Source organism: Nocardioides caeni, assembly GCF_004912195.1.
In the GTDB taxonomy this organism is placed as follows: Bacteria; Actinomycetota; Actinomycetes; order Propionibacteriales; family Nocardioidaceae; genus Nocardioides; species Nocardioides caeni.
The window spans coordinates 1-56,620 of the sequence record NZ_STGW01000016.1 but is presented as its reverse complement, the minus strand read 5'-3'; the positions used below and the strand labels follow the sequence as shown (position 1 = coordinate 56,620).

The window sequence follows — 56,620 nt, the reverse complement described above, 5'->3', positions numbered from 1 at the left end:
CAACTTCGCCTTCGCCAACAACGAGCTGGAGGCGCCGGCCGAGGAGTTCCGGGTCGAGCTCACCGCGCCTTCGGGAGCCCTGTGGACCTGGGGTCCCGACGACGCGGCGCAGAAGGTGACCGGCTCGGCCTACGAGTTCTGCCAGCTGGCCACCCAGCGCATCCACCGCGACGACACCGACCTCGTGGCCGTCGGCGACGACGCCGAGAAGTGGCTCACCATCGCGCAGGCGTTCGCCGGCCCCGCCGGCGGCGGGAGGGAGAAGAAGTGACCAATCCGGTCAGGATCGCCAACTGCAGCGGCTTCTACGGCGACCGGCTCTCCGCGCTGAAGGAGCAGCTGGAGGGCGGCAGCAACGGACGGGACGTCGACGTCATCACCGGCGACTACCTCGCCGAGCTGACCATGCTGATCCTCGGCATGGACACCCTGCGCGACGCCGACCTCGGCTACGCCCGCACCTTCCTCAAGCAGCTCGAGGGCACGTTGGGCCTCGCGCTCGACAAGGGCGTGAAGATCGTCAGCAACGCCGGCGGCCTCAACCCGTCGGGGCTCGCGACGCAGATCCAGAAGCTCGCTGCCGAGCTCGGCCTCGACGCCAAGGTCGCGTACGTCGAGGGCGACGACCTGCGTGAGGCCGGCCTCTTCGACGGAGCGCTGACCGCGAACGCCTACCTCGGCGCGTTCGGCATCGCCTCCGCCCTGACCCGTGGCGCCGACATCGTCGTCACCGGGCGCGTGACCGACGCCAGCGTCGTCGTCGGTCCCGCGATCGCCCACCACGGCTGGACGCCGACGTCCTACGACGAGCTGGCCGGCGCCGTCGTCGCAGGTCACGTCATCGAGTGCGGCACCCAGGCGACCGGTGGCAACTTCTCCGGTTTCACCGACCTCTTCAGGGCCGGTGCCCCGATGACGAAGCCGCTGGGCTTCCCGATCGCCGAGATCGCGGCCGACGGCAGCAGCATCATCACCAAGCACGACGGCACCGGCGGCGCCGTCACCGTCGACACGGTCACCGCGCAGCTGCTCTACGAGATCCAGACGACGCGCTACCTCAACCCCGACGTCACCACCCACCTCGACTCGATCCGGTTGCGTCAGGAGGGTCCGGACCGCGTCGAGATCAGCGGTGTGGCCGGTGCCCCTCCCGTCGAGAGGCTCAAGGTCGCGGTCAACACGCTCGGTGGCTACCGCAACCAGTTCGAGTTCGTGCTGACCGGCCTCGACATCGACGCCAAGGCCGAGTGGCTGCGCTCCCAGCTCGACGGGCAGTTCCGCGCCGCCGAGGTCGTGTGGACCCAGACCCCCGCGCGCGGCGGCGACGCGGACACGGAGGAGGGCGCGTCGGTGCTGCTGCGCTGCATCGCCAAGGACCCCGAGGCCGGCCCGCTGGGCAAGCCGTTCACGGGTCCCTGCGTCGAGCTGGCCCTGGCGTCGTACCCCGGCTTCACGATGACCTCGCCGCCGCAGAAGCCCAGTCCCTTCGGCATCTACCGCCCCGAGTACGTCGACAGGTCGGCCGTCGAGCACACGGTCGTCCACCACGACGGCGTCCGCGAGGTGATCGCCGACCCGACCGCGTTCCTGGACGCCGCGGAGCTCGACCCCGAGCTGGGCAAGCGGCCCTCGCCCTATCCGGCGCCGGCGGACACGATCACCCGCCGGATGCCGCTCGGCACGTTCGTGCACGCCCGTTCCGGTGACAAGGGCGGCAACGCCAACCTCGGGCTGTGGGTGAAGAACGACGGCTCCCCGAAGTACGAGGCCCGCGTCCAGTGGCTCGCCAAGATCGTCAAGGACCGCAAGGTCCGCGAGCTGGTGCCCGAGGCGAAGGACCTCGACGTCGACGTCTACGTGCTGCCCAACCTGGGGGCCGTCAACGTCGTCATCCACGGCCTCCTCGGCGACGGCGTCGCCGCCTCCACGCGTTTCGACCCGCAGGCCAAGGGCCTCGGCGAGTGGGTCCGCAGCCGCATCGTCCACATCCAGGAGGACCTCGTATGAGCCACCCCCGGCCCGCAGGCCACAGGAAGGCAGGAACGCCATGACAACGGTCGCTTTCGACCACGGCTGGACCCCTGAGCAGCTCGCTCTGAAGCAGTCCGCGCGCGCGTTCGCCGAGCGCGAGCTGATGCCGCACATGGAGGAGTGGGAGCGCGCGGGGGAGATCCCCCGCGAGGTGCAGAAGAAGCTCGCCCACGCCGGTCTGCTCGGGGTCGGCGTCAGCGAGGAGGTGGGCGGCGACGGTGGCGACCTGCTCGACGCCACCGCGATGCAAGAGGGTTTGATGGCCGCCGGCGTCTCGGGCGGTTTCATGGCCAGCGCCTTCACCCACGGCATCTCGATCCCGCACATCGTGGCCGCCGGCTCGAAGGAGCTGATCGACACCTGGGTGCGGCCGACCCTCGCCGGCGACCTCATCGGCAGCCTCGGCATCACCGAGCCGGGCACGGGCTCGGACGTCGCGGGCATCACCACCCGGGCGGTCCGCGACGGCGACCACTGGGTGATCAACGGCGCCAAGATGTTCATCACCTCCAGCGTCCGCGGCGACTTCGTGACCACGGCCTGCCGCACCGGTGAGGACGGCGCCCACGGCATCTCGCTGATCGTCGTACCGAAGGACACGCCGGGGTTCACCGTCTCCCGCAAGCTGCACAAGATGGGCTGGCTGGCCTCCGACACCGGCGAGCTGTCGTACGACGACGTGCGGGTGCCGGTCGCCAACCTGGTCGGGCAGGAGAACCACGGGTTCTACTACATCGCCGACCAGTTCGTGACCGAGCGGATCTGGCTGGCGCTGATGGGCTACGGCCACGCGATGCGCTGCCTGCAGCTGACCGTCGACTACTGCAACCAGCGCGACACCTTCGGCAAGCCGCTGGTGAAGAACCAGGTCGTGCGCGCCAAGCTCACCGAGATGCACCGCCAGATCGCGGTCGCCCGGAGCTACACGCACGAGGTCGCGCGCCGCTACGTCGCCGGCGAGAACGTCATCGCCGAGGCCTGCCTGGCGAAGCAGACCTCCGTCGACACCGCGGTGTGGGTCGCCGACCAGGCCGTGCAGCTGCACGGCGGGATGGGCTACATGCGCGAGTCCGAGGTCGAGCGGCACTACCGCGACGTGCGGCTGCTGCCCATCGGCGGTGGTTCGACCGAGGTGCTGACCGACCTCGCCGCCCGACTGCTCGGATACGGAGGCTGACATGGCACTGATCAAGCCGCTGGGCGGCGAGGTGAGCGTCCACATGAAGGCGCCGGTCGAGGAGGTCTGGGCGCTGGTGAGCGACGTGACCCGGATCGGTGAGTTCTCCCCGGAGACCTTCGAGGCGACGTGGACCCACGGTGCGACCGGGCCGGCCCAGGGAGCCCGCTTCAAGGGGCACGTCAAGCGCAACGGCGTCGGGCCGACGTACTGGACGCCGTGCACGGTCACGAAGTGCGTCGAGCCGGGCAACAACGAGGCGGTCTTCGAGTTCAGCGTCGGTCTCGACGCCAACCCCATCAACACGTGGGGCTACCGGATGCACGCCGAGAACGGCGGCACCCGGGTCACCGAGTACTTCCGGCTCACGCCGGCCTGGTACATCCGCGGCTACTGGCTCCTGATGGGCCGGCTGCGCAGCAAGACCAACGAGCGCGGCATGCGCGCGACCCTGGAGGCGATGAAGGCGGTGCTTGAAGGAGTGAGCGAGTCGTGACCACGACGGAGACCGAGGCACCCGAGCAGACGGTCGAGGAGGCTCGGCGGTCCTCGATGAAGGCCAAGATCGCCGACCTGCACGCCGAGCAGATGAAGGCGGTCGAGGCCGGCGGCAAGTACATCGCCCGCCACAAGGAGCGCGGCAAGCTCACCGCCCGCGAGCGGATCGAGCTGCTCGTCGACGAGGGCTCGGCCTTCCTCGAGCTGATGCCGCTCGCCGGCTGGGGCAGCGACTTCGCGGTCGGCGCCTCGCTCGTCACCGGGATCGGTGTCGTCGAGGGTGTCGAGTGCATGATCATCGCCAACGACCCGACGGTGAAGGGCGGCGCCCTCAACCCGTGGTCGCTGAAGAAGTCCTTCCGGGCGGCCGAGATCGCGGAGAAGAACCACCTGCCGTCGATCAACCTCACCGAGTCCGGCGGCGCGGATCTCCCCACCCAGAAGGAGATCTTCATCCCCGGCGGCCGCGGCTTCCGCGACCTGACCCGCTCATCGGCGCGCAAGCAGCCCACCATCTCGGTGGTCTTCGGCAACTCGACCGCGGGCGGCGCCTACGTCCCCGGCATGAGCGACTACGTGATCATGGTCAAGGAGCAGGCCAAGGTCTTCCTGGCCGGCCCGCCGCTGGTGAAGATGGCGACCGGCGAGGAGTCCGACGACGAGACCCTCGGCGGCGCCGAGATGCACTCGCGCACCTCCGGCCTCTCCGACTACCTCGCCGTCGACGAGCACGACGCGATCCGGTTGGCCCGGCGCACCGTCGCCCGACTCAACTGGCGCAAGAAGGGCGAGGCCCCCACGGTCTCGTACGTCGAGCCGGACCTCGACCCCGAGGACCTGCTCGAGCTGATCCCGACCGACCTCAAGGAGCCCTTCGACCCGCGCGAGGCGATCCTGCGGATCGTCGACGGGGTCTCGACAGGCTCGACCACCGGAGGGACCAACGAGGTCGCCTTCGACGAGTTCAAGCCCCTCTACGGCTCGGCGCTGTGCGTCGGCTGGGCGCAGATCCACGGCCACCCGGTCGGCATCCTCGCCAACGCGCGCGGCGTGCTGATGAGCGAGGAGGCGCAGAAGGCCGCGCAGTTCATCCAGCTGGCCAACCAGAAGGACACGCCGCTGCTGTTCCTGCACAACACGACCGGCTACATGGTCGGCGCGGAATACGAGCAGGGCGGCATCATCAAGCACGGCGCGATGATGATCAACGCCGTTTCGAACTCGAAGGTCCCGCACCTGACGGTGATCATGGGAGCGTCCTACGGCGCCGGCAACTACGGCATGAACGGCCGCGCCTACGACCCGCGCTTCCTCTTCACCTGGCCGTCCGCGAAGTCGTCGGTCATGGGCCCCGCCCAGCTCGCCGGCGTCCTGGAGATCGTCGCGCGGGAGTCCGCGGAGAAGAAGGGCCAGCCCTTCGACGCCGAGGGATTCGTGGCGATCAAGGAGATGGTCGAGCAGCAGATCGAGGAGCAGTCGCTGCCCTACGTCCTGTCCGGCATGGTCTATGACGACGGCGTCATCGACCCGCGCGACACCCGCACCGTCCTGGGTATCTGCCTGTCCGTCATCGACAACCAGCCCATCGAGGGCGCCATGAATTTCGGGGTGTTCCGTCTATGACCACGATCAACCGCATCCTCGTCGCCAACCGCGGCGAGATCGCCCGCCGCGTGTTCCGCACCGCCCGCCGTCTCGGCATCGACACGGTGGCCGTGCACTCGGACGCCGACGCCGGGCTGCCGTTCGTACGGGAGGCCGACGCCGCCTGCCGACTGCCGGGAAACACGCCTGCCGAGACCTACCTGCGCGGTGACCTGATCATCGCCGCGGCGAAGAGGTCCGGAGCCGACGCGATCCACCCGGGCTACGGCTTCCTCTCCGAGAACGCCGCCTTCGCCCGCCAGGTCGCCGACGCGGGCCTCGTCTGGATCGGTCCCGACCCGGACTCGATCGACCGGATGGGCTCCAAGATCGAGTCCGAGAAGCTGATGGAGGCCGCCGGCGTTCCCGTCCTGGGCAACCTCACCGTCGACACGGCGACCGACGACGACCTGCCGCTGCTGGTCAAGGCGTCCGCCGGCGGCGGGGGCCGCGGCATGCGCGTGGTGCGGTCCCTCGGTGAGCTCGCCGGCGAGGTCGAGAAGGCCTCCGCCGAGGCCGAGTCGGCCTTCGGCGACGGCACCGTCTTCGTCGAGCCGTACGTCGAGCGCGGCCGTCACGTCGAGGTGCAGGTCGTGGGCGACGGCAACGGCGGGGTGCTCGTCCTCGGAGAGCGTGACTGCTCGCTGCAGCGCCGCCACCAGAAGGTCGTCGAGGAGGCACCCGCACCCGGCCTGACCGAGGAGGTCGCGACCGCCCTGCACGACGCGGCCCGCAAGGCCGCCGAGGCGATCAGCTACCGCGGCGCGGGGACGGTCGAGTTCCTCTACGACGCCGACACGCAGCGCTTCTACTTCCTGGAGATGAACACCCGGCTCCAGGTGGAGCACCCCGTCACCGAGCAGGTCTATGGCGTCGACCTGGTCGAGCTGCAGGTCGCGGTCGCCGAGGGGCGGGACCTTCCCGCCATCGACCCGCAGCCCGAGGGCCACGCGATCGAGGTCCGTCTCTATGCCGAGGACCCGTCGGCGGACTACGCCCCGCAGACCGGCCGCCTGCTCGAGCTCGAGCTGGAGCACGACGACACGTTCGCGCTCGACGGCTTCGGCATCCGCCTCGACACCGGCTTCGAGTCGGGATCGGAGGTCGGCACCTTCTATGACGCGATGCTGTCGAAGGTGATCGCCTGGGGGCCGACTCGCGAGCAGGCCGCGCGATCGCTCGCGCGGGTGCTGGAGAAGGCCCGGATCCACGGGTTGACGACCAACCGTGACCAGCTCGTCGCGTCGTTGCGCCACCCGGCGTTCCTCGACCTGTCCGGGCTGGCGACGTCCTTCTACGGCGACCACCCCGAGACCCTCACCCCGGCGGCAGCCGACGACCTGCTGCCGTTCGTCGGCGCGGTCGCGCTCGCTGAGCACCGCCGCGTCGCCGCGAAGGTGCAGTCACGGATCCCGGCCGGCTTCCGCAATGTCGTCGCCGGTCCACGCTCGACCCGCTTCGGCGTGGGTGCTGACGAGGTCGAAGTGCTCTGGCACGGCGGCACTGCCGGCTACTCCTCCGCCGACCGTGAGGACGTCACGGTCGTGTCGGTTTCGACAGGCTCAACCAACGGAGGGGCCGAGGTGGTCGTCGACATCGACGGCGTCACCCGGCGCTACGATGTCCGCGTCCTCGAGGACGCGGTGCTGGTCGACGGCCCGCGCGGCGGCGCCACGCTCCGGATCGTGCCGCGCTTCGTCGACCCCTCGACCCAGGTCGCCGCGGCCTCGCTGCTCGCGCCGATGCCGGGCAGCGTGATCGCCGTCCGCGCCGCGGTAGGGGACGTCGTACAGGAAGGCCAGACCATCCTCGTGATGGAGGCCATGAAGATGCAGCACACCATCGCGGCGCCCTACGCGGGCACCGTCACCGAGCTGTCGGCGACCGCCGGCCAGCAGGTCGAGGCGGGCACCGTGCTCGCCGTCGTTGAGCCCGCCGAAGACGCCGGCTCGGAGGAGGACAACTGATGACCATCCCGTTCACCGAGTCCGAGGAGCGGGCCGCGCTGCGCGAGTCCGTCAAGTCGCTGGCCGCCAAGTACGGCCACGCCTACGTCGCCGAGCAGGCCCGCAAGGGTGAGAAGACGACCGCGCTGTGGGACGACTTCGGCAAGCACGGCTTCATCGGCGTCAACATCCCCGAGGAGTACGGCGGCGGTGGCGGCGGCATGGGCGACCTGGCGGCCGTCCTCGAGGAGGCGTCGGCGCAGGGCGCGCCGTTGTTGATGATGGTGGTCTCGCCGGCGATCGTCGGCTCGATCATCGCCCGCTGCGGCACCGAGGAGCAGAAGAAGCAGTGGCTGCCGGGGATCGCGAGCGGCGAGACCGTCGCGGCCTTCGCGATCACCGAGCCCGACGCCGGCTCCAACAGTCACCAGATCACCACCACAGCCACCCGCGACGGCGACTCGTGGGTGATCAAGGGTCAGAAGACGTTCATCTCCGGCGTCGACGAGGCCGACGTGATGCTGGTCGTCGCCCGCACCGCCGACGCCAAGACCGGCAAGCTCAAGCCCGCGCTCTTCCTGATGCCGACCGACGCGGCCGGCCTCGAGAAGCAGCACATCCCGATGGAGTTCGTCGCGCCGGAGAAGCAGTGGACGCTGTTCTTCGACGACGTCCGTCTGCCCGCCGACGCACTGGTCGGCGACGAGGACGGCGGCCTCTGGCAGCTCTTCGCCGGCCTCAACCCGGAGCGGATCATGGGCGCGGCGATGACCTGCGGCCAGGCCCGCTATGCGCTGGAGAAGGCGGTCGACTACGCCAAGACCCGCACCGTGTGGAAGGACCAGCCGATCGGCGCCCACCAGGGCATCGCGCACCCGCTGGCGAAGGTGAAGATCGAGCTCGAGCAGGCTCGCCTGCTGATGCAGAAGGCAGCCGCGCTCTACGACGCCGGCGACGACTTCACCGCCGGGGAGTACGCCAACATGGCCAAGTACGCCGGTGGTGAGATCGCCTGCAACGCCCTCGACGTCGCCGTCCAGACCCACGGCGGCAGCGGCCTGACCACCGAGCTCGGCCTCGGCAACCAGCTCGTCGCCGCCCGCCTCGGCCGGATCGCCCCCGTCAGCCGGGAGATGATCCTCAACTTCGTCGCCATGCACTCGCTGGGGCTGCCCAAGTCGTACTGAGCGGTGGGCGGTGGTGCGCAATTCACGGGTTAACCCGTGAATTAGGCCCACCACCCACCTCCCGCATCGGCGCCGGTCCCGGTAGGGCGACACGCCATGCCATAGGTTGCCGTTGTGGGTGTCGTCGGCAAGCTGGATCGCGGACAGCGGAAGAACTCCGCTGTCGGCTTCCCGCTCGCCGTCATCTACAAGTTCTTCGACGACCAGGGCAACTACCTGGCAGCGATCCTGACGTTCTATGCGTTCCTGTCGATCTTCCCGCTGCTGCTCCTCGGTACGTCGATCCTCGGCTTCATCCTCGAGGGGCGTCCGGCGCTGCAGGAGCAGGTGCTCGACTCGGCCCTCGCGCAGTTCCCGATCATCGGCGACCAGCTGGGGCGGCCGGAGGGCCTGCAGGGCTCGACCGGCGGCATCATCGTCGGCTCGCTGACGGCGCTCTACGGTGCCCTGGGTCTCGGGCTGGCGCTGCAGAACGTGCAGGCGGCGGTGTGGGCGGTGCCGCGCAACAGCCGTCCGCACCCGGTGATGACCCGGGTCAACAGCCTCTTCATCCTCGCCGTGGCGGGTACTGCGATCCTCACGATCTCCATCGGCTCTGCGGTGCTGACGGAGACCGAGCTGATCGGCGGCCTGTCCGACGAGGGCTGGTTCCACTGGGTGGTGCGCCTGGTGACGATCGTCGTCCTCGGCTTCGTGATGACGGTGCTGCTGAGGATGGCGACCGCGCGGGCGATCCGCAGCAACGTGATCCGGGTGGCGCCGGGCGGCTACACGATCGCGGTGATGTGGCAGTTCCTGCAATACATCGGGACGGTCTACGTCACCAACGTCATCGCCAGCGCCGACCGCAACGGCATGGAGACCTTCGGGGTCGTCCTCGGTCTGATGGGTCTGCTCTACATCGGCGCGATCATGGGCGTGCTCGGCCTCGAGGTCAACGTCGTCATCGCCCGCCGGCTGTGGCCCCGCGCGCTGCTCACGCCCTTCACCGACTCCGTCGACCTCACCGAGGCCGACCGCCGGGCCTACGCCATGTATGCGCAGATGCAGCGCCACAAGGGCTTCCAGACGGTCGCGGTCCGTTTCGACGGCCGCGACGGCGACACCCACGAGATCGTCCTCGACCCCCGGACCGAGGAGATCATCAAGCAGCACATCCCCGGCCGGCCCCCTCGGCCCGAGGCGGCCCAGGAGCCGACGCAGGCCATCCGGGTGGAGCCGACGGTCGACGACGACCAGCTCGGCTCCCCGCGTCAGCGTCGCTGACCGTCTGCGCGCTGCCGCCGGCCCTTCCTGGAGGCCTGCCCGACGCGCCGCTCGAGCAGGGTCACGGGACCGACCAGGCGCGGACCGGCGAGGCGGGTCTCGACCCGGCGCATCTCCCGTCCGAGCGGCTGGGCGAGGTACTCGCCGAGGATGACGCCGGCGGCGAGGGCCAGGGCGACCGACGCCGCGCCGATGAGGGCGACCAGGCCCAGCGAGGTGTCCCGTCGCGATCCCTCGCTGACCAGGGACAGGCCGCGATAGATGGCGATCCCCGGCAGCAGGGGGACCACGCTCGAGACCACGACGATGAGGGGCGGGACCCGCAGGCGGCGTGCGACGGCGTACCCGACGAGGCCGACGAAGAGCGCGGCGAACGCCACCGCCCACGCCCGCCCGATCCCGGGTGTCTGGATCGACTGGGTGATCGCCATGGCGAGCCCGGCAACGACGGCGATCGGGACCAGCACTCGCGCGGGGGAGTACGACGCGAAGGCGAACGCCGCCGCGGCGAGCGCGGCTCCGGCGACCGCGAGTCCGGCCGCCTGGATGTTGGTCGCACCCGGCTCGACCGTCGGCAGGTCGACGCCGAGCGCCGAGGCGAGGCTGAGCCCGCCGCTCACCCCGGCGATGATGCCGGCCGTCGCGAGCAGCGCCTCGGTGATGCGGGCGCCCGCGGTGATGTAGAAGCCGGTGAGCGCGTCCTGCAGCGCCCCCATGAAGCCGATGCCGGCGAGCAGCATGATGATGTTGGCGGTCACGACCAGCGAGACGTCGATGTCGAGCCCCACCTGCCCGTCGACGACCGCGGCCCCGACGGCCACGAGGGTCGCGACGGCCCCGCCGGCGACCTGGGAGTAGAAGGTGGGCAGACGGCGCCGGGAGATCCGGAGCTGCAGGCGGTCGATGAGGACGGCGGCGAGGGCGGCCAGCACCGCGACGATCACGTCGCCGCCGAGCTGCACGCCCACGCCCGCTGCCATCACGGCCCAGCCCGCGGTCACGGCCCAGCGGGGGCGGGCGTGGCCGGTCGACGTGATCCGACCGAGCTCGGCGCGCGCGTCCCGCAAGCCGACCCGCCCGGCGGCGACGTCGCGCACCAGGTGGTCGACGCGGGTCAGGTCCTGGTAGTCGATGGTGCGCTGCACGACCTGGCGGGTGGCGAGGAGCGGCGGCTGGTCGGGACTGCTCTGGTGGCTGGCCGACAGGGAGGTGAAGGTGATGTCGAACTGCGCCTCGCTGGCGCCGAGGGCGCGCGCGACCGACAGCATCGTGACGGTGACGTCGGCGGCCCCCGCGCCGGAGGACAGCAGCACCTCGCCCAGTCGGAGACAGAAATCGAGGGTGAGCGCGAGTCGGTTGGTCACCGGGATCTGCTGGGTGGGAGGAAGGTCGGGCTCGGCCATCCCTCGATGGTGCCGTATCGGTCCAGCGCCGTCCCGGTCCCGGGCCCGGCCGACCTGACCTCCTACCCGGGGATGTCGCGACAAACCCTTTGAGTGAGAGAAGATTTCCCTGATTTCTAGGGGTTTTGAGCGCAAAGCCGCAGGGCAGACGGCTGCTCACCGTCCCCGGAAATGCTGGGGCAGACCATCAGGAGTCACCTCCCATGAAGCGCATTCTCGGATCGATGGTCGCGACCTTCGCGATCCTCTTCAGCACCCTGTTGTCCGTCGGCGTGGTCGGCCCGACGCCGGTCGCGGAGGCCCGGTGCATCCCGGCCAACGACCTGTACCGGATCTACACGTTCAAGGACAAGACGACGTCCTACCACCCGACCAACATCCAGAGCGACTGGGCGACCTTCCGCAGCGGCGGCACGATCACCTACAACAAGACCAAGACCGCGACGGTCAGCGCCTCGGTCACCGCCACGGTCTCCGCCGAGGCGGGCGTCATCTTCGCCAAGGCATCCACGAGCCTCGGCGTCACCGTCGGTGGCAGCTGGTCGAAGTCCGACTCCTGGGCCTACAGCGCCGTCGTCCCCGCCGACAGCTCGCACCGCTACCGCCTGCACATGTATCACTTCTCGGTGAGCTTCAAGGTGATGAGGAAGAACTGGTCCTACGCCAAGTGCAACTACGTCAACGCGTGGGGCTCGTGGCAGACCGTGAAGCACGCGCCGACCAAGGCCAACCGCAACATCTGGCGGCTCGACAAGGTCAGCCTCTGACCTGTCGCCTCCTGGCGCTCGTTCCTTGGTCATCGAGGAGCGAGCGCCAGCGAGCGTCACGAGATGCCTGTGCGGACCCCGACGAGGTTCGCACAGGGGTCTCGTGACGCCTGCTCGTTCCTCGCAGACTCCTCGACCACCAGAGGCAGCGCGTTCCGCGCAGGCTCCTCGACCACCAGCGTGGGTCAGTCGCGCAGCAGTGCGCGGATCGCGCCGAGCACCTCGTCGTCGAGGCCCAGTCCCTCGCGCAGGTACGACGCCCGGTCGCCGAAGTGCTCGTCGACGGCCGCCGACGCGGCACCGAGGAAGGACAGGTCGGCGACGAGGGTCGGTTCGAAGACGGGCACCATGTGGTCACCGGCGTGCTCGGCGATCTGCGCCTCGACCCGCGCCCGACTCGCTGCGGAGCGATCGTTGGTGAGCAGGTAGTCGGCCCGGATCACCGCGTCGTCGACACCGGCGATGTGCAACACCAGCGCGGCCAGCCAGCCGGTGCGGTCCTTGCCGGCCGAGCAGTGGAAGAGCTGCGGACCGCCCTCGGCGAGCTGTTGCAGGGCCGCACCGAAGGCGACCCGGCACTTCTCCTCGGTCACGAAGCCGCGGTAGACCACGCGCATCAGCTCGTCGGCCGCCTCCCGGGTCTGCAGCATCGCGACGGTCTCCATCGGGATGCCGATGGCGTCGAAGTGCAGGGGCTGGGCGCCGGGGACGTGGGGGTCGGGGTGCAGGTCGATCTCCAGGCGCGAGCGCAGGTCGAGGATCGCGGTGAGCCCCAGCCCGCTCAACGCGCCGTGGTCGTCCTCGGTCAGCCGCAGGTCGTTGGACCGGTAGAACACCCCGGTCCGCAGGCGCCCGCCGTCGGTGGTCGGGTAGCCCGGGCCCGCGACGTCGCGGAAGTTGTCGACCGACGCCAGCCGGAGGTACTCCTGCTCCTCGTGCACGAGGTCGAGGTTAGGGCAGGTCGGCCGATTTGCAGTGGCGCCTGGACCAGAGGCCGCGTCCACCCAACTGTCGAGTTGCTCGCCAACCGGCGGGATTGCAGCAAAGGTCAGCGCAAGAGTGGGGACTTCTGCTCTCTGGAACCGACACAACCTTCCGATCGTCACATCGCCGCCAATCCAAGGAGGGCTCATGAGGCGTCTTCGCGAACGACGCGGTGTCCGCCGGGCGATCGCGGTCTTCGCCAGCGGAGTCCTCGCTGTCGTCCTGACTGCGATAAGCAACCCGGTGTCCGCCAGTCCCACTGACTATCCGTGGAGCGTCTACCCTGATCGTGGTGCACACACCTATTGCTTTGGCCCCGCTTTCGCGGCCTATTCGGCGCTGACCTCTCGCGCCCACTACGCGATGGACGACAACGACGGGGTCGAGGCTCAGACCGTTGTCGACACAGTGTTCTACTCGGCATGCTCGGCCGCTACGGACGTTCGCTTTGTGGAGACACCGATCGGAGGGGGAGCGGGCGGAGAAACCCAATGCGTGGCGCTCAACAGTGCTGGATACTGCGATCAGTGGCACGTACGCATCGATTGGGATGTCATTCGGGAGGTTGCTTCCAACGATGGTTATCAGGCTCGCAAGACGCTCTGCCACGAAATCGGTCACTCCTTGGGTGCTGACCATTACCTCCTATCGATCGAGTCTCCGGACTACCCGACTCAAACCTGCATGATCAGCGGGTTGTACGACTCGGGGGCGGCCTGGACACGAACCTACGGTGGCTTCCATCGAGCGCACATCAACACTTGGTTCTGAGATGAGCAATGAAATGGGAACGATGGTGCCTACGGCCACACGCATTTCGACGGCCTTTCTCCTGCTGCTGGTTCTCGTGGGTGGGGTCGCTTGCAGTGGTTCATCCGCGCCTTCGAAGGCTCGCGCGGATGTCCCTCGTCATGCAGACAGCGGGTTGCTTGCCCAGATGACGGGGCACAGCGATGTGCTCACCAGCGGCACGGTCGGCGAGTTGCTCAAGAGTTCTTCCGTGCGCGCTACGGCGACCGTCGTCTCCGTTGCGGATGGTCCCGTCGTGGAGCAGGACGACGGGGATCAGATCTACCACTACCGTTTCGCCGTCATCACCCTGGAAGTCACCGACGACCTCGGCGCGCAGACGACGCCGGAGGTGGGCTCGATGATCTCAGTGAGTGTCCGCAGAGGGACAGATGTCCTCGACATGCATGGTCAGCCGTACTTCGAACGGCCGGTGCCCCCCACCAGCATTGACGAACTGGCGAGAGCCATTCCGGTGGGCACACGCGCAGTCGTGCTCGGCAACCTCAACCGCGACCTCCGATCCGACCTGAGGATCGATCGCGGAGGCTCCAGGGCTACCTGGGGTGAGCTGGTGGATGGATCGCACCCGCAGCGGTTCAGCCTGGAGACCGGACCCGCCGAGATGTCCGGTTGGCCTGACCACGGCTACGACAGCCTCGTCGAGGAGATCGTCCGCTGAGCTCGTGGATCAGGCCATCGGGCTGCGCCGCGGTGCACGGGGGATGAACCGCGAGGTGCGGGCGGCATACTCCGGATAGCCGGGGCGCTGCATCATCGTCTTCTCCAGCAGCTTGGCACCGGTGGCCTCGGAGAGGAACCAGGTCATCGCGAGCGGCGCGAGGACCGTCGCGAGTCCGGCGACCCAGCCGCTGGCCAACCCGCCGACCAACCAGATCCCCCACCACACGCAGGCGTCGCCGAAGTAGTTGGGGTGTCGGGTGTAGCGCCACAGCCCTGTGTCGAGGACCTGCGGTCGCTCGTCCCGTGGTCGGGCGCGGTACGACGCCAGCTGCGCGTCGCCCACGGCCTCGAACACGAGGCCGACGACCCACACGAGGGCGCCGACCACGACGATCGGCCACCACACGTCGTCGGTGGCCGTGCCGACGACCACCGGCAGCGCGATGACGACGGCGGCGACGCCCTGGACGGCGAACACCTTGCGGATCGCGACGACGAGACCCACTTCGTCGAGCCGACCGCCGAGCATCTTCTCGTAGCGCGGGTCCTCGTGGTCGCCGCTGGCCCGACCGCGCAGGTGCCAGGCCAGACGCAGCCCCCACGCCGCCACCAGAGCGACGAGCAGCACGGTCCGCGTGGAGTCCCCGGCGTCGCGGGCGAGGCCGACGACGGCGCAGCCGATCGCGATCGCGACGAACACCAGTCCCCAGGCCACATCCACCACGACCACGACCCCGCGACGCCGGGCCTCGAGCGTGGTCGCGGTCATGACGAGCCCGGCCACGACGAGCGCGGTGAGGCCGGCAGCAAGGACGTCAGGCATTGCGGGACTCCCTCACCAGGAGCGGACGAGGGGGAGGGAGTGGGCGGCACCGGGGCGGGCGAGAAGGACCTGGTCGACACCCATCCGGCCGTCGCGGAACGCCATCGAGCCGCCGACGAGGTAGAGCTCCCAGACGCGGACCAGCTCCTCGCCGACCAGGGCGGTGATGGCCTCGCGGTTGGCCTCGAAGCGCTCGATCCAGCCGGCGACGGTGAGCACGTAGTGCTCGCGCAGCGCGTGGACGTCGCGGGCCTCCAGGCCGGAGGCCTCGAGCAGGTCGACGGTGGCGCCGACGGGCCGCATGTACATGTCGGGCGCGATGAACGACTCGATGAACGGTCCGCCGCCGGGCCACCGGTTGCCGGCGGGCCGGGACATCTGCTGGACCAGCACCCGGCCGCCGGGACGCACGGAGTCGTGCAGGACGCGGGCGTAGGTCGGGTAGTTGCGCTCCCCGACGTGCTCGCCCATCTCGAGGGAGACCACGGCGTCGTACTCCTGGCCGCGGGACGGCACCGCGTCGCGGTAGTCGCAGACGTCGAAGCGGACCTTGTCGGCCACGCCGCGGCGCTCCGCGGCCGCAGTCGCGAACGCCTGCTGCTCGGTCGAGATCGTCACGCCGCGCACCTCGACGCCGAAGTGCTCGGCCGCGTGCAGGGACAGCGAGCCCCACCCGCAGCCGACGTCGAGCAGGCGCATGCCCGGCTCGAGGCCGAGCTTGCGACAGACCAGGTCGAGCTTGGCGTGCTGCGCCTCGACGAGGGAGACGTCCGGGTTGGCGTGGTAGCCGCACGAGTAGGCCATCGCGACCGGGTCGAGGATCAGCGAGTAGAACTCGGCTGTCGTGTCGTAGTGGTGGCTGATGGACGCGCGGTCGCGGTCCTTCGAGTGCAGACGACCCCGGATCCGCGCCTGCGTCGCGGGCGGAGCCGGCGGACGGCCCAGGATGTCGAGGCCGATCGCCGTGCGCACCGCGCCGGCCACCGCCCGCAGCGATGGACGCCGGCCCGCCAGGTCCCGCTCCCTGGCCACCGCGAACGCATGGGTCAGGCCACGGTCGAGGGCGACCAGGTCGCCCTCGACCGCGAGCTCGCCGGCGACGTAGGCCTGGGCGGCGCCCAGCTCGCCCGGGTGCCACAGCAGGCGGCGCAACGCGTCGGGCGAGCGCAGAGCGACGGCCGGGGCATCGGCCGGTCCCGCGACCGACCCGTCCCACGCGGTCAGGCGCACCGGGAGGTCGCCGGCGAGGAAGGGCCGCAGCGCCGCCTCCAGGCGGGCGGCGACCCCGTCGCCTGCGGTGGGTGCGGGGGCGGGGGTGTCGAGCGTGGCGGTCATCGCGTCTCCCGGTCGGTGCGCTCGAACGTCAGCTGGCGCACGTTGATGTAGTCGGCGGCGAACCCGGCGCGGCAGTAGTCCAGGTAGAAGTGCCACATCCGCACGAAGGTCTCGTCGAAGCCCAGCGCGGCCACCCGGTCCCGGGCGGCGAGGAAGGCCTGGTCCCAGCGCCGCAGCGTCGCGGCGTAGTGGGCGCCGATGGCGAGGTCGTCGACCACCTGGAGCGAGGTGTGCTGCGCGATGGTCTCCTCGATCGCCCGGACCGACGGCAGGGCGCCGCCGGGGAAGATGTAGCGGGTGATGAAGGTGTGTGTCGACCGGGTGGCGAGCATCCGGTCGTGGGGCATCGTGATCGCCTGGATCGCCACCCGACCGCCGGGGGCGAGGACGTGGTCGAGGGTGCGGAAGTACGTCGGCCAGTACGCCGCGCCCACGGCCTCGATCATCTCCACGGAGACCACGGCGTCGTAGGCCTGCGCGGGCTCGTCCAGCAGCGCGCGGTAGTCGCACAGGTCGACCTGGACGCGGTCGGCGTACCCCGCCGCCGCGATCCGCTCGCGGGCCAGCTGCTGCTGCTCCACCGACAAGGTGATGGTGCGGACCGTCGCGCCGCGAGCCGCGGCCCGCACGGCGAGCTCGCCCCAGCCGGTGCCGATCTCCAGGACCCGGGTGCCCGACGTGACGCCCGCCTGATCGAGGAGACGGTCGATCTTGCGGTGCTGCGCCGCCGCGAAGTCCTCGGTCTGCGCGGTCGCGAGGTCCTCGAACAGGGCCGACGAGTAGGACAGCGTCGGGTCGAGGAACGCCTCGAACAGACCATTGGACAGGTCGTAGTGATGGGCGATGTTGTCCTGGGCGTGCGCCCGCGATCCCCGGTGCGTGCGGGGCATCTTCGTCACCACCATCGCGCGCAGCCGCTGCAGGGGCCGCGGCACGAGCGTCGAGATCTCGGCGGCGAGCACCGTCAGGAACGCCCCGAGGCCACCGTCCGACGGGTCGCCCTCCTCCGACCAGGCGCCTGTCAGGTAGGCCTCCCCGAAGCCGATCAGCTGGTCCTTCCCGAGGCGGGCGAAGAGCTCCGCGGGACGCTCGACCACGATCCCCGGACCCCCACGGCCCAGGGTCTCGGTGCGTCCGTCGGGGTGCTCCAGCCGGACGGTGACGTCGAGGCGGGCGATCGCGGAGCGGAAGAGCCGCTCGGCGATCCGGGCGGCGATCCCGGCCGTCGGAGCCTGGTCGAGGCCCGGCCAGAGGTTGGCACGGGGCTGGGGCTCGGCGGTGAGGGTCATCGGAGACTCCTTCCGGTGGTCGAGGAGCCCGCGCGGGGCGAGGTGGTTCCGGTGGTCGAGGAGCCCGCGAGGGACGAGCGGGCGTCACGAGACCCCTGTGCGGACCTCGTCGAGGGGGCTGCGGGCATCTCGTGACGCTCGCTGGCGCTCGCACCTCGATGACCGGGGGCTTCTGCGCTCGCTCCTCGATGACTGGCGTCGTGGGCAGGTCGGGGCTGCACGGGGAGCCGGCGCAGCCACAGCGCGATCCCGTGCATCCGGATCAGCGCCGCCCCGCGGAGACCGGCGAGCGGGGGGCCGGGCGAGGGGGACGTGGCCGGCTGGCCGACGAGGCTGGCGTCGAAGCGGGCGCCGTCGTCGGTGACCAGACGGATCGCGAGGCGAAGGGTCCCGTCACCGGCGCCCGGCGGCGGGACGGCGACCTCGTAGTGGCCGTCCGTGCCGTGGAACGGCGAGACGTACATCGCCTTGTCGATCACGGCACGTCCGGCCGCGTCGGCGTCCAGCAGATAGGCGTGTCGGTCGCCGTAGGTGTTGTGCACCTCGACGACCGTGGCGTCGGGCGGACCTGCGGGGCGCCCCCCGCTTCGCGCCGCGTCGGCCCAGCACCAGTGGACCGAGATCGGGTTGAAGCAGTGCCCCAAGGCGCGGGGGGGTGCAGCCATCAGGGCAGTCCCGCCCCGCAGGTCCAGTCCGTGTCGCGCGAGGAAGCGGTCGAGCCCCTCGCGCACCGAGGCGGTGTCGCCGTCGAAGTGGTCGCGGCCGAGGAAACGCCCCCGGCCGCCGTCGGCCCGGCCCTGTGCGTCCACCCGGTCGAGGTCGACCACCCAGAACCGTGAACGGTGGGTGAACCGGCGCTCGATCGGCTCGCGACGCCGATGGGTCAGGGTGGTCACGTAGGTGGTCGCGGCCGGAGCGGTGTGTCCTCGCACCTCGGCCACGGACCCCCCGGCGGCCGAGGTGCGAGGAGTCGGGGATGGGGCGTTCGCCCAGGTCAGGCCCAGCCTCTCCGCCGCGGCCAGGCCCGAGCGGGCGCCGTCCTCGTGGAAGCCCCAGCCGTGGTAGGCGCCGGCGAAGACGATCCGGTCGGAGTCGATCTCCGGCAGTCGGCGCTGGGCGGCCACGGATGACGGCGTGTAGAGCGGGTGGGCGTAGTCGCGACGCACCAGCACGGAGTCCGGGTCGACCAGGTCCTCGCCGCCGAGCGTCACGAGGTAGGCGGTATCCGTCGGCAACCGCTGCAGACGGGTGAGGTCGTAGGTCACCAGCACGCCGTCACGCGCGTCCAGCGGTCGGCGGAAGTTCCACGAGGCCCAGGCGTCGCGGTGCGTCGGCATCAGCGACGTGTCGGTGTGCAGCAGCGCGGTGTTGGGCGCATAGGGCAGGGCGCCGAGCACCTCGCGCTGCGCGGTCGTCGGCCGGGCCAGCATGGCCAGGGCCTGCTCGGGGTGTGCGGCGACGACCACGGCGTCGTACTCCTCCCGACCGGCGGTCGTCGTGACGACCACCGAGCCCCCGGAGCCATCGGAGCCGTCGGGGGTCTCCTCGATGGCGACCACGGGCTCGCCGCAGCGGATCGTCGCGCCGGCCTGGCGCAGGGACTCGGCGACCGCGTCGACGTAGGTGCGCGAGCCGCCGGAGACGGTGCGCCAGGTCGGGGAGCCGAAGACCCGCAGCATGCCGTGGTGCTGCAGGAAGGCGAAGAGGTAGGCCGCGGGGTAGTCGAGCGCGGTGTCGGGGTCGCACGACCACACCGCCGCGACCAGCGGCTCCATGAAGTGCCGCCGGAAGTACGGCGAGAAGCGGCCGGCATCGAGGAAGGCGCCCAGCGTCGTGGCGTCCGCGCCGGGGTCCGACGAGCGTGCCACGAGCCGCTGAGCGCGGCGGTGGAAGCGCGGGACCTCCGTCAGCATCCGCAGGTAGGCCGGATTGCGGTGGTTGCGGCTGCCGCGGGGGAAGACACCCGACCGGCCCAGGGCGCCGGCCCATTCCAGTCCGGTGCCCTGGTCGCTGATCGACATCGACATCTCCGACTCCTGGGTCGGGACGCCGAGCTCGTCGAAGAGCCGCAGCAGGGTCGGGTAAGTGCGCCGGTTGTGGACGATGAAGCCGCTGTCGATGAGTAGCTCGCGTCCGGTCGGGTCGGTGATCCGGTGGGTGTCGGCGTGCCCGCCCAACCGGAGGTCGGCCTCCAGCAGGGTGACGTGGGTCCGGTTTGCGGTGCGCGAGGCGACGTGGGCGGCGGTCAGACCGGCGACGCCGGACCCGACCACGGCCACCCTCCGCACGACCCCGGACGGGGCGGGGGTGCCGGCCATCACGCCTCCAGCGGGAAGACGGCGATCGGCTCGCTGGTCGGCTCCGGGGAGCCGCCGTCCGGCTCGATCGTGATCCCCACGGCGGTCGCACGCGAGGCGTCGCCGTCGAGCGGCACCGTCGCGTCGGGGTCGTCGGGCATGAGGCCTGCCGGGACCATCACACCGGCAGGGCTCTGCAGCCACAGGGCATAGACCCGGCCGTCAGGCGGCTGCGCCATGTCCTCCGTCAGGATGACGGCGCGGCCCACGCTGCGCGAGATCACCACCGTGGCGCGGGAGCCGTCGTCGAAGGCGGCCTCCACGCGCGCCGCGTCGTCGGCGGTCAGGACCCGCTCGGTGACGCTCAGGTGCACCTTCTCGTCGTCGGGGGCCGACCACGGCGACCACACGGCGAGGCCGGCAGTGGCGATGAGGATCACCGCCGCGGCGACGAGGAGGGGGACGCGGCGCAGCTGGCGGAGCCGACGGCGGGCCGACAGGTCGGCGGCCGGGGAGGGCGGGGTGTCGGGGACCGGGACCGGCTCGGCGGTCACCGGCGGCAACGGCCGGATGCCGGTGATCCCCGCGAGGACGGCGTCGCGCACGGAGGACGGCGGCTCGGTGGGCTGGCTGCTGCCGAGTGCGGCCGCGGCGTCCCGCAAGCCGTCCACCTCGTCGCGGCAGTGCTGGCAGTTCTCCAGGTGCGACTCGAAACGGGCCCGCTCCTCGGCGTCGAGGGCATCGACGGCGTAGGCGCCGGACAGTGCGTGGGCGTCGTCCCACTGGTGGTGGTTCATCGTTCTACTCCGATCGAGTCGCGCAGGCGGATCAGGCCGTCGCGAATCCGGGTCTTTGCCGTCCCGACCGGTAGGTCGAGGAGGGCGGCCACCTCGGTGTGGGTGTAACCGCCGAAGTACGCCAGCTCGATGGCCTCGCGCTGAACGTCGGTGAGGTTGCCGAGTGCCTGACGCACCCGGCGGGCCTCGAGGGAGGCGTGCGCGGCCTCGGCCGTCACGTCGTGCTCGATGCTCTGGTGGGACTGCTCGTAGGCCACGTCACGGCGGGTGGCCGCCTCGGCGCTGCGCACCCGGTCGACCGCCTTGCGGTGCCCGATCGTCATCATCCAGGACAGCGCGCTGCCCCGGGCGGGGTCGAAGCGGGCCGACTGGCGCCAGATCTCCAGGAAGACCTCCTGGGTGACCTCCTCGGACTGCGCCGGATCACGGACCACCCGGAGGACCAGGCCGTGCAGTCGGGAGGAGGTGGCGTCGTAGAGCTCGGCGAAGGCCGCCGTGTCGCCCCGGGCGGCACTGCGCAGCAGCGCGCCGAGGTCGGGACCCGCGCCGGCCAGCGCCCCCTGGTGGGAGGCGCCGGCCGGGTTGCCAGGGACCGGATCCATGGTGTGATCCTTCCGGGTGGACGGTGATCTTGGCGAGAGCTCGCCGCGATCAGGGGTGGTGCGGGTGCGTCACTTGACGCCGGTGAGCACCTGGTCGATCACGTAGACGGTCGCGTTGGCCGTCGGGATGTTGCCGCACAGGACGTTGGCGGTGACGGTGCCGTCGGACACGGTCATGCCCTCCTCGGGGCTGCCCTCGATCGTGAGGGAGTCACCGGCGAGCGTGTCCTGGCTGCCGACGACGGCGTCCTGGTCCTGGTTGGCGCCGACCACGTGGTGCGCGAGGATCTTGTAGAGCGTGCTCTTGTCGCCCTTCTCCTGACCCTCCATCACCAGGCCGTTGAGGTCGGCCTCGGGGATCGCGGCGAAGGCGTCATTGACGGGGGCGAAGACGGTCAGCTCGGGCGCACCGTTGAGGGTGTCGCCGAGACCGTCGATCGCACCCACGGCGGTGACCAGGGTCTCGAGCAGCGGGTTGTTGCTGGCGGCGGTCGCCACCGGGTCCATCACCATGCCGTCGAAGGAGCCGGCGCCGTCGGCGGGGATCGCCGAGCAGCCGTCGCCGAAGGTCTGCGCGCCTGCGCCCTCCTCGGTCGACGACGAGGTGTCGTCGCCACCGGAGGTGTCGCCGGCGGTGGTGCTGTCGTCGTCCTCGCCACAGGCCGCCAGGCCGAAGCAGAGGGTCAGGGCGGCGAGCGTGGTGCCCGTGGTGCGGGTGAACTTCTGGAGCTTCATGGTGGTGCCTTCCGAAGGTTGATCGATGGATCGTTCTGGGAGTGGTTCGGTGCCGCCCCGGGGGCGGATGGGTGGGGACCGGGATTTCTTTCGCCGGTGGTCGAGCCCCGGTGGTCGAGGAGCCCCGCGAGGGACGAGCGGGGCGTCACGAGCCCCCCTGCGGTCACCTCGACGAGGTCCGCACAGGCATCTCGTGACGCTCGCTGGCGCTCGCTCCTCGCTGACCGGGGGTTCTGCGCTCGCGGCACCTCAACCAACGGCGTCAGGAGACGTTGACGATCAGCTCGTGCAGCCCGCTCGAGCCGTCGGGGAAGGGTTCGGCGCGCACGGCCACCTGTGCCTCGCCGTTGCCGGCGACGGCGCGGGTGGCGATCCGGTGGGAGCCGGGGCTCGCGTCCCACTTGAAGAACCACTGCCGCCAGTAGTCCTCGCCCGCACTCGGGCCGAGCCGTGCGTCCTCCCAGGCCCCTCCGTCGATGCGGACCTGCACCTTCTCGATGCCGTCGCGGGCCTGCGCCCAGGCGACGCCGCCGATGACGACCTCGCCGGCAGCCTGCTCCGACAGGGCCTTCGGGGTGTCGATGCGCGAGGAGATCTTGATCGGCGCGTCCGTGGCCCAGTCGCGCTCGGTCCAGTAGGCCTTCTGGTCGTCGTACGTCGTCAGGGTGAGTCGGGTGACCCACTTGGTGGCGCTGATGAACCCGTAGAGGCCGGGGATCACCAGGCGCACGGGGAAGCCGTGCTCGCGCGGCAGCTGCTCGCCGTTCATCCCCACCACGACCATCGCGTCGCGGCCGTCGGTGGCGAGGTCGAGCGGGGTGCTGATGGTCATGCCGTCGACGTCGGTCGACAGGATCTGGTCGGCCTTCGTGTTGCCGTAGCCGGCGAGGTCGAGGACGTCGGTGAGGCGTACGCCGAGCCAGCGCGCCGCGCCGACGTAGGGGCCGCCCACGCTGTTGGAGACGCAGGTGAGGGTGATGTCGCGCTCGATCATCGGCATGTCGAGGAGCTCGTCGAAGTCGATGGTGACCTCGCGGTCCACGTCGCCGTCGATGGTCAGCGTCCAGTCGTCGGTGTTGACGATCGGGACGTCGAGGCGGGTGTCGACCCGGTAGAAGTCGTCGTTGGGGGTGCGGAACGACGTGATGCCGGGGACCTGGTCGTCCAGCCCACGGGGGAAGGCCGGCGCCGGATCGGCCGCGGCCGGCAGCTCGACGCTCTCGGGCCGCAGGCGCAGCGAGGACACGACGCGCCCCCCAACGCCGCCGACCGCGGCCCCCGAGGCGAGGACGCCCATGGTGAGGAGCAGGGTGCGCCGGGTGCCGTCCTCGGCGCTGCTCCGGGCCGCCTCGGCGTGGGTGCGGGCCAGCAGGACCAGCGCGGCCGGCCCAAGGACCGCCGCGACCAGCACGGGGAGCACGTCGAGGGGGCCGAAGCCCGGCCGGGTGACCACGGCGACGGCCGCGATCCCGACCAGTCCGAGCAGGAGGCCGGCGCCCACGGCGAGGCGGCGGCGGGCGAGGAGGCCCGCCACCCCGGCGAGGACGAGCACCCCGACCATCACCGAGCCGACCAGGATCACCTTGTCGGCGTCGCCGAAGGTGCGGATCGCCCACTCCTTCATCGGCGTCGGCGTCAGGTCGATGACCCCCGACCCCACCGCCAGCACCGGCGACGCCGCCGGAGTGGTGATCGCCGCGACGAGGTGCGCGAGACCGACCCCCACCAGCGTCGCGAGGATCCCGAACCAGGCCCAGAGCAGTCGTGTCCTCATGGAGGGTGTTCGTCGCCGACAGGCTGGGCGGATGGGTCGGCCTGTGCTCGCCCGCTACTCGACGGGCGAAGGGGCCACCGGGGTGGCGATGTGGACGAGCGCGTCGCCGGCGTTGACGAGCGGGGCGCGGGTCAGGCCGATGACGACACCGTCGCGGTCAGCGTGCACCAGCCGCACGCGGCGCCCGAAGGTGTCCGACAGGCCACCGAGCCTGTCGCCGACCGCCACGGTCTCACCGAGATGGACCTCCATGTGCAGGATGCCCGTGCCGCGGGCCCGCACCCAGCCGCTCGAGCGCGACTCCACGGGCGACGGCCGCTCCGGCGGGTCCTGCGGCAGCGGGTCGATCAGGTCGAGGGCGGCCAGCACCCGTCGTACGCCGGCCACACCGACCGCGATCGGCTCCTCCTCGAAGCGCAACGCCTCGCCGGCCTCATAGAGGAGCACGCTCGCGCCGGCGTCACGGGCGGCCTGCCGCAACGAGCCGTCGCGCAGCCGGGCGTGCAGCATCAGCGGGGCGCCGAAGGCCTCGGCCAGGTGGCGGGTGCGCGGGTCGTCGAGGTCGGCGCGGATCTGCGGCAGGTTCGTCCGACGATCGGCGGCCGTGTGCAGGTCGATCCCGACGTCACACTTGCTGACCACCTCGGTCATGAAGAGGTGCGCGATCCGGCTGGCCAGCGACCCCCGGGCCGAGCCGGGGAACGAGCGGTTGAGGTCGCGGCGGTCGGGGAGGTAGCGGTCGCCGGTCATGAAGCCGAGCACGTTGACGACGGGGACTGCGACCACGGTCCCGCGCAGGGTCTTGGGCGACAGGTCCGCCATGACCTGGCGGATCACCTCGACGCCCATCACCTCGTCGCCGTGGATCGCGGCGTTGACCCAGACCGTCGGGCCGTCCTCACGGCCATGGACCACCCGCACCGGCAGGCTGACGTCGCCGCCGGTGACGAGCCGCGTGATGGGCAGCTCGACCTCCTTGGCGGAGCCGGCCCGCACGCGGACGTTGCCGATCGCGAAGGACTCACGCGGCGTGGACCTCGCCGTGGACGCCATCAGCGCCCCCGGTTGCGACGACGGACCTTGCGGGGCGGACGGCCGCCCAGGTAGGAGCGGCCGGAGTCGACGAGGAAGCCCTGGCGGAGCGCCTCGCGGCCGATCAGCATCCGGAAGCCCATCTCGTCGCGCCGGGTGAGCGTCACCTCGGTCCGCACCGTCCGGCCGACCAGCTCGACCTCGGTCAGGATGACGATCCGCTCCTGGAGGTGGCCGGTGGAGCTGCGCACGCTGCGGCGGTCGTGGACGGGGCACTCGACGGGGACCTCGTCCTCGGCGGATCGCTGCCACGGATGCACCGAGAAACGGACCCAGTCGACGCCGTCGCGTTCGAACTCCTCGAGGTCGAACGCGTGCAGCGCCGAGGTCCGCGCACCGGTGTCGAGCTTGGCCTTCACGTGCTCCACACCGAGCTCCGGGAGGCGCACCCACTCGCGCCACCCGGCCACCGTGGCGGTGGTCGAGGGACTGCTTGAATGGGCGCCGGGTACGTCGGTCATGACGACAGCCATCCAAGCAGCCCAGCCAGCACTCAACCAACAGGTCGGTATGAAGCTCGCGATCCTCTCCCGCGCCCCTCGGTCCTACAGCACCCAGCGCCTCCGCACCGCCGCCGTCGACCGGGGGCACCAGGTCAAGGTCCTCAACACCCTGAGGTTCGGCATCGACCTGTCCGGCGACGAGCCCGACCTGCAGTTCCGCGGCAAGCAGCTCTCCGAGTACGACGCCGTCCTGCCGCGGATCGGCAACTCCATCACCTACTTCGGCACCGCCGTGGTGCGGCAGTTCGAGCAGATGGACGTCTACACCCCCAACACCGCCAACGGCATCAGCAACTCCCGCGACAAGCTGCGCGCCTCGCAGATCCTGTCCCGCCACAACATCGGCATGCCGGCCACGACCTTCGTCCGCGACCGCGCCGACGTGATCCCCGCGATCGAGCGCGTGGGCGGCGCCCCCGTCGTCATCAAGCTGCTCGAGGGCACCCAGGGCATCGGGGTCATCCTCGCGCCGAGCATCAAGGTCGCCGAGGCGATCATCGAGACGCTGCAGTCGACGAAGCAGCAGGTGCTCATCCAGCGCTTCGTCAAGGAGTCGAAGGGTCGCGACATCCGCGCCCTCGTCGTGGGCGACCGCGTCGTCGCCGCGATGCGCCGCGTCGCGCAGGGGGACGAGTTCCGGTCCAACGTGCACCGCGGCGGGACGGTGGAGCGGGTGGAGCTCGACCCGGAGTACGAGCGGGTCGCCGTACGCTCGGCGCACATCATGGGCCTCAAGGTCGCCGGCGTGGACATGCTCGAGGCCAACGACGGCCCGCAGGTGATGGAGGTCAACTCCTCGCCGGGCCTGGAGGGCATCGAGTCCGCCACCAAGCTCGACATCGCCGGCGCGATCATCGACTACATCGACAACCAGGTCGCCTTCCCGCAGATCGACGTCCGCGAGCGGCTGTCGGTGTCCACCGGCTACGGCGTCGCCGAGCTCGTCGTGCACGGCGACGCCGACCTCGTCGGCAAGTCGATCGGCGACTCCGGCCTGCGTGACCGCGACATCACCGTGCTGACCCTGCACCGCGGCACCACCGTCATCCCCAACCCGTTCGCCCACCACGTGCTGCAGGCCGAGGACCGGCTGCTGTGCTTCGGCAAGCTCGAGGAGATGCGCTCGATGATCCCGGCTCGCCCCAAGCGTCAGCGGCGGGTGAAGAAGCTCCCCAAGCAGCCGATCCCGCTCGGCTGAGGGGGTGCGGGGCGGTGCGCAATTCACGGGTCAACCCGTGAATTCCGCACGATCAACGGGAAATAACACGTCAGAAGTGCCTATTTCACGGGTTAACCCGTGAAATAGGCACGCCCCGGACGACCCCCGCCAGCCAAGCCGCCGTCCGGCATCATGAGCCCATGACGGAAACCGCTGCCGAGCTCGTCCACCTCGAGGTCGCGGACGGGGTCGCGACGATCACGCTCGACTCGCCGCACAACCGCAACGCGCTCTCCGTGCAGCTCGTCACGGAGCTGGCCGCGCACCTCACGACGGCCGGCGACGATCCCGAGGTGCGAGTGGTCAAGCTCGTCTCGTCGGGCCGGGTGTTCTGCTCGGGCGCCGACCTCTCCGCAGCGGCGACCGTGCCGATGCACGAGGGCGCGCGGGCGATCGTGGCGCTGCAGCGCCAGATCCTGTCGCTGTCGGTGCCGGTCGTGACGGTCGTGGTCGGGGCGGCGCGGGCCGGAGGCATCGGCATCGTCGCCTCCTCCGACGTCGTCGTGGCCGCCGAGGACGCGACCTTCGCGCTGACCGAGGTGAAGCTGGGCCTCGCCCCCGCCGTGATCTCTCCGGCAGTGTTCGGGCGGATGACCCCGCGCGGCGCGGCGCTGACCGCGCTCGACGGGGAGGTGTTCACGGGTGCCCAGGCGGCCGAGTTCGGCCTCGTGACGCTCGCCGTACCCGCCGACCAGCTCGACGTCAGGGTCGACGAGGTCGTCGGCCGGATCGCGACCGGTGCGCTCCAGGGCCTGCGGGAGACCAAGGGCCTGCTCAACGCCGGCCTGATCGCCGACCTCGACGCGCGCGGTGAGGACCTCGTCCAGCTCAGCGCCCGGCTCTTCGGCTCGGACGAGGCCCGCGAGGCGATGACGGCGTTCCTGTCGCGCAAGAAGTAGCCCGTCGTCCCGTGCGGATCTGTCGGGCTCTTCGGCAGAACGCGACAGATCTGCACGGGACGACGGTCAGAGGGTGGCGACCAGCCGGGCCGCGTCGGAGGTCGCGCCGCGGATGAGTCCGAGCCCGTGGGCGGCGTCCCCGACCACGTGTACGGCGACCCCGGGCAGCGCGTCCGTCAGTGCCTCGGCCAGGGAGGGGTCGGCGACCATCTCGCCGGTGAGGACGACCGTGTCGGCGGGCAGCTCGCGCGAGCGCCCGTTGGCGGGGACGTAGCGAACGCCGGCGGGCGTGATCTCCTCGACGACGCAGCTGACGTGGACGGTGACGCCGAGCCGGTCCAGGCGGTCCATGTGCTCGGTGCGGCGCTTGAGCCCGAACTCGGGCGCGATCTCCTCGCCGGTGCAGAGGAGGGCGACCAGCCTTCCGCCGGCGGCCAGCGTCTCGGCGTACTCCACGGCCGCCAGGCGGCCCCCGACGACGACCACCCGGCGCCCGGCCGGCACGACGTCGGCGGCCAGTGACGGCATCACGTGGGGCAGGTCGCTGCCGGGGATCGCCGGCAGCTCCTCGCGGCCGCCGGTCGCGACCACGACGAGGTCGGGGGCGAGTCCGGCCACCAGCTCGGGAGTGGCGCGCACGCCGGTCCGGACCTCGGCGTCGGAGAGTCCGACCTCGTGGCGGATCCAGTCCAGGTAGGGCCGGTTCTCGCGGTGCACGAAGCTGGCGTCGACCAGCGAGCCGCCGACGGTGGCCGACCGCTCGAGGACCGTGACCGAGTGGCCCAGCGACGACGCGAGGCGGGCGACCTCCAGGCCGGCCGGGCCGGCGCCGACGACCACGACCCGCCGGGACACGGCCGCCGCCGGGGCCTCCGGCACGACGGCCGACAGCTCCAGCTCGTGCCCGGTCAACGGGTTGACCGCGCACTCGGTCGACAGCTTCTCCTCGAGAGTGTCGATGCAGTTCTCGCAGCTGATGCAGCGCCGCACCCGCACCGCACCGCCGCCCCAGCCGGCGAGCTTGCGCGGCAGGTCCGGGTCGGCCAGCAGGGGCCGCCCCAGGGCGACGAAGTCCGCTCGGCCGTCGGCCAGGACCCGCTCCGCCAGCAGCGGATCGTGCAACCGGCCGACCGCGATGACCGGGACGTCCACGGCCTCCTTGACCGCGGCCGCACCCCCGACGTTGAGCCCGTCGCCGTCGTCGGCAGCGTTGACCATCCCGGTGACCAACCGGTCGATCACCCCACCGCTGACGTGGAAGGCGTCGACCCCGGCCTCCACCAGCAGCGGCGCGATGGTCGCGGTGTCGTGGATCGGCCGCCCGGCCGCGACCCGCTCGTAGCCGGAGATCCGCAGCGTGATCGGGAAGTCCGGGCCCACCTCGGAGCGAATCGCCTCCAGCGCCTCGAGGACGACCCGGATCCGGCCCTCGACGGACGAGCCGCGGTAGCGGTCGCCCCGCCGGTTGCGCTGGGGCGCCAGGAACGAGCCGAGGAACATGTAGCCGTGCGCCGCATGGAGCTCCAGGCCGTCGTACCCGGCCTCGCGGACGCGGACCACCGCGGCCCGGTAGAGGTCGAGGATCGCGCTGATCTGCTCCTTGGTGACCTCCGCCGACGGCCGGCCGGTGAGGTACGACGGGATGACCGACGGTCCGAGGGAGGTCGCGCCGAACATCTCCGGGCCGAGCCCGTCCGGCCCGGCATGCACGATCTGCGGCTGGATCCTCGCGCCGTGGTCGTGGATCGCCTCGACCAGGCGCCGGTGCGCGGAGACGGCCGCGTCCTCCCCGATCTGCAGGCCGCCCGGGGTCTCGGGGTGCAGCGGATCGATGCCCGTCGCCCCGCCGGTCACCAGGCCGACGCCACCGGCCGCCCGGGTCGCGAAGTGCGCGACGGTGCGGTCCGACGGGTGGCCCTCGGGAGTGCCGTACATCGTCTCCATCGGCGACATGACGATCCGGTTGCGCAGCTCCATCGAGCCGATCCGGCCGGGCGCGAGCAGGTGGGGGAACGTCTCGTCGTCGGCCCCGTCGTCCATGACCCGAAACCCTAGAACCTGTTCTAGTTCCTGACTAGGGTGATCGGGTGGACTTCGCGATGGTGACCGCCTACCAGCCGATCGACCAGCTCGTCCCCCTGGCGCGCGCCGCGGAGGAGCACGGGTTCGCCGCGTTCAGCCTCGCCGACCACGTCGTCGACCTCGAGTCGATCGCCACGCCCTACCCCTACACCCGCACCGGCGAGCGGCGCTGGACCACTGACGTCGACTGGCCCGACCCGTGGGTCACCGTCGGCGCCCTGGCCGCCGTCACCGAGCGACTGCAGTTCTTCACCTCCATCTACGTCGCCGCGATGCGCAACCCGTTCGTCGTCGCCAAGGCCGTCGGTACGGCGGCCGCCCTCTCCGGAGGCCGGGTCGCCCTCGGCGTCGGGGTCGGCTGGTGCCGCGAGGAGTTCGAGCTGCTGGAGGAGGACTTCCGCACCCGCGGCCGCCGCACCGACGAGGGCCTGGCGCTGATGCGCGAGCTGTGGGCTCCCGGCTGGAGCGAGTTCGCCGGCGAGTTCTACAGCTGCGAGCGGCTCGTCATGCGCCCCTCCCCGCCCGCCCCGATCCCGGTGTGGGTCGGCGGCCTGTCCGACGTCGCCCTGCGCCGCGCCGCCCGCAACGACGGCTGGATCGGCGACATGGCCACGGTCGACGAGGCCGTCGAGGTGGCCGGCCGGCTCCGGGCCCTCCGCGCGGAGATCGGTCGCGAGGACGAGCCCTTCGCCGTCGTACCGGCGCTGACGGACGCGCTGACACCCGACGACTTCGCCCGTGCAGCCGCCGGCGGGGTGACGATGACGATGACGATGCCGTGGATGTATTACTGCGGCCAGGACGCGCCGCTCGAGGCCAAGCTCGACGGCATCGCCCGCTTCGCCGACGACGTCATCAAGCCGGTCCGCGCGCTCGCCGGCTGACGGCGCTCAGCCCTCGAGGTAGGCCGACATCGTCGTGATCAGGGTGGCGCGGGCGCGCTCGAGGTCGAGACCGCTGCCCGAGAGCTGGTCCTGACGCAGGCCGCGCAGCGCGCTCTGCAGCAGGGGCGAGACGTCGAGGATCCGCTCGGGGGCGACGTCGAGACCGTCGAAGTAGGCGGTGAAGCCCTGCTCCCAGAGCTCGTCGAGGTGGGCCACCGACGCGGCGGTCCGCGGATGGGTCTCGGCGAGGACCGCCAGCGGCCGGGGGAGTGCCGCGCGCACGGTCTCCACCGCGATGGCATACGGCGACTCGAGGACGTGCTGATAGAGCGCCGCGACCTCGGCGACGCGGCCGGCGACGGTGTCGCTCTCGGGCTCGGCCCACAGTCCCGGTGCGTCGATGATGAGCTCCACCACGGAGGACCAGAAGCCGTCGGAGTCACCGAACAGGTTCTGCACCGAGCCCCAGCTCAGGCCCGACTCCTTCGCCACCAGGTTGATCGAGACCGTCTCGGGCTTGCCCGTGCTGAGCAGCTCCAGCGCTGTCGCGAGCAGCTTCTCGCGTGCGGCGACGCCGCGACGATTCGGCTTCCGCGGCGCGGTGGACGGCGTCGAACTCATGCAAACCCCCCTGGTGTGCTCTGACTCGCACCATTCAATCAGTCCAGGACCTGTAAAGTTGGCTGCTTGCCACCTCTCGGAGGCGGCGATGTGGACGGAGCCGATCCCGGCTCCGGCGAGGACAACAGGGGCGGCAGGGGTTGCGTCGGTGACAGACGAGCTGGTGGACCGCGAGGTCGCGGCCGAGCAGGCGTTCGTGGATCGGGTCTACCTCCAGCTGGAGCAGGCCGGCGCGGCTGCCCAGCAACTGGCCAAGGAAGGTCACTCCCGTGCCCACATGGGCCACGAGGGCGGCCTCGTCGAGCGCGACGCGATGGTCTTCCAGGCCGCCAAGCGGATCGCCCAGCTCGACGCCGCCCACGAGGGACTCGTCTTCGGTCGCCTCGACCTGACCCAGGACAAGGACCCCCAGCCGCGCTACGTCGGCCGGATCGGCCTGCGCGACGACAACCGCGACTCCCTCCTCATCGACTGGCGGGCGCCCGCGGCCGCGGTGTTCTACCAGGCGACCGCGGCCGAGCCCCAGGGCGTCGTACGACGACGGGTGCTGCGCAGCGCCGGTCGCTCCGTCGTCGGGGTCGAGGACGAGCTGCTCGACAGCGAGGGTCTCTCCGCCGCGGAGGCCGCCGGCCGTGAGCTGCCGATCATCGGTGAGGGCGCGCTGATGGCGCAGCTCTCCCGTGCGCGCGACCGCTCGATGCACTCGATCGTGGCGACCATCCAGGCCGAGCAGGACAAGGCGATTCGGGCGCCCTCGAAGGGTGTCGTGTCGATCTCCGGCGGGCCGGGCACCGGCAAGACGGTCGTTGCGCTGCACCGGGCGGCCTACCTGCTCTACACCGACCGGGCCCGCTATGAGCGCGGCGGCGTCCTCGTCGTCGGCCCGTCGGGCGTCTTCATGCGCTACATCGAGCGGGTGCTGCCCTCCCTCGGCGAGACCGCGGTCGCGCTGCGCAGCCTGGGCGGGGTCGTCGACGACGTACGGGCGACCCGCCACGACGAGCCGGCCGTCGCCGACATCAAGGGCTCGGCGCGGATGGCGGAGCTGATGCGGCGCACGGCACGGCAGCAGGCGCCCGGCTCGCCGCGCGAGTTCCGGGTCTTCTGGCGCGACGAGCGACTCGTCCTCGACCGCGGTCGCCTCGGCCAGGTCCGGCGCCAGCTGATGGGCCAGGGCCTGCGCAACAAGCAGCTGCCACGGATCTCCCACGCACTGCTCGACCAGATGTGGCGGCAGGTGCGGGGTGAACGGGGCCGCGAGCAGGGCCGGGAGAAGTTCAACGACGAGATGCTGTCGCGGCAGGACTTCCTCGACTTCGCGCTCGGCTGGTGGCCGCCGCTCGATGCCCCGACCGTGCTGACCTGGCTGCGTGACCCGGAGTTCCTCGCCCGGGTCGGCGAGGGTTTGATCAGCCCCGAGGAGCAGCGACTGTTGGCCAAGACCTGGGCTGCCCTCGACCCGTCGCGCCCGATCGGACCGCAGATCTCGATCGAGGACGTTCCGCTGCTCGACGAGCTCCGCTATGCCCTCGGCGACGTGCCGCAGAAGGCCGACGACGAGCGCGACGACCCGATGGCGCTCATCGAGGGCGCGGTCGACATCCAGGAGCTGATGACCGCCTCGGACCGCGAGTTCGCGCCGTCGGGCCGCCCCTGGCGCCCGCCGGTCAGCAGCATCGAGGACGACGGCTACGCCCACGTCCTCATCGACGAGGCGCAGGACCTGACGCCCATGCAGTGGCGGATGGTCGGCCGTCGTGGGCGCACCGCCTCGTGGACGATCGTCGGCGACCCCGCCCAGTCCTCGTGGCCGGTGCCGGCCGAGTCCGCCGCAGCCCGTGCGGAGGCGCTCGAACGCAAGCAGGTCCACGCGTTCCACCTCTCGACCAACTACCGCAACTCGGCGGAGATCTATGCCTTCGCCGCGGCCTATGCCCAGCGGGTCGGCCTCGACGCCGACCTGCCCGACGCGGTCCGCCGCACGGGCGAGGAGCCGCAGCAGGTCGTGGTCCCGCCCGGGGGCGACCCCGAGACCGTCACCCGGGAGGCCGTGCGCGAGATCGCGGGCCGGGTGTCCGGCACCGTCGGCATCGTGGTGCCCGCCGCCCGCCGCTCCGAGGTCAATCGGTGGCTCGCCTCGTGGCCCGAGTTCGCCGACGACGCCCCCGGTGCCCGCGCCGCCGTCGACTCCACCGTGCAGCCCTCCGGTGAGGACCGCGTGGTCGTCCTGACCGGGCTCGACACCAAGGGCCTGGAGTTCGACGGCATCGTCGTGGTCCGGCCCCAGGAGATCGAGGAGGAGTCCCTCACCGGACGCGCGACCCTCTACGTCGTACTCACGCGGGCGACGCAGCTGCTGACCACCGTCTCCTGAGCGGAACCCCTGACCCCGCTCCTGCGGGGGTTTGTCGCTCCGGTCGGCGGGGAGCATGGCCGTCGACCTGCTGCGACACCCCGACGGGAGAGAGCCCTTCATGGCGACCTACGACGATCTCGAGGATCTGATCGGTCCCCTCAAGCGTGCCCGCATCGACGCGTGGTTCGTCTCCCAGGAGATGCCGTGGCGCATCGACAGCGAGGAGAACTACTACTACGAGGGCTCGGGGCGCGGCATGGCGCAGTACTGCACCCGGCCCGACAAGTTCGGCGAGGGCGGCGGCAAGGTCTGGATGGACGACTGGCCCGACTGGGGGCTGGGCGACCAGACCGACGCCTATCGCGCGGCCTTCCAGGAGCACCGCGACACCATCGACGACCACATGCGCGACTTCAGGTCGATGGTCGACCCGGCCAACATCCAGCCGCTGATCGACCACCTGAGCGCCGGTGCCCACATGCTCACCACCGGGGCCATCACCCGACCGTCGGCGGACGGCCAGACCGAGATCACGATCCCCAAGAAGGACACCATCGGCGGCGCGATCGACGCGTGCGTCAACCTCGCCGGTCCGCTGGGGTCGCTGCGCGGATCGACCGCCCACGCGTTCCGCACGAAGTTCATCAACCGGATCGAGGACGTGGTCGACGCGCAGCAGCTGGTCTGCGTGATCCTCGGCGGCCACCTCGAAGCCCAGAAGCTGATGTGGACCAACGCCCGTCGCGCGATCGTCGACCTGGTGGTGGACACCACCAAGGCCTACGACGACTATGCGCGCACCAAGTCGGCGGGCGACTTCTCCGTGGAGTTCAAGATCATCGGCTATGCGCTGGCCGGTGCCGGCCTCTTCGCCTCGGGCGGCCTGGCCCTCGTGCTGGGCGTCGGAGGCATCGGACTGTCCGTCGCGGCCGACACGACCGACGTGGAGGAGGCGATGAAATTCCCCGGTGGCACCTACTCCCAGATCAAGGACTCGTTCTATGAGGGCATCGGGAAGATCCGGAAGGACATCACCTCCGAGGAGACCCTCATCCAGCAGAACCTGACGACCAACACCGGGATCGTCCAGGGCCACAAGGGAGAGTTCGACCTGAGCCGTCCGGCGCTGCTCGACGTCAACGACGGCGACGACATCGGCGCCTCCGACGCCCACGAGATCCTGGTCAACAAGCGGGCCGTTCGTTCCCTGACCGCCGACCACATGCCGGCAGTCGCCAGCTTCCTGCGGCAGGCCGGCACCGAGATCGAGGCGGCGTGGAGCGTCAACCTCGAGGGCTGGTACCGGACCTCGCTCGGCATCTCGAACTACGGCCCGATGCACGAGTGGTACGACCTGTGGATCATCGTCCGCGACCTGATCGCCGACACCGCCGACGAGACCTCCGCCTGTGCGGTCACGCTGGACCTGGCCGTCCAGGAGCTGGAGAACCAGGACGCCACCGAGCGCGACGCCCTCGGCCGCCATGCGAAGAGGGTCGTCGACGTCGGCACCAGCCGCAGCGAGCACAACCCCTGGGACTGAGCGAAGTTGAGCTTGGATCGAGCCGGAGAGGTTCCGCCCCGGCGTACGATCCCGTCATGGAGCCGCGTGAGGACGAGGACGTGCCGTGGGTGCCGCCGCAGCACCTGCCGGCCGACGCCCGGCGTCTCGGGCTGAGTCCGCTCGTCCCTGATGGCGCGTTGCTGGAGTTCGCCGGCTCGCTCGACGGCTCCCGCCTCTCCCACCGCATCGTCGCCTGGGTCCTGCTGGTGGCCTTCGTGCTGCCGGTTCTCCTGACCTTCCTGCGGATCCTGGGCTGAGCGTCACGCCGACAGGTCGTCGTTGCGCTCCCTCATCAACAGGGTCACCGCGTCGGTCAGCTGGGAGACCTGGGCGCGCAGCTCGCGGATCTCCTCCTCGTGACGGGCGGTGTCCTCGCGGGCGCCGCCGGGCGCGGGCGCCGAGTCGGGGGCTGGCGGGGGAGTCGAGGTGCGGAGCAGGTCCGTCAGCAGCTCCACGCCGCCCGGCCGGCGCGCCACGAGCCGGGCCAGGACGGGCGCCAGGACGTCGTCGGTGAGGTCGTCGCCCGTGTCGTGATCGCGGACGACGACCCGGACGCCGGACTCGATCTGGCGCGTCACGGCCTCGAGCGTGGTGAACCGCCGAGCGACCGTGTCATAGAGCTTGCGGTTGGAGTAGCGCTTGATCACACGCTGGGGCATGGCCGAGGCCTCTCGTCGGAAGACACCATCGCGGCCCCCACTCGTGAGCGGGCGCCGCGATGGTCGGGGGGTGGGGAGGGTGAGGTCGACTCACTTGCCCTTCTTGGAGCCTCCGCCGCGCAGGCTGACCATCTTCTCGACCTGGTCGGTCAGCTCCTGGGTGCGCTTGCGCAGGTTCTTGATGTCCTGCTCCGACGGCAGCACCTTGTCGCGGGCCTCCTTGCTCCGGGTGCGGGCGGACTTCTCGAGCTTGCCGGCGGCGTCGAGCACGTCGTCGACGACGTCCTTGGTGGTGTCGATCAGGTCGGAGAGGTAGCTCGTGATCTGGGTGTTCTTCGACGAGCTCTTGCTCGAGGACTTCTTGCTCGAGGACTTGGCGGTCTTGGTGGTCTTCGGCGCGGTCTTGGTCGCGGTGGCCATGTCGTGCTCCTTGCTGGTGGTGGTGGCGGGTGGTCCGCCTTCTGTCATCACGTGGTGCGGTGCGTCGTGATGGCACAACTCTGCGCTGCGCAAGAGGCCGACATCTTGTGCAATCGGACAGGGAAACGGCCTCCGGTTGACCATTCGCCCGTAGGAGCGGGCGACGGAATTTGTGAACCTGAACACCGGCTCGCGTAATGGACGCGGCCCGTCACAGACACCGGAGATGCCGATGCAGACCTGGAGCGAGATCACCCACGACGTCACGGTCAACTGGCCGATCTACGCCGCGATGCCGGTCATGGCCGCCGTGATCGGCTGGTTCACCAAGCTGGTGGCCATCAAGATGATGTTCCGTCCGCACGTGCGTCGCGGCATCGGCCCGCTGGGCTGGCAGGGCATCATCCCCCGGCGCGCGCCGCAGATGGTCGACGTGCTGTGCGAGACCCTCACCGGACGGCTGATCAGCGCCGACGAGATCATCGACCGGATCGATGGCGACGAGCTGGCCCGACGGGTCGAGCGCCCGTTGCGCAAGGCCGTCGGGAAGGTCGTGCCCACGGTCGCCGAGGAGTACCAGCCGGCCGTGTGGAACCTGCTGCCCAAGGCCGGCAAGGACGCGGTCGTCCAGCAGGCCCAGGCGATGGCGCCGAAGCTGGTGCCCCAGCTGGTCGAGGCGCTGCGCGACAACATCGACGACGTCTTCGACCTGCGCGACATGGTCACCCGGCAGTTCCTGTCCGACCCCGACATCCTCGAGTCGATGTTCCTCGACGTCGGGCGTCGGGAGTTCACGTTCATCCGCCGCAGCGGTCTGGTCTTCGGCTTCTGCATCGGCCTGGTCCAGGTCTGTGCCTGGGCGCTGTTCAAGGAGCCGCTGCTGATGCCGCTCTTCGGCCTCTTCACCGGCTGGTTCACCGACTGGGCGGCGCTGCGCCTGATCTTCACCCCCCGCGAGCCCACGAAGTACCTCGGCGTGATCACCTGGCAGGGACTGTTCCTCAAGCACCGGATCCCCGTCTCCGAGGAGTACGGCGTCCTCATCGCCTCCCGCGTCCTGACGGCCGAGAACCTGGTCACCGCGGTGATGACCGGTCCGCGGTCCGACGACGTCGCCGCCCTGCTCGCCCCGCTCATCGAGGAGCACGTCCGCTCCCAGTTGGTCGATCTCGACCAGCACGTCGACAAGCACGTCCGGCGCTCCCTGCGCAAGCTGGACCTGCCCACTAACGACGTGATCGACGAGATCAGCGACACCGTCGGCTCCGTGCTCGGCGGGCTCACCGGGCTCACGAGCGTGGCTCGGGTGCCGGCCCGGGCCGCGGGCGGGATCGGGCTCGGCATCGTCCAGGCGGGACCGATGAGCGAGGCGGCCGCCGCGGAGCTGGTGCAGCGTCTGCCCGAGGTGCTCGCTCCGGCGTACGACTATCTCGACGAGGCCCTGGAGATCCGCGAGACGATGGCGACCAAGATGGTCGCGATGACGCCCGAGGAGTTCGAGGGTGTGCTGCGGCCGGCCTTCCAGCAGGACGAGCGCACGCTCATCATGGTCGGTGCTGTCCTGGGCTTCCTGGTCGGCGAGCTGCAGGTCCTGCTGCTCGAGCACCTCGCCCACTGACGCCCGACGCCCGACGCCCGGTGTTGTGCATCTGCACTGACGCACCGCGCAACGTTGGCGCCACGCCAGAGAGCCCAATGCCCTTCGCGCGGGAGCGTAGGGACACCAGCGACGAGGACGTCGCTCGACCGGAGGAGGAATCCCATGGCCACGTACGCAACACGAGGAGCCGACGGCACCGTCGTTCCCTGGCGCGACAAGAAGCGCTACCTCTGGATCCTGGGACTCGTCGTCCCGCTCACGCCGATCGTCGGCATCGCGCTGTTCGAGGCGACCGACACGGCGCTGTTCTTCTGGCTGACGCCGGTCGTGTTCTTCGGACTGATCCCGCTGATCGACCTGGTCGCCGGCTACGACAACACCAACCCGCCGGACGACGTGATCGACGCGCTCGAGAACGACAAGTACTACCGCTGGGTGACCTACCTCTACCTGCCGGTGCAGTACGGCGGCTTCATCGCGGCGATCTGGTACCTCGCCACCACCGACATGTCGGTGCTCGCCAAGGTCGGACTCGCGATCTCGGTCGGCGTCGTCGGCGGGGTCGCGATCAACACCGCCCACGAGCTGGGCCACAAGCGCGAGTCGGTCGAGCGGTGGGCGTCCAAGATCGCCCTGGCCCAGACGTTCTACGGCCACTTCTACATCGAGCACAACCGCGGCCACCACGTCCGCGTCGCGACCCCCGAGGACCCGGCCAGCGCCCGGATGGGCGAGAGCGTCTATCGCTTCTGGCCGCGCACCGTGATGGGCTCGCTGAAGAGCTCGTGGGAGCTCGAGGCCAAGCGCTACCAGCGCAAGGGCACGCACCCCTTCCACCTCGGCAACGACGTGCTCAACGCCTGGCTGATGACCGTCGCCCTGTGGGGCGGCCTGATGCTGTGGCTCGGCCTGGCGTACGACGTCAACCCGCTCGGTCTGCTGCCGTACCTCGTCCTCCAGGCGATCGTCGGGTTCTCCCTGCTCGAGGTCGTCAACTACATGGAGCACTACGGCATGGTGCGCCAGAAGGTCGGCAAGGCGGGCAAGATGCGCTACGAGCGGGTCACCCCGGCGCACTCGTGGAACTCCAACAACATCGCCACCAACGTGCTGCTCTATCACCTGCAGCGCCACAGCGACCACCACGCGAACCCGACCCGTCGCTACCAGACGCTGCGCGACTTCAAGGACGCTCCCGTCCTGCCGACCGGCTACACCGGCATGATCGTGGTCGCCATGTTCCCGCCGGCCTTCCGGGCCCTCATGGACAAGCGCGTCATCGCCCACTACGACGGCGACCTGCGCCTGGCCAACCTCCACCCGGCCAAGCGCGAGAAGCTGCTGCGCAAGTACCCCGTCCCCGCCGAGCTGCTCGCCGCCGAGGCCGCCCAGCGCGAGGACGAGAGCGCGCACGAGTTCGCCGACGAGGTGCTCGCCGCCCAGTGCCCGGGATGCCACTACACCTACGAGGTCGCCGAGGGCAACGAGCTCGAGGGCTTCGCCGCCGGCACCGCCTGGAAGGACATCCCCGACGACTGGTGCTGCCCCGACTGCGGCGTACGGGAGAAGGTCGACTTCGTCGCCGTGGAGCCCGGCCGGCTCGGCCCGAAGGTCGGTGCGTGATGCACATCGTCGCGGACCTCGGCACCTGCGAGGGTCTCGGGATGTGCGAGTCGATGGCCAACGACTACTTCGAGGTCGACGACGACACCGAGCTCGTGACCGTGCTCGACGCCGCTCCGCCGGAGTCCGACCGCGCCCACGTCTTCGCCGCCGTCCAGGCCTGCCCGGTCCTCGCCCTCAAGCTCGAGGGCTGAGTCCCCCGACGCCACGAAGTGGGAGAAAAGGCCCGCCGAAGTGGGAGAAAAGGTCACCCGAGGTGGGAGGAACGATCGCCATCGCGGTCGAGCCTCCCACCTCGGGCCGCCTTTTCTCCCACTTCGCGGCGCGGGGAGTCCCACTTCGTGCGTCAGGAGTGGAAGAGCGTGTGGTGCTGCAGGGCCAGCCAGATCGTCGGGCTGGTGCGGGAGATGGGACGACCGAGGAGCTCCTCGGCCTGGCCGAGGCGGTAGCGCACGGTGTTGCGGTGGACGACCAGCTCCTTGGCGGCCTCCTCCGCACTGCCGCCGCGGGCGAGGAACGCCTCGAGGGTCTCGCGGAGGCGCTGGGTGCCCTCGTCGTCGCCGAGGAGCGGGCCGATCGTGCGGTCGACGAAGAGGTCGACCTCGGGGCTGCAACCCAGCAGGACGGGCAGCTCGACGTCGGTGTAGACGGCCAGCCAACGGTCGCCGTCAGGACTCGCCACCTGCAGCGCGCCCTGCGCCTCGCGGTGGCTGGCGACGAAGCCGGCGATGCCGGCCGTCGACGAGCCGACCCCGACGGTCACGCTGTCGTGGGAGATCTCCGACGACAACGCCGGCAGCGTGGCGAGATCGGGGGCGTCCCGGGTGCCGAGCCAGAGCCAGAGCTGCCGGCCACCCGGCTTGACGATCAGGGGCTTGCTGGCGCCGATCCGGCGGGCGAGCTCGTTGCCGACGGCCTCCAGGGACCCGGCGCGCTCGGCATCGGTGGCCGAGAGCACCAGCGCCGTGTGGTGGACGGTGATCGGGTAGCCGCCGAGTGACGCCGACGCCTCGCGCGGATCGGTGAGCTCGCCGGCCAGGACGGCCTGTGCGGCCTCGAAGCGCTGCGCGGCCGCCCCGGCGAGTGCCTTGGCGCGCGCGGCCTGGTAGGTCTCGGTGGTCGCCCCCACCGAGTCGTCGAGCCAGCTCGCCGCGCGCCCCCAGAAGTGGATCAGCAGGTCGGCCCGGTCGATCCCCGGCGCGATCTCGCCGCCGAGACCGGCGATCACCTCGGCGACGTACTCCCAGACCTCCTGTTGCGCCACGCGATAGATGCGGGTGAGGGTCTCGAGCGGGATCTGACGCTCGGCCATGTCCTCGGCGAGACGTACGGCGGCGTCGACCAGGTGGAAGTGCTGCTCCGACTGCGCGAACTCCCCCAGGAAGGCCAGCCAGTGCTCGCGGACGGCGCCGCGGATCTCCTCGGTGAGGTCGTCGGCCCGGGACGAGGGCGCGGCGAGCTCGGGGAAGGACGCCTCGAGGCGTCGTACGACGCGGTCGACCCACGCGTCGACCCGCTCGGGTCGCGCCTCCTCGGCGACATAGGACAGCACCCACGTCGCGATCTCCGGGGGCATGGCTTGGGCGGGCACCAGCATCTCCTTGGTCGGCACCGGGACAGCCTCACGCTAGTCCTCTCCGCGACGGTTGTGCAGGAGGACAAGGAACCGGTCGTCCGTCGTGCACTGGCCCGCACGGGGATGGGCTCAGCCGTCGAGGAGCACCGTGCGCATGAGCTGCTTCAACCGCTCGACGTGACGCCGGGTCGGCTCTGCGCGGGGGTCGAACGACGTCGTCAGCGCCATGCCGCGCAGGCTGGTGAAGAGGATGTCGCGGGCACCCTCGTAGCCGTCGCGGGACGCGAGCTCGTCACCGAAGAAGCCGTCCATCGCGGCGCGGACCGCTCGGGCGATCTCGCGCTCACCGGGCAGCAGCGCGTCACGGAGGTCCTCGTGGGTGCGGGCGGCGATCCACAGCTCGGTCGCGGCCCAGAAGTAGCCCTGGGTGAAGGTGAGCGCCATCCGCTCGACGACGGCGTCGATGCGCTCGCCGAGGTCGGCGGGCCAGGTGTGCTCGCTGGGCAGCTCGCCGACGCGAGCCTTCGCGAGGTGCTGTGACGCGGCGATCAGGAGGGCGTCCCGGGACGGGAAGTGGTGGAGGAGGCGGCCGCGGGAGACGCCGGCGCGCTCCTGGATCCGCACGGTCGAGGCGCCGCTGTAGCCGTGCTCGAGCATCACCTCGACGGCCGCGTCGAGGATGCGGCGCTGGACGTCGATCGTGCGGCTCTGGACGGCACGCGCCATGTGGCGATCCTCTCGTTGCCGCATCAGGTGGGTGACAAACGGCGGAGTCGAAGGCTACTCTCAGCCTAACCAGTCAGCACTGACTGGTTAATCATCCGGCCTGGAGGTCCTCGTGTCCACTCCCGTCATCGTCGACGTCGTCCGTCTCGCGTCCGGCAAGGGCAAGCCCGGCGGCGCCCTGTCCGGGACCCACCCCACCTCGATGCTCGTCCACGTCCTGAAGGCGACCGTCGAGCGCAACGGGCTCGACCCCGCGCTCGTCGACGACGTCATCACCGGCTGCGTCATGCAGGCCGGCGAGCAGTCGCTCAACATCGGCCGCGCCGCCGTCCTCGGCGCCGGCTTCCCCGAGTCCGTCCCCGCCACCACCATCGACCGCGCGTGCGGCTCCAGCCAGCAGGCGGTCCACTTCGCCGCGCAGGGCATCGCCGCCGGGGCGTACGACGTCGTGATCGCCGCCGGCGTCGAGTCGATGAGCCGCGTGCCGATGGGCACCACCACCCTCGGCAAGGACAGCCTCGGTCCCGAGGTCCACGCGCGCTACCCCGACGGCCTGGTCAACCAGGGCGTCTCCGCCGAGCTGGTCGCCCGCAAGTGGAAGCTCGACCGCGAGACGCTCGACGCCTACTCCGCCGAGTCGCACCGTCGCGCCGCCGACGCCATCGCCTCCGGCTTCTTCGACAAGGAGATCGTGCCGATCTCGGTCACCGACGCGGACGGCAACACCGTCGAGCACAAGGTCGACGAGACCGTCCGCGCGAGCACCACCGCCGAGGGCCTCGGCGGCCTCCGGCCAGCGTTCCGGACCGACGAGTTCGCCGCCCGCTTCCCCGACATCGAGTGGCAGATCCACCCCGGCAACTCCTCGCCGTTCACCGACGGCGCGTCCGCCGCGCTCATCATGAGCGAGGAGATGGCCGGCAAGCTCGGCCTCACCCCGCGCGCCCGCTTCGTGTCGTACGCCGTGTGCGGCGACGACCCGCTGCTCATGCTCACCGCCCCCATCCCCGCGACCCAGAAGGCCCTCGCCAAGGCAGGTCTGGGCATCGACGACATCGACGCCTACGAGGTCAACGAGGCTTTCGCCCCCGTCCCGCTCGCCTGGGCCCACGACCTCGCCGCCGACCCCGCGAAGCTCAACCCGCGTGGTGGCGCCATCGCTCTCGGCCACGCGCTCGGCTCCTCCGGAACCCGCCTGCTGGCGACCCTCGTCAACCAGCTCGAGGCCACCGGCGGTCGCTACGGCATCCAGACGATGTGCGAGGCCAACGGCATGGCCAACGCAACACTGATCGAGCGTATTTGACCGAGCGTGTCGCCGGTCGAGGACCTCGCACGGACCCTTCGGGCCCGCGGTCGGCCCTCGACGCGCTGCGCGCGGGCGCCACGCTGCCGGTCGCGCAGTTGTCTCGCGTAGGTCCCGCCTTGGCCTGGCGGCAAGCCGACAGTTGTCGGGCCGGACGACTATCCACTCATCACCACTGAAGGAACTCATCACCATGCAGATCAACGACACCGTCGCCCTCGTCACCGGCGGCGCCTCCGGCCTGGGCCGCGCCACCGTCGAGGCCCTCCTCGAGAAGGGCGGCAAGGCCGTCATCCTCGACCTGCCCGGTGGTCCCGGCGAGGTCGCCGCGAAGGAGCTCGGCGACGCCGTCCTCTTCGTCCCCGGCGACGTCCGCAGTGAGGACGACGTCCTGGCCGCGATCGCCGCGGCCGCCGAGCTCGGCACGCTCCGGGTGGTGGTCAACTGCGCCGGCACCGGCGACGCGATCAAGACCGTCGGCAGGGACAACACGCCCTACCCCTATGACAAGTTCCAGCGGATCATCGAGATCAACCTGCTGGGCACGTTCAACGTCCTCCGGCTCACCGCGGCCCACATGGCCGGTCTGGACCTGCTGGGCGAGGAGCGCGGCGTCATCATCAACACCGCCTCCGTGGCCGCCTTCGACGGCCAGATCGGCCAGGCGGCGTACTCCGCATCCAAGGGCGGCGTCGTCGGCATGACCCTCCCGATCGCCCGCGACCTGTCGACCATCGGCATCCGCGTGGTCACCATCGCGCCGGGCCTCTTCGACACCCCGCTGCTGGCGTCGCTGCCGGAGGAGGCCCGCGCGAGCCTCGGTCAGCAGGTGCCGCACCCGTCGCGTCTCGGCGACCCGAAGGAGTACGGCGCCCTCGCGGCCCACGTCGTCGAGAACCCGATGCTCAACGGCGAGACCATCCGCCTCGACGGCGCGATCCGGATGGCACCTCGATGAGCTCGCTCAACCTCCGCGGCGGCTTCTACACCGAGGACCACGAGGCCTACCGCGCCTCGGTCCGCGAGTTCGTGCGCCGCGAGGTCGAGCCGCACCACCTCGACTGGGAGGAGGAGCGGCTCGTCCCGCGCAGTGCGTGGGAGGCGGCCGGTGCCAACGGCATCCTCGGCCTCGCCGTGCCGGAGGAGTACGGCGGCGGCGGGGAGCCGGACTTCCGCTACCCGATGGTGGTGGCCGAGGAGCTCGCGACGATCGGCGCGTCGTCCTACTGCCTGGGCCTGCGGCTCCAGGACGACATCGTGCTGCCCTACCTGCTGGAGCTGTGCACCGAGGAGCAGAAGCGGCGCTGGCTGCCGGGGGCGGCGTCCGGCGAGATCGTGCTGGCGATCGCGATGACGGAGCCGGGCGCGGGCAGCGACCTGCAGGGCATCCGTGCCAACGCGGTCCGCGACGGCGACGGCTGGATCCTCAACGGGCAGAAGACCTTCATCACCAACGGCATCAACGCCGACCTGGTGATCGTCTTCGCCCGCACCGACCCCGACGCCGGATCGCGGGGCTACAGCCTCCTCGTGGTCGAGCGCGACGACCCGGGCTTCTCGCGCGGCCGCAAGCTCGACAAGATCGGCCTCGCCGGCCAGGACACGGCCGAGCTGGTCTTCGAGGACGTCCGGGTCGGGCCGGACAACGTGCTCGGCGAGATCGGCCAGGGCCTCATCTACCTGATGCAGCGGCTGCCCAAGGAGCGGCTGTCGTTGGCCGCCCAGGCGCTCGCCGCCGCCGAGGCAGCCGTGCGCTGGACGCAGGACTACGTGTTCGACCGGACGGCGTTCGGCCAGCGGGTCGGCGACCTGCAGGCCACCCGGTTCGAGCTCGCCGAGCTGGAGACGGAGGTCGAGATCACCCGCGCCTACATCCAGAACGCCGCACTCGCGCTCAACGACGGCACCCTCACCACGGCCGAGGCGTCCAAGGCCAAGCTCTGGGCGACGGAGATGCAGGTCCGCGTCACCACCCGCTGCCTGCAGCTGTTCGGCGGCTACGGCTACATGAACGAGTACCCGATCGGTCGGGCCTTCCGCGACAGCCGGGTGCAGACCATCTACGGCGGCACCAGCCAGGTGATGAAGGAGATCATCGGCCGCGACATCGCCGGCCGCTACCCGAAGGACGCGACTCGATGAATCACCCCACCAACCCGATCAAGCTCGGCATGGTCATCGACTACGCCGGGGGCTTCGACGAGACCGTCGAGCTGATGCTGGCCTACGAGCAGGCCGGCCTCGAGCTGGCCGCGGTGCCCGAGGCCTACTCCTTCGACGGTGTCAGCCAGCTCGGCTACCTCGCCGCCAAGACCGAGAAGCTCGAGCTCATGTCGGCGATCTTCCAGATCTACTCCCGGACCCCGGCGCTGCTCGCGATGACGGCGGCCGGTCTGGACTTCGTCTCCGGTGGCCGATTCATCCTCGGCCTCGGTGCCAGCGGCCCGCAGGTGGTCGAGGGCTTCCACGGCGTGAAGTACGACGCCCAGCTCGGCCGCACCCGCGAGGTCGTCGACATCTGCCGCCAGGTGTGGCGCCGCGAGCCGGTCAACCACCGGGGCAAGCACTACACCGTCCCGTTGACGAAGGAGGACGGCGGGTCGGGCCTCGGCAAGCCGCTGAAGCTCATCAATCACCCGGTGCGCAGCGACGTCCCGATCTCGATCGCCGCTCTCGGGGAGAAGAACGTCGCCCTCGTCGCGGAGATCTCCCAGGGGTGGCAGCCGCTGTTCTTCCATCCGCTCAAGGCGCAGCAGGCGTGGGGCGACGCGCTCGCCGCCGGCTTCGACAAGCGCGACCCCGCGCTGGGGGAGCTCGACATCCAGCTGCAGGTCAACTTCCACGTGGGCGAGCCGCCCGCGGAGGTGGTGCAGAAGGTGCGTGACCAGCTGGCGCTCTACATCGGCGGCATGGGTGCGCGGGACAAGAACTTCTACAACCAGCTCACCGTCCGCTACGGCTACGAGGACGCGGCCAGGGAGATCCAGGATCTCTACCTCGCCGGACAGAAGGCGGAGGCCGCGGCCGCCGTACCCGCCGACCTCGTCGAGGCCGTCACCCTGATGGGTGACGAGGACTCGATCCGGCGCCAGGTCGCGGAGTTCGAGGCCGCCGGGGTCCGGACCTTCCTGGTCAACCCGATGGCCGCCGACCCGGCCGACCGCATCGAGCACGTCCGGACCCTCGCGCGCATCTGCCGGGGGTAGTCCGGAGGTCCCGCCGCTGTCCTCGGGCCCGCCGGCCCGAGGACAGGAGCCGCGCCAACTGGTGCAGATGAACAACTGCGCCATCGATCCTTGGGCAACCGAACCAAGCGAGTGATGGTCGTCACCCCGTGGAATGGGCTCCGCGATGACGCCCGGCACAGGGGCGTCAGCGATCCATGGGGACTTGATGGCTGCTCACGACGGCGCGCTGCGCCTCGCCCTGGTCGCGTCGGCGCGGCCGGCTGTGCCCCTGGCCGCGCCGGCTGCATCGTCGCGAGTGTCACCGCGCACCGCGACGAGGATGTGCGGCTGATGGCCACCCACGCCTCGGTCGACCCGCGCCCGTTCCCCGGACGCATGGCGCTGGTGCACACCGGTCGCCTGTTCGCGCTCGCGCTGGACGTGATCGTCTACACGTTCCGTCCGCCGTTCCAGTTCCGTGAGTTCATCGAGCAGTCGTGGTTCATCGCCCGGGTGGCCTCCCTGCCCACGGCGCTGTTCGCGATCCCGTTCGGTGCGACCATCTCGCTGCTGCTCTACCAGCTCCTCGACCAGTTTGGTGCGGCCTCGGCCACCGGCGCCGGCGGCGTCCTGGCGATCACCCAGCAGGCGGCCCCGATCGTCACCGCACTCCTCATCGCCGGCGCCGGCGGCAGTGCCATTGCCGCCGACCTCGGTGCGCGCACGATCCGCGAGGAGATCGACGCGATGCGGGTGCTGGGCATCGACCCGGTGCGTCGCCTCGTCGTCCCGCGCGTCCTCGCGATGATGTACGTCGCCGCGGTGCTCAACGGACTCGCGTCGGTCGTCGGCGTGGCCGGCGGCTACTTCTTCAACGTGATCGTCCAGGGCGGCACGCCCGGCGCCTACATCAGCAGCTTCAACCTGCTCGCCCAGGCGCCCGACATCTTCGTGAGCGAGCTCAAGGCCGTCGTCTTCGGCTTCGTCGCCGGCATCATCGCCGCCTACCGCGGTCTCAACCCGCCGCCGGGCGCCCGCGGCGTCGGGGACGCGGTCAACCAGACCGTCGTCATCTCGTTCATTGCCGTCTACATGATCAACCTCGTCATGACCCAGGTCTACCTGCTGGTCGTGCCGCCGAAGGGGCTGTGAGCGATGAGTGCACTCGACAACTGGTTCCGCAGGTCCAGCTCGGCCACCGTCCAGACCCTCGCCGACATGGGGGATCAGGTCTCCCTCTACGGCAAGGCGATCAAGGGCACTCCCCACGCGCTGCGCCACTACCGCAAGGAGATCCTGCGGCTGCTGGGGACGACGACCTTCGGCAGCGGTGGCCTCGCCGTCATCGCCGGCACGGCGGGCGTGATGTTCGCCCTGTCGCTCTTCGTCGGCTCCCTCGTCGGCCTGCAGGGCTTCCGTGGCCTCGACACCCTCGGCGCCTCGGCACTGACCGGATTCATCACCGCCTTCTTCAACACCAGGGACATCGCGCCCCTGGTCGCCGGGATCGCGCTGACGGCCACGGTCGGCGCGGGCTTCACCGCCGAGATCGGTGCGCAACGGATCTCGGAGGAGATCGACGCGCTCGAGGTGATGGCGGTGCCGTCGGTGCCCTTCCTCATCACGACCCGGCTGATCGCGGGCACGATCGCGGTCATCCCGCTCTACGTGGTGGGGATCCTCGCGTCGTACGTCTCGGCGCGGCTGAACGTGGTCTACGTCAACGGGCTCTCGGCCGGGACCTATGACCACTACTTCCAGCTCTTCCTGCCACCCGGGGACGTGCTCCTGTCCTTCCTGAAGACGGTGATCTTCGCCTTCATGGTCATGCTCGTGCACTGCTACTACGGCTTTCGCGCGAGCGGCGGCCCGGCCGGCGTGGGTGTCGCCGTCGGCCGCGCGGTCCGCCTGTCGCTGGCGGGCATCGGCATCCTCGACTTCTTCCTGACGCTCGTGTTCTTCGGCACCGCTCCCTCGGTGACGGTGGCGTGATGGCGACGCGGACCCCCTCGCCGGCGCGGCTTCCCCTGCTGGGCCTCATGATGCTCGTCGTCATCGTCGGTCTCGGCGTGGCGGCGGTCGCCGACTACCAGGGCGCCTTCACCTCGACCACCAGGGTCTCCCTGTTCGTCCCGGACGCCGGCAACCAGCTCAGCGTGGGGGCGCAGGTCAAGCTGCGCGGCGCGGTGCTCGGCACGGTCGACGAGATCGAGCCCGCCGACGACGGCGCGCGCCTGACCCTCGCCCTCGATCCCGACAAGACGCACCTCGTCCCGGTCGACACGGTCGCGCGGATCCTGCCCAAGACTCTGGTCGGCCAGGACTACGTCGACCTGGTCGTCCCCGCGAACGCGAGCTCGCAGACCGTCGGCGACGGTGACGAGATCCAGCGCGACACCAGCGCCGCGTCCGCCAACCTCGAGGGCGCGCTCGACAAGCTCCTGCAGGTCCTCCGGGCCGTCCCCGCGCAGCAGGTGGCCTCGACGCTCAACGCGGTGTCCACCGCGCTCGAGGGTCGCGGCGAGGAGCTGGGCACCACCCTCACCACGCTGCAGACCTACCTCGACGGCCTCAACCCGGCGCTGCCGGAGCTCACCGCCGACCTGCGGGCCCTTGCCGAGTTCAGCGACACCTACGACACGGCCGCGCCGGACCTGCTGGCGGCCATGGACGACCTGGCGACGACCGCCGACACCGTGACCGAGCAGCGCGGCAACCTGCAGGCACTCTTCGGCGACCTGAGCGACACCAGCCGCAGCCTGCGCGACTTCCTGCGGGACAACGAGGACAACCTGATCGGTCTCGTCGACGTGTCCCGCTCGACACTGACGACGCTGGCGACCTATGCGCCGGAGTATCCCTGCCTCATCGAGCAGCTCGCCGGTGTCGTGCCGCGGATCGACGCGATCTTCGGCAAGGGAGAAGAGCGCCCGGCGCTCAACGTCACGCTGCGGGTGACCAACAGCCGCGGCAAGTACGTCCCCGGTGACGAGCCGGAGTACGTCGACACCCGCGGCCCCCAGTGCTACGACATCGTCCGCTACGCGCCGCAGTACCCCGCGGAGGGACCGTTGCGTGACGGCTCCTACGCCCCACCGGCCGCGGCCCGGCCGGACGGCGGGCTCCAGTCGCTGCCGCAGCCGGCCAGGTCCGGCGACCCCGCCGGCTCGCCCGCCGAGGCCGATCTCCTCAACGGACTGCTGGGCACCGACGGCGCCATCGCATCCCTCCTGCTCGGACCGATCCTGCGCGGAAGCGAGGTGAGCGCACGATGACGTCGATCTGGGGACCGCTCGTCAAGCTCTCCGTCTACACGGTGACCATCTTCGTGGCAACCGCGCTGCTGCTCATGGTGATCGTCAACGGCCGGACCGGTGAGTCCGAGACCTTCCATGCCGTCTTCGAGGACGCCAGCTGCGTCGCCCCCAACGACAACGTCAAGATCGCGGGGGTGACCGCCGGCAAGGTCAGTGACGTGCGGGTCGTCGACCGCAACCGGGCCGAGGACGAGTTCACCCTCGACAAGGGGATCGAGCTGCCGGAGACGGTGCGGATCGAGATCGAGTACGAGAACCTCATCGGCGACCGCTACCTGGACCTCCAGCGCCCACAGCAGCCTGAAGCCCCGGCCCTGGAGCCGGGCAGCACGATCGGGCTCGACCGCACCAAGCCGGCGCTCAACCTGACGGTGCTCTTCGGCGGCTTCAAGCCGCTCTTCCAGGCGCTCGAGCCCGACCAGGTCAACCGGTTCGCCGAGGACGTGCTGCAGACCCTCCAGGGCGAGCGCGGCACGGTCGACCAGCTGGTGCAGCAGACGGCGTCCCTGACGAACACGATCGCCGACCGCGACACCGTCATCGGCCAGCTCGTCGACGACCTCAACGTCGTGCTCGGCACCGTCTCGTCTCGTGACAGCGAGCTTTCCAGCCTGCTGCTCCAGCTGCAGCGCTTCGTCACGGGCCTGTCCGAGGACCGCGACGTGATCGGTCCCGCCATCACGTCGATCAGCCAGCTGACCCAGAGCGTGGCCGGCCTGCTGGTCGACGCCCGTGGCCCGCTCGAGGACGACATCGTCGCGCTCGGTGAGCTCGCGACCCACCTCGACCGCGGCAAGGGTGCCATCGCCGACGAGCTGGCCGTCATCCCGCAGCTCCTCGGCCGGATCAACCGCACGGCCAGCTACGGGTCGTGGTTCCAGTTCTACCTCTGCGACATGGGCGGATCCCTGACGAGCGGCGGCGGTCGCACCGGCATCACTGCCTACTCCAACACGGCCGAGAGGTGCTCGCGATGAGGTCCTTCCAGAGCCGCAACCCGATCCCCATCGCCCTGATCGGGGGCGTGCTGCTCCTCCTTGTCGTGGTCGCCGCCTACAACACCGACAAGCTGCCGCTGATCGGTGACGGACCCACCTACACCGCGGAGTTCGAGAACGCCGCGGGCATCCGCTCCGGCAACCCGGTCAAGGTCGCCGGTGTCGTGGTCGGCCGGGTCAAGGAGGTCGGGCTGGACGGCACGGCCGTCGACGTCACCTTCACGGTCGACGAGGCGTGGATCGGCGACGAGTCGAGCGCCTCGGTGCAGCTCAACACGCTGCTCGGGCAGCGCTACCTGGCGATCGACCCGCAGGGCGAGGACGCGCTCGCCGAGGGCGGCACGATCCCGCTCGCCCGCACGGACACGCCCTACGACATCATCCCGGCGATCAACAAGCTGTCCCAGACGGTCGGTGAGATCGACACCGACGCCCTGGCCGAGTCGCTCGACGCCCTGTCCGACACCTTCGCCGACACCCCGGACGACGTGCAGGCCGCTTTCCGGGGCCTCTCGCGGCTCTCGGCGACCGTCACCAAGCGCAACCGGGGGCTGGGCCAGCTCCTCGAGCGCACGGACGTGGTGGCGGGCACCCTCGCCGAGCGCGACACCCAGATCGAGCAGCTCGTGCGGGACGTCAACCCGCTGCTCGCCGAGCTGACCCTCCGCCGTGAGGCGATCCACTCCCTGCTCGTCGGCACCCAGGACCTGAGCACCCAGCTCAGCGGTCTCGTGGAGGACAACCAGGCGACGCTGCGCCCCGCGCTCACGCGCCTCGCCAACGTGGCCGACGTGCTCGCCGAGAACGAGATGAACATCGACGCCAGCATCAAGGCGCTGGATCCCTACGTGCACCTGTTCACCAATGCCGTGGGAGTCGGTCGGTGGTTCGACGCCTACGTCTGCGGACTCCTGCCGCTGCCACTCGCCGGCGTCAACGCCGAAGGATGTGAGTCGTCGTGACCACGATGCTGAGGAACGGCAAGGTCGTGGCGCTGGTCGTCGGCCTCGCGCTCGTCGCCGCACTGCTGCTCGGGATGGGCAAGCGCGACTCCGGGACCACGGTGACCGTCTACTTCACGTCCGCCAGCGCCCTCTATGCGGGCAACCCGGTCGAGGTCCTCGGCGTGCCGGTGGGGAGCGCCGAGTCGGTGACGCCCGAGGCGGGCCGGGTCAAGGTGGTGCTGAGCCTCGACGAGGGTGTCGACCTTCCCGCCGACGTCCAGGCCTTCCAGGTCGCCCCGAGCCTCATCAGCGGACGGACCATCCAGCTCGCTCCGGCGTACGACGAGGGCGAGAAGCTGGCGGACGGCGCGACGATCCCGGTGGAGCGCAGCCAGGTGCCGCTCGACGTCAACGACCTCTACAACAGCGCGCAGGAGCTCACCGACGCGCTCGGACCGGAGGGTGCCAACAAGGACGGGGCGCTCACCCGCGCCCTCGACGTCCTCGCCGACAACCTCGAGGGCAACGGGGAGAGCCTGGCCAGCGCGATCAGTGGTCTCGCCGACGCATCGGGCGTGCTCGCCGGCTCCCGCGAGGATCTGACGGGGACGGTCCAGGGCCTCCAGACCTTCGTGTCGACCCTCGCCGAGAACGACGCCGACGTCCGGGACCTCAACACCCAGCTCGCGACGGTGTCGGAGTTCCTGGCCGACGACCGGACCGAGCTGTCGGCGGCCCTGAGTGAGCTCTCGACCGCGCTCGTCGACATGGCCGGCTTCGTGAAGGACAACCGTGGCGTCCTGCGCCGCAACGTCACCAAGCTGACCCGGGTCACCCGGGTGCTCGTGCGCAACCGCGACCGTCTTGCCTCGATCGTCGACGAGGCCCCCGCGGGCCTGGGCAACCTGCTCAACGCCTATGACGCCGCGGGCGGCACCCTGGACGTGCGCATGGATGTCAACGAGCTCATGCTCGGGCCCAGCGCCCTGGTGTGCGAGCTCATCAGCCGGGGCACGCCCGGCCAGCTGCCGGCAGGGTTGTCGTCGCTGTGCCAGGGCTCGATCGGAGCGCTCACCACGCAGGTGCCGAGCGTCGCCCAGCTGTTGGCCGTGCTGCAGGGCAGCGCGCCCCAGCTCGTCGGAGGGGAGCGGTGATGGCAGCGCTGAGGGCGGGCCGGCTGCGACGCGCCCTGGCCGCTGCGGTGGCGGGCGGTCTCGCCGCCACGGCGAGCGGGTGCGGTCTCCTCGAGGACGGGGCCTACGACCTGCCGCTGCCGGGCGGCGCCGACCTCGGTGACGACCCCCGGACCGTGGAGATGCACTTCCAGTCGGTCGAGGGACTGGTGCCGAAGTCGACGGTCAAGGTGGACAACGTGGCTGTCGGACGGATCGAGGACATCGAGATCGACGAGAGCACCTGGACGGCCGTCGTGACCGCATCGGTCAACGACGACGTCGACCTGCCGACGGACGTCGGCGCCCGGGTCCGGCGCAGCAGCCTCCTCGGTGAGTGGTACGTCGAGCTGGTCCGGCCCGGTGACGCGTCGTCGGCCTCTGCCTCGGGCAGGGCGGGCACCACGGACGTGGCGGCCGCCGCGGCCGACACCGCCGAAGGGTCCATCACCATCCCCCTCGAGCGCACGGGTGGCTCGGCACGCGTCGACGAGGTGCTGGGCGCGCTGTCCCTGCTGCTCAACAACGGTGGACTTCCGCAGCTGAACACGATCATGACCGAGCTCAACCAGGCAATGGAGGGCAACGAGCCGCAGCTGCGCGCGCTGCTCTCCGACCTGACCGAGTTCACCGGTCAGCTCGACACCCATCGCGACGACGTCGTGAAGGCGCTCGACGGCCTGGCCAGGCTCAGTCGCACGCTGCGGAGCAACAACCGCCAGATCGCGCGGACCCTCGACGCCATCCCCGAGGGGCTGGAGGTCCTGGCCGACCAGCGACCCCAGCTGGTCGGGCTGCTGCGCTCCCTCGACGAGCTCTCCGACGTCACGGTGCGCGTGGTGAACCAGTCGCAGGAGGACATGGTCGCCGACCTGCACCTGCTCAAGCCGATCCTGCGCAACCTCGCCCAGGCGGGGAAGGACATCCCACAGGCCCTGCAGATCGCGGCGACCTTCCCATTCACCCCGGCAGCGATGGACGCCACCCCTGGCGACTACGTCAACCTGGACGTCAAGGTCGACCTCGACCTCGGCGCGGTCCTCGGCACCCTGCTGGCCTCGCGCCAGCCCCTGGAGCTGGGCGGACAGGTCGTGCCCAACCCGCTGGCGATCCTCGACCCGGACCCGACGACCGACGCTGCGCCGACAGCAGGGGAGCCGGCTGCCGGCGACAGCGGGACGCCGGCACCGACCGTCGTCTCCGACCTGCTCGGCCTGCTGCTGGGAGGACGCTCATGATCTCGCGCCGGACCAAGATCCACACCGTTGTCTTCGTCGCCCTCGCCAGCTCCGGCGTGTGCTACGTCGGTGCGAAGTACGCCGGGCTCGAGGGCCTGGTCCGTGACACGTCCTACACGGTGTCGATGGAGCTCGCCGACTCCGGCGGCATCTTCACCAACGCCGAGGTCACCTACCAGGGCGTCACGGTCGGACGGGTCGGCGAGCTGCGCCCGACGGACGAGGGCGTCACGGTGGACCTGGTCATCGACAACGACGCGGAGGAGATCCCTGCCGACGGCCTCCGCGCCGACGTCAAGAACCTCTCCATCATCGGTGAGCCCTACGTCGACCTCACCGCCCCCACCGGTGCCGACGGGCCTGCCCTCGCGGAGGGCTCGGTCATCGAGGCCTCCCAGACCACCACGCCGGTGGCGCCTGCCGTGCTGCTCTCCGGTCTCAACGGTCTGCTCGACTCCGTCCCGCAGGACTCGTTGTCCATGGTGCTGGACGAGCTCGACACCGCCTTCTCGGGCACCGGGCCCGACCTCGCGCGGCTGCTCGACAACACCTCGGTGCTGGTCGAGTCGGCCAACGACGTACTGCCCGAGACCATCAGGCTGATCCGGGACGGCGCCACGGTGCTCCGCACCCAGAACGACTCCTCCAACAGCATCAGGTCCTTCTCGAAGGACCTGCGCGCGCTGGCCGGAGAGCTCGAGTCCAGCGACCCCGACCTGCGCCGCGTCATCTCCGCCGGCCCGACCCTCGCGGAGCAGGCGCTGGCACTGCTCGAGGAGAGCGGCCCCGGTCTGGGCCAGCTCGTGGCGGACCTGCTCACCACCGGCCGGCTCGCCGAGCCGCGCAACGCCGCCCTGCGACAGCTGCTCATCGCCTACCCGATGCTGGCGCGGGCGACCTACTCCGCGGTCCCCGGCGACGGGACGGTCCACTTCGGACTGGTCCTCAACGCCTTCGACCCCCTGCCCTGCACCAGGGGCTACGAGACCACAGTCCGCCGTCCCGGGACGGACACGACCGACGTGCCCGTCAACCCCGCCGCGACGTGCGCCGAGCCGCGCGGCAGCGCCATCGCCGTACGCGGATCGCAGAACGCGCCCCGAGCCGGAGTCCCGTCCGCCGCCGAGGCCACCGCCGGCGGCGCGTCCGCCTCAGCGCAGCCGCGGATCTCGCCGGAGCTGCTGACCGAGCTCCAACGCCTGATGAGCCAGGCGGCACCACTCCTCGTGACCGATCCCGTCCAGATCCTGGAGGCCAGATGAGCACCGACACCGAGCAGCCGAGCGTGCGAGCCGTGCGGACCGAGTCCGGGTCGGGCGACGGCTCACCGCTGGTCGCGACCCTGCGCCGTCCATCTCGCCCGGTGATCATCGCGGCGGTCCTCGTCGCGCTCCTGTTGGCGGGTGGGATCGCGATCAACCGCGGCGTCATGCCCTGGCAGGACGGGGGCGACGGGGCCGCGGACCGTGCCGCGGCGCTGACGGCGGCTCGCACCGCGGCCACGACCCTCACTACGCTCGACGCGGCGGCTCCGGAGGAGTCCGTGGCTGCCTGGGCCGAGGTCACGACGGGTGAGCTCGCGGAGGCTGTCGGCGCCGGAGAGGCGGACTTCCAGAAGCTCATCACGAGTGGCGGCTTCGACACCTCGTCGACGATCCAGGAGGCCGCCGTCGCGACCTTCGACGGTGACGCCGGCGTGGCCGAGGTACTGGTCGCGATCGACGTGCAGCTGACCCCGCAGCGGGGACAGGGCACCACCGAGCGGCTGAGCCTCGCCGTCACGGTGGAGGAGGTCGACGACAGCTGGAAGGCCAGTGCCCTGGCACCGCTCGGCAGTGGCGACACGGTCGGGGGTGGGTCTGACGCCCTCTCCGCCGACATCGCCACCGACGTCGCCTCCGCGATGGTGAGCCTGTGGTCCTACGACCACCGCCGTCTCGCCGGGGTGGAGTCGCTTGCCCCGATCACCACGCCCGACTTCCTCGACGAGTACGCCGCGACGTACCAGGAGATCGAGCGGCTCGCCCCGCAGGCGAAGGCGGTCGTCAAGGCTCGGGTGACGGGCATCGCCACCATCGCGGAGGACGGGGACCGGGCCACGGTCCTGGTGTTCCTGACCCAGCGCGCCCGCAAGGGCGGCGGCAAGGCGACGACGGCCGACACGCGACTCCGGGTCGCGGTGGAGAAGGTCGACGGGCAGTGGCGCGTCGACGGGGTCACCCCGCTCTGACGACGCCGGAAACAGCTCGACTGCATTCGGATCCGCCTCATGTCGAGTACGGTCGCCCGATGATGGCCATCGATCAGGAGCTCAAGGGCTGGATCGCTGAGTTCGTGGGCGCCCAGTCCGAGGGTTCTGCCGTCGAGACCTGGGTCAATCACGTGCTCGGCAGGATCGTCGACGCTGTCCCGCAGGTCCGTGACGACGCCGCCCTGCAGAGCGTGGTGCGCAGCGCCTGCGACGCCCACTGGCGCTCCTTCCTTGCCAACCTGGGCCAACCCACCCAGACATTCCACCTGGTCCAGGAGGCCCGAGAGGTGCCGATGGTCGTTGCCCAGCACGGCTATGGGCTCCCGGTCATCTTCGAGATCTACACGGCGGGCGAGCAGGCGGTGTGGGAGTTCA

At 70.7% G+C, this 56,620-nt stretch carries 52 protein-coding genes (1 of these 52 cut by a window edge); 34 read left to right on the top strand and 18 right to left on the bottom strand.

What is annotated here, in order from left to right; translation table 11 throughout:
* The 8 genes from E9934_RS17250 to E9934_RS17215 all read left to right on the top strand — a co-directional run.
* Positions 1 to 271 carry the end of a TIGR03084 family metal-binding protein gene (locus E9934_RS17250; protein ID WP_136564142.1) on the top strand. 521 nt of this gene lie to the left of the window's left edge, so 271 of the gene's 792 nt are visible here — the last part of the coding sequence; the start codon falls outside the window, past its left edge; its stop codon occupies positions 269 to 271.
* Positions 268 to 2,007, top strand: a complete 1,740-nt coding sequence (locus E9934_RS17245; protein ID WP_136564141.1) for an acyclic terpene utilization AtuA family protein — start codon at positions 268 to 270, stop codon at positions 2,005 to 2,007. The genes E9934_RS17250 and E9934_RS17245 overlap by 4 nt, the downstream gene beginning before the upstream one ends.
* Positions 2,008 to 2,047: 40 nt before the next feature.
* On the top strand, positions 2,048 to 3,208 hold the full coding sequence (locus tag E9934_RS17240; protein ID WP_136564140.1) for an acyl-CoA dehydrogenase family protein: 1,161 nt from the start codon (positions 2,048 to 2,050) through the stop codon (positions 3,206 to 3,208).
* Between the two features lies 1 nt (position 3,209).
* Positions 3,210 to 3,704, top strand: a complete 495-nt coding sequence (locus E9934_RS17235) for an SRPBCC family protein (RefSeq protein ID WP_136564139.1) — start codon at positions 3,210 to 3,212, stop codon at positions 3,702 to 3,704.
* Complete coding sequence (locus E9934_RS17230) at positions 3,701 to 5,329, top strand: acyl-CoA carboxylase subunit beta (protein ID WP_420873069.1); 1,629 nt, start codon at positions 3,701 to 3,703, stop codon at positions 5,327 to 5,329. Before E9934_RS17235 ends, E9934_RS17230 begins: the two co-directional genes overlap by 4 nt.
* Positions 5,326 to 7,317: an ATP-binding protein gene (locus tag E9934_RS17225; RefSeq protein WP_136564138.1), complete on the top strand. Its 1,992-nt coding sequence runs from the start codon at positions 5,326 to 5,328 to the stop codon at positions 7,315 to 7,317. Before E9934_RS17230 ends, E9934_RS17225 begins: the two co-directional genes overlap by 4 nt.
* Positions 7,317 to 8,483: an acyl-CoA dehydrogenase family protein gene (locus E9934_RS17220; RefSeq protein ID WP_136564137.1), complete on the top strand. Its 1,167-nt coding sequence runs from the start codon at positions 7,317 to 7,319 to the stop codon at positions 8,481 to 8,483. The genes E9934_RS17225 and E9934_RS17220 overlap by 1 nt, the downstream gene beginning before the upstream one ends.
* Before the next feature lie 114 nt (positions 8,484 to 8,597).
* Entirely contained in the window at positions 8,598 to 9,749 is a 1,152-nt protein-coding gene (locus E9934_RS17215; RefSeq protein ID WP_238695030.1) for a YihY/virulence factor BrkB family protein, read from the top strand.
* Here the strand turns inward: E9934_RS17215 and E9934_RS17210 are convergent.
* Positions 9,737 to 11,152 carry a threonine/serine exporter family protein gene (locus E9934_RS17210; RefSeq protein WP_136564136.1) on the bottom strand — a complete coding sequence of 472 codons (1,416 nt, stop codon included), beginning with the start codon at positions 11,150 to 11,152 and terminating at the stop codon, positions 9,737 to 9,739. The genes E9934_RS17215 and E9934_RS17210 overlap by 13 nt on opposite strands.
* A 203-nt stretch (positions 11,153 to 11,355) precedes the next feature.
* On the opposite strand from E9934_RS17210, the gene E9934_RS17205 reads away from it, so the two are divergent.
* Positions 11,356 to 11,919 (top strand): hypothetical protein, encoded by a 564-nt coding sequence (locus tag E9934_RS17205; protein WP_136564135.1) that lies wholly within the window; start codon positions 11,356 to 11,358, stop codon positions 11,917 to 11,919.
* Positions 11,920 to 12,104: 185 nt separating this feature from the next.
* Here the strand turns inward: E9934_RS17205 and E9934_RS17200 are convergent, their stop codons facing one another.
* Complete coding sequence (locus E9934_RS17200; RefSeq protein ID WP_158295050.1) at positions 12,105 to 12,860, bottom strand: tyrosine-protein phosphatase; 756 nt, start codon at positions 12,858 to 12,860, stop codon at positions 12,105 to 12,107.
* A 190-nt stretch (positions 12,861 to 13,050) separates the two neighbouring features.
* On the opposite strand from E9934_RS17200, the gene E9934_RS17195 reads away from it, so the two are divergent.
* Together E9934_RS17195 and E9934_RS17190 are read left to right on the top strand one after the other, a co-directional pair.
* On the top strand, positions 13,051 to 13,674 hold the full coding sequence (locus tag E9934_RS17195; protein ID WP_136564133.1) for a zinc metalloprotease: 624 nt from the start codon (positions 13,051 to 13,053) through the stop codon (positions 13,672 to 13,674).
* Positions 13,637 to 14,374, top strand: coding sequence for a hypothetical protein (locus tag E9934_RS17190; protein WP_136564132.1), 738 nt, complete (start codon positions 13,637 to 13,639; stop codon positions 14,372 to 14,374). The genes E9934_RS17195 and E9934_RS17190 overlap by 38 nt, the downstream gene beginning before the upstream one ends.
* Before the next feature lie 9 nt (positions 14,375 to 14,383).
* On the opposite strand, the gene E9934_RS17185 is transcribed toward E9934_RS17190, so the two are convergent.
* The 10 genes from E9934_RS17185 to E9934_RS17140 form a co-directional block, all read right to left on the bottom strand.
* Positions 14,384 to 15,199 carry a DUF1295 domain-containing protein gene (locus E9934_RS17185; protein ID WP_136564131.1) on the bottom strand — a complete coding sequence of 272 codons (816 nt, stop codon included), beginning with the start codon at positions 15,197 to 15,199 and terminating at the stop codon, positions 14,384 to 14,386.
* A gap of 12 nt (positions 15,200 to 15,211) precedes the next feature.
* A complete protein-coding gene (locus E9934_RS17180; protein ID WP_136564130.1) occupies positions 15,212 to 16,534 on the bottom strand; it encodes an SAM-dependent methyltransferase in 1,323 nt (440 codons plus the stop codon).
* Positions 16,531 to 17,823, bottom strand: a complete 1,293-nt coding sequence (locus E9934_RS17175; protein WP_136564129.1) for a class I SAM-dependent methyltransferase — start codon at positions 17,821 to 17,823, stop codon at positions 16,531 to 16,533. The genes E9934_RS17180 and E9934_RS17175 overlap by 4 nt, the downstream gene beginning before the upstream one ends.
* Entirely contained in the window at positions 17,820 to 20,141 is a 2,322-nt protein-coding gene (locus E9934_RS17170; protein ID WP_136564128.1) for an FAD-dependent oxidoreductase, read from the bottom strand. The genes E9934_RS17175 and E9934_RS17170 overlap by 4 nt, the downstream gene beginning before the upstream one ends.
* Positions 20,141 to 20,917: an anti-sigma factor gene (locus tag E9934_RS17165; protein ID WP_136564127.1), complete on the bottom strand. Its 777-nt coding sequence runs from the start codon at positions 20,915 to 20,917 to the stop codon at positions 20,141 to 20,143. Before E9934_RS17165 ends, E9934_RS17170 begins: the two co-directional genes overlap by 1 nt.
* Positions 20,914 to 21,519 carry an ECF RNA polymerase sigma factor SigK gene (sigK, locus tag E9934_RS17160; protein ID WP_136564126.1) on the bottom strand — a complete coding sequence of 202 codons (606 nt, stop codon included), beginning with the start codon at positions 21,517 to 21,519 and terminating at the stop codon, positions 20,914 to 20,916. The genes E9934_RS17165 and sigK overlap by 4 nt, the downstream gene beginning before the upstream one ends.
* A 69-nt stretch (positions 21,520 to 21,588) precedes the next feature.
* Positions 21,589 to 22,254, bottom strand: coding sequence for a fasciclin domain-containing protein (locus E9934_RS17155; protein WP_136564125.1), 666 nt, complete (start codon positions 22,252 to 22,254; stop codon positions 21,589 to 21,591).
* Positions 22,255 to 22,516: 262 nt separating this feature from the next.
* The gene (locus tag E9934_RS17150; RefSeq protein ID WP_136564124.1) at positions 22,517 to 24,028 is read right to left on the bottom strand and encodes a molybdopterin-dependent oxidoreductase; all 1,512 of its coding nucleotides are present in this window, start codon (positions 24,026 to 24,028) and stop codon (positions 22,517 to 22,519) included.
* A 54-nt stretch (positions 24,029 to 24,082) separates the two neighbouring features.
* Complete coding sequence (locus tag E9934_RS17145; protein WP_136564123.1) at positions 24,083 to 25,081, bottom strand: succinylglutamate desuccinylase/aspartoacylase family protein; 999 nt, start codon at positions 25,079 to 25,081, stop codon at positions 24,083 to 24,085.
* A complete protein-coding gene (locus E9934_RS17140) occupies positions 25,081 to 25,593 on the bottom strand; it encodes an ATP-dependent zinc protease family protein (RefSeq protein WP_238695029.1) in 513 nt (170 codons plus the stop codon). The genes E9934_RS17145 and E9934_RS17140 overlap by 1 nt, the downstream gene beginning before the upstream one ends.
* 37 nt (positions 25,594 to 25,630) lie before the next feature.
* On the opposite strand from E9934_RS17140, the gene E9934_RS17135 reads away from it, so the two are divergent.
* A complete protein-coding gene (locus E9934_RS17135) occupies positions 25,631 to 26,821 on the top strand; it encodes a RimK family alpha-L-glutamate ligase (protein WP_136564122.1) in 1,191 nt (396 codons plus the stop codon).
* 161 nt (positions 26,822 to 26,982) lie between these two features.
* On the top strand, positions 26,983 to 27,741 hold the full coding sequence (locus E9934_RS17130) for an enoyl-CoA hydratase-related protein (protein ID WP_136564121.1): 759 nt from the start codon (positions 26,983 to 26,985) through the stop codon (positions 27,739 to 27,741).
* A gap of 66 nt (positions 27,742 to 27,807) precedes the next feature.
* Here the strand turns inward: E9934_RS17130 and E9934_RS17125 are convergent, their stop codons facing one another.
* The gene (locus tag E9934_RS17125; RefSeq protein WP_136564120.1) at positions 27,808 to 29,781 is read right to left on the bottom strand and encodes an oxidoreductase; all 1,974 of its coding nucleotides are present in this window, start codon (positions 29,779 to 29,781) and stop codon (positions 27,808 to 27,810) included.
* Positions 29,782 to 29,828: 47 nt separating this feature from the next.
* On the opposite strand from E9934_RS17125, the gene E9934_RS17120 reads away from it, so the two are divergent.
* Positions 29,829 to 30,707, top strand: coding sequence for a TIGR03619 family F420-dependent LLM class oxidoreductase (locus tag E9934_RS17120; RefSeq protein ID WP_202977369.1), 879 nt, complete (start codon positions 29,829 to 29,831; stop codon positions 30,705 to 30,707).
* 6 nt (positions 30,708 to 30,713) lie between these two features.
* Here the strand turns inward: E9934_RS17120 and E9934_RS17115 are convergent, their stop codons facing one another.
* Positions 30,714 to 31,328, bottom strand: a complete 615-nt coding sequence (locus tag E9934_RS17115) for a TetR/AcrR family transcriptional regulator (protein WP_136564119.1) — start codon at positions 31,326 to 31,328, stop codon at positions 30,714 to 30,716.
* Between the two features lie 148 nt (positions 31,329 to 31,476).
* Between E9934_RS17115 and E9934_RS17110 the strand changes: the two genes are divergently transcribed.
* From E9934_RS17110 to E9934_RS17100, 3 genes are read left to right on the top strand one after another with little or no spacing between them, the layout of a single operon-like run.
* The gene (locus E9934_RS17110) at positions 31,477 to 33,702 is read left to right on the top strand and encodes a HelD family protein (RefSeq protein WP_136564118.1); all 2,226 of its coding nucleotides are present in this window, start codon (positions 31,477 to 31,479) and stop codon (positions 33,700 to 33,702) included.
* 55 nt (positions 33,703 to 33,757) lie between these two features.
* A complete protein-coding gene (locus tag E9934_RS17105) occupies positions 33,758 to 35,227 on the top strand; it encodes a hypothetical protein (RefSeq protein WP_136564117.1) in 1,470 nt (489 codons plus the stop codon).
* Between the two features lie 56 nt (positions 35,228 to 35,283).
* Entirely contained in the window at positions 35,284 to 35,505 is a 222-nt protein-coding gene (locus tag E9934_RS17100; RefSeq protein ID WP_136564116.1) for a hypothetical protein, read from the top strand.
* Between the two features lie 3 nt (positions 35,506 to 35,508).
* On the opposite strand, the gene E9934_RS17095 is transcribed toward E9934_RS17100, so the two are convergent.
* Positions 35,509 to 35,907, bottom strand: coding sequence for a polyhydroxyalkanoate synthesis regulator DNA-binding domain-containing protein (locus E9934_RS17095; RefSeq protein ID WP_136564115.1), 399 nt, complete (start codon positions 35,905 to 35,907; stop codon positions 35,509 to 35,511).
* Between the two features lie 90 nt (positions 35,908 to 35,997).
* Positions 35,998 to 36,327: a hypothetical protein gene (locus E9934_RS17090; RefSeq protein ID WP_136564114.1), complete on the bottom strand. Its 330-nt coding sequence runs from the start codon at positions 36,325 to 36,327 to the stop codon at positions 35,998 to 36,000.
* Between the two features lie 226 nt (positions 36,328 to 36,553).
* Between E9934_RS17090 and E9934_RS17085 the strand changes: the two genes are divergently transcribed.
* The 3 genes from E9934_RS17085 to E9934_RS17075 all read left to right on the top strand — a co-directional run bounded on the left by E9934_RS17085 (position 36,554) and on the right by E9934_RS17075 (position 39,744).
* The gene (locus E9934_RS17085; RefSeq protein ID WP_136564113.1) at positions 36,554 to 37,945 is read left to right on the top strand and encodes a DUF445 domain-containing protein; all 1,392 of its coding nucleotides are present in this window, start codon (positions 36,554 to 36,556) and stop codon (positions 37,943 to 37,945) included.
* 144 nt (positions 37,946 to 38,089) lie between these two features.
* A complete protein-coding gene (locus tag E9934_RS20510; RefSeq protein ID WP_136564112.1) occupies positions 38,090 to 39,550 on the top strand; it encodes a fatty acid desaturase in 1,461 nt (486 codons plus the stop codon).
* Positions 39,550 to 39,744, top strand: coding sequence for a ferredoxin (locus tag E9934_RS17075; protein WP_136564158.1), 195 nt, complete (start codon positions 39,550 to 39,552; stop codon positions 39,742 to 39,744). Before E9934_RS20510 ends, E9934_RS17075 begins: the two co-directional genes overlap by 1 nt.
* Before the next feature lie 152 nt (positions 39,745 to 39,896).
* Here E9934_RS17075 and E9934_RS17070 read toward each other — a convergent pair whose 3' ends face one another.
* Together E9934_RS17070 and E9934_RS17065 are read right to left on the bottom strand one after the other, a co-directional pair.
* The gene (locus tag E9934_RS17070; RefSeq protein ID WP_136564111.1) at positions 39,897 to 41,162 is read right to left on the bottom strand and encodes a PucR family transcriptional regulator; all 1,266 of its coding nucleotides are present in this window, start codon (positions 41,160 to 41,162) and stop codon (positions 39,897 to 39,899) included.
* Positions 41,163 to 41,255: 93 nt separating this feature from the next.
* Positions 41,256 to 41,852: a TetR/AcrR family transcriptional regulator gene (locus E9934_RS17065; protein ID WP_158295049.1), complete on the bottom strand. Its 597-nt coding sequence runs from the start codon at positions 41,850 to 41,852 to the stop codon at positions 41,256 to 41,258.
* Positions 41,853 to 41,964: 112 nt separating this feature from the next.
* Between E9934_RS17065 and E9934_RS17060 the strand changes: the two genes are divergently transcribed.
* The 14 genes from E9934_RS17060 to E9934_RS16995 form a co-directional block, all read left to right on the top strand.
* Entirely contained in the window at positions 41,965 to 43,158 is a 1,194-nt protein-coding gene (locus E9934_RS17060; RefSeq protein WP_136564109.1) for a thiolase family protein, read from the top strand.
* Between the two features lie 193 nt (positions 43,159 to 43,351).
* Complete coding sequence (locus E9934_RS17055) at positions 43,352 to 44,116, top strand: 3-hydroxyacyl-CoA dehydrogenase (RefSeq protein WP_136564108.1); 765 nt, start codon at positions 43,352 to 43,354, stop codon at positions 44,114 to 44,116.
* Positions 44,113 to 45,300 (top strand): acyl-CoA dehydrogenase family protein, encoded by a 1,188-nt coding sequence (locus tag E9934_RS17050; RefSeq protein ID WP_136564107.1) that lies wholly within the window; start codon positions 44,113 to 44,115, stop codon positions 45,298 to 45,300. The genes E9934_RS17055 and E9934_RS17050 overlap by 4 nt, the downstream gene beginning before the upstream one ends.
* Positions 45,297 to 46,364, top strand: coding sequence for an LLM class F420-dependent oxidoreductase (locus tag E9934_RS17045; protein ID WP_238695028.1), 1,068 nt, complete (start codon positions 45,297 to 45,299; stop codon positions 46,362 to 46,364). Before E9934_RS17050 ends, E9934_RS17045 begins: the two co-directional genes overlap by 4 nt.
* 312 nt (positions 46,365 to 46,676) lie before the next feature.
* The gene (locus E9934_RS17040; RefSeq protein ID WP_136564106.1) at positions 46,677 to 47,477 is read left to right on the top strand and encodes an MlaE family ABC transporter permease; all 801 of its coding nucleotides are present in this window, start codon (positions 46,677 to 46,679) and stop codon (positions 47,475 to 47,477) included.
* Between the two features lie 3 nt (positions 47,478 to 47,480).
* A complete protein-coding gene (locus E9934_RS17035) occupies positions 47,481 to 48,317 on the top strand; it encodes an MlaE family ABC transporter permease (RefSeq protein WP_136564105.1) in 837 nt (278 codons plus the stop codon).
* Positions 48,317 to 49,600 carry an MCE family protein gene (locus tag E9934_RS17030; RefSeq protein WP_136564104.1) on the top strand — a complete coding sequence of 428 codons (1,284 nt, stop codon included), beginning with the start codon at positions 48,317 to 48,319 and terminating at the stop codon, positions 49,598 to 49,600. The genes E9934_RS17035 and E9934_RS17030 overlap by 1 nt, the downstream gene beginning before the upstream one ends.
* The gene (locus tag E9934_RS17025; protein ID WP_136564103.1) at positions 49,597 to 50,619 is read left to right on the top strand and encodes an MCE family protein; all 1,023 of its coding nucleotides are present in this window, start codon (positions 49,597 to 49,599) and stop codon (positions 50,617 to 50,619) included. The genes E9934_RS17030 and E9934_RS17025 overlap by 4 nt, the downstream gene beginning before the upstream one ends.
* Positions 50,616 to 51,602 (top strand): MCE family protein, encoded by a 987-nt coding sequence (locus E9934_RS17020; RefSeq protein WP_136564102.1) that lies wholly within the window; start codon positions 50,616 to 50,618, stop codon positions 51,600 to 51,602. The genes E9934_RS17025 and E9934_RS17020 overlap by 4 nt, the downstream gene beginning before the upstream one ends.
* 5 nt (positions 51,603 to 51,607) lie before the next feature.
* On the top strand, positions 51,608 to 52,738 hold the full coding sequence (locus E9934_RS17015) for an MCE family protein (RefSeq protein ID WP_238695031.1): 1,131 nt from the start codon (positions 51,608 to 51,610) through the stop codon (positions 52,736 to 52,738).
* A complete protein-coding gene (locus E9934_RS17010) occupies positions 52,738 to 53,994 on the top strand; it encodes an MlaD family protein (RefSeq protein ID WP_136564100.1) in 1,257 nt (418 codons plus the stop codon). Before E9934_RS17015 ends, E9934_RS17010 begins: the two co-directional genes overlap by 1 nt.
* Positions 53,991 to 55,256: an MCE family protein gene (locus E9934_RS17005; protein WP_136564099.1), complete on the top strand. Its 1,266-nt coding sequence runs from the start codon at positions 53,991 to 53,993 to the stop codon at positions 55,254 to 55,256. Before E9934_RS17010 ends, E9934_RS17005 begins: the two co-directional genes overlap by 4 nt.
* Positions 55,253 to 56,224, top strand: coding sequence for a hypothetical protein (locus tag E9934_RS17000; RefSeq protein WP_136564098.1), 972 nt, complete (start codon positions 55,253 to 55,255; stop codon positions 56,222 to 56,224). The genes E9934_RS17005 and E9934_RS17000 overlap by 4 nt, the downstream gene beginning before the upstream one ends.
* Positions 56,225 to 56,283: 59 nt before the next feature.
* On the top strand, positions 56,284 to 56,620 hold a 337-nt coding region (locus E9934_RS16995; RefSeq protein ID WP_136564097.1), incomplete at its 3' end, for an RsbRD N-terminal domain-containing protein.

Excerpts from the sequence above, each read along its gene's own strand:
- E9934_RS17000 (WP_136564098.1), top strand. The coding sequence starts at position 55,253 with ATGAGCACCGACACCGAGCAGCCGAGCGTGCGAGCCGTGCGGACCGAG.
- E9934_RS17165 (WP_136564127.1), bottom strand. The coding sequence starts at position 20,917 with ATGAACCACCACCAGTGGGACGACGCCCACGCACTGTCCGGCGCCTAC.
- E9934_RS17185 (WP_136564131.1), bottom strand. The coding sequence starts at position 15,199 with ATGCCTGACGTCCTTGCTGCCGGCCTCACCGCGCTCGTCGTGGCCGGG.
- E9934_RS17010 (WP_136564100.1), top strand. The coding sequence starts at position 52,738 with ATGGCAGCGCTGAGGGCGGGCCGGCTGCGACGCGCCCTGGCCGCTGCG.
- E9934_RS17085 (WP_136564113.1), top strand. The coding sequence starts at position 36,554 with ATGCCGATGCAGACCTGGAGCGAGATCACCCACGACGTCACGGTCAAC.
- E9934_RS17125 (WP_136564120.1), bottom strand. The coding sequence starts at position 29,781 with ATGGACGACGGGGCCGACGACGAGACGTTCCCCCACCTGCTCGCGCCC.
- E9934_RS17155 (WP_136564125.1), bottom strand. The coding sequence starts at position 22,254 with ATGAAGCTCCAGAAGTTCACCCGCACCACGGGCACCACGCTCGCCGCC.
- E9934_RS17005 (WP_136564099.1), top strand. The coding sequence starts at position 53,991 with ATGATCTCGCGCCGGACCAAGATCCACACCGTTGTCTTCGTCGCCCTC.
- E9934_RS17140 (WP_238695029.1), bottom strand. The coding sequence starts at position 25,593 with ATGGCTGTCGTCATGACCGACGTACCCGGCGCCCATTCAAGCAGTCCC.
- E9934_RS17025 (WP_136564103.1), top strand. The coding sequence starts at position 49,597 with ATGACGTCGATCTGGGGACCGCTCGTCAAGCTCTCCGTCTACACGGTG.
- E9934_RS17030 (WP_136564104.1), top strand. The coding sequence starts at position 48,317 with ATGGCGACGCGGACCCCCTCGCCGGCGCGGCTTCCCCTGCTGGGCCTC.
- E9934_RS17145 (WP_136564123.1), bottom strand. The coding sequence starts at position 25,081 with ATGGCGTCCACGGCGAGGTCCACGCCGCGTGAGTCCTTCGCGATCGGC.
- E9934_RS17020 (WP_136564102.1), top strand. The coding sequence starts at position 50,616 with ATGAGGTCCTTCCAGAGCCGCAACCCGATCCCCATCGCCCTGATCGGG.
- E9934_RS17240 (WP_136564140.1), top strand. The coding sequence starts at position 2,048 with ATGACAACGGTCGCTTTCGACCACGGCTGGACCCCTGAGCAGCTCGCT.
- E9934_RS17105 (WP_136564117.1), top strand. The coding sequence starts at position 33,758 with ATGGCCGTCGACCTGCTGCGACACCCCGACGGGAGAGAGCCCTTCATG.
- E9934_RS17090 (WP_136564114.1), bottom strand. The coding sequence starts at position 36,327 with ATGGCCACCGCGACCAAGACCGCGCCGAAGACCACCAAGACCGCCAAG.
- E9934_RS17075 (WP_136564158.1), top strand. The coding sequence starts at position 39,550 with ATGCACATCGTCGCGGACCTCGGCACCTGCGAGGGTCTCGGGATGTGC.
- E9934_RS17175 (WP_136564129.1), bottom strand. The coding sequence starts at position 17,823 with ATGACCCTCACCGCCGAGCCCCAGCCCCGTGCCAACCTCTGGCCGGGC.
- E9934_RS17130 (WP_136564121.1), top strand. The coding sequence starts at position 26,983 with ATGACGGAAACCGCTGCCGAGCTCGTCCACCTCGAGGTCGCGGACGGG.
- E9934_RS17115 (WP_136564119.1), bottom strand. The coding sequence starts at position 31,328 with ATGAGTTCGACGCCGTCCACCGCGCCGCGGAAGCCGAATCGTCGCGGC.
- E9934_RS17195 (WP_136564133.1), top strand. The coding sequence starts at position 13,051 with ATGAGGCGTCTTCGCGAACGACGCGGTGTCCGCCGGGCGATCGCGGTC.
- E9934_RS17065 (WP_158295049.1), bottom strand. The coding sequence starts at position 41,852 with ATGGCGCGTGCCGTCCAGAGCCGCACGATCGACGTCCAGCGCCGCATC.
- E9934_RS17150 (WP_136564124.1), bottom strand. The coding sequence starts at position 24,028 with ATGAGGACACGACTGCTCTGGGCCTGGTTCGGGATCCTCGCGACGCTG.
- E9934_RS17050 (WP_136564107.1), top strand. The coding sequence starts at position 44,113 with ATGAGCTCGCTCAACCTCCGCGGCGGCTTCTACACCGAGGACCACGAG.
- E9934_RS17170 (WP_136564128.1), bottom strand. The coding sequence starts at position 20,141 with ATGGCCGGCACCCCCGCCCCGTCCGGGGTCGTGCGGAGGGTGGCCGTG.
- E9934_RS17210 (WP_136564136.1), bottom strand. The coding sequence starts at position 11,152 with ATGGCCGAGCCCGACCTTCCTCCCACCCAGCAGATCCCGGTGACCAAC.
- E9934_RS17095 (WP_136564115.1), bottom strand. The coding sequence starts at position 35,907 with ATGCCCCAGCGTGTGATCAAGCGCTACTCCAACCGCAAGCTCTATGAC.
- E9934_RS17015 (WP_238695031.1), top strand. The coding sequence starts at position 51,608 with ATGCTGAGGAACGGCAAGGTCGTGGCGCTGGTCGTCGGCCTCGCGCTC.
- E9934_RS17045 (WP_238695028.1), top strand. The coding sequence starts at position 45,297 with ATGAATCACCCCACCAACCCGATCAAGCTCGGCATGGTCATCGACTAC.
- sigK (WP_136564126.1), bottom strand. The coding sequence starts at position 21,519 with ATGGATCCGGTCCCTGGCAACCCGGCCGGCGCCTCCCACCAGGGGGCG.
- E9934_RS17220 (WP_136564137.1), top strand. The coding sequence starts at position 7,317 with ATGACCATCCCGTTCACCGAGTCCGAGGAGCGGGCCGCGCTGCGCGAG.
- E9934_RS17225 (WP_136564138.1), top strand. The coding sequence starts at position 5,326 with ATGACCACGATCAACCGCATCCTCGTCGCCAACCGCGGCGAGATCGCC.
- E9934_RS17205 (WP_136564135.1), top strand. The coding sequence starts at position 11,356 with ATGAAGCGCATTCTCGGATCGATGGTCGCGACCTTCGCGATCCTCTTC.
- E9934_RS20510 (WP_136564112.1), top strand. The coding sequence starts at position 38,090 with ATGGCCACGTACGCAACACGAGGAGCCGACGGCACCGTCGTTCCCTGG.
- E9934_RS17040 (WP_136564106.1), top strand. The coding sequence starts at position 46,677 with ATGGCCACCCACGCCTCGGTCGACCCGCGCCCGTTCCCCGGACGCATG.
- E9934_RS17235 (WP_136564139.1), top strand. The coding sequence starts at position 3,210 with ATGGCACTGATCAAGCCGCTGGGCGGCGAGGTGAGCGTCCACATGAAG.
- E9934_RS17035 (WP_136564105.1), top strand. The coding sequence starts at position 47,481 with ATGAGTGCACTCGACAACTGGTTCCGCAGGTCCAGCTCGGCCACCGTC.
- E9934_RS17135 (WP_136564122.1), top strand. The coding sequence starts at position 25,631 with ATGAAGCTCGCGATCCTCTCCCGCGCCCCTCGGTCCTACAGCACCCAG.
- E9934_RS17055 (WP_136564108.1), top strand. The coding sequence starts at position 43,352 with ATGCAGATCAACGACACCGTCGCCCTCGTCACCGGCGGCGCCTCCGGC.
- E9934_RS17100 (WP_136564116.1), top strand. The coding sequence starts at position 35,284 with ATGGAGCCGCGTGAGGACGAGGACGTGCCGTGGGTGCCGCCGCAGCAC.
- E9934_RS17180 (WP_136564130.1), bottom strand. The coding sequence starts at position 16,534 with ATGACCGCCACGCTCGACACCCCCGCCCCCGCACCCACCGCAGGCGAC.